The sequence below is a fragment of the Clavibacter zhangzhiyongii genome (genome assembly GCF_014775655.1).
Taxonomy (GTDB): Bacteria; Actinomycetota; Actinomycetes; order Actinomycetales; family Microbacteriaceae; genus Clavibacter; species Clavibacter zhangzhiyongii.
In genome coordinates, this window is record NZ_CP061274.1 from 2,427,672 (window position 1) to 2,482,774 (window position 55,103).

A 55,103-nucleotide genomic window follows, 5' to 3' on the forward strand; every position below is an offset into this window, starting at 1 on the left:
ACGAAGTCGAACTGCAGGCCGTAGGAGCCGGCCTGGAGGAGGTCCGCGGTGTCGACCGCGACGTCCTCGGGGACGCCGTGGGCGAGCATCCACTCGAGCCCGAAGCGCCGCCAGGCCGACACGCTCGCGATGGCGTGCGGCCGGACGATGCCGTCGCGCGTGCGGAGGAGCGCCGCCTCGAACTCGAGGCGCTGGAAGTCGCGGTTGACGTCGGTGAGGCGCCAGCTCCAGGCGCGGGTCGCCCACTCCCGCAGCCGGTCGGGCGGGATCGTGCGGGGATCGCCCTCCACCATCTCCGCCTGGCGCTGGTCGATCGCGTCCATCGCGGCCTCGAGCAGCCGCTCCTTCGAGCCGAAGTGGTAGACGAGCACGAACGTGCTCTCCCCCAGCGCGTCGGCGAGGCCGCGGAACGTCACCGACTGGAGCGGGTGCGCGCGGAGGTGGTCGAGGATGTGGGCCAGCAGGCCCTGGCGGCGATGGGGATCCGGAGCGGCCACGTCTCACCATAACAACCGTGATGGACAGGTGGCGAAGCCCGTTACCGTGTGGATGCCCAGGTCTGTCCGCCGTCTCCTTCGGGTGGAGGCGTCGGACACGGCGGCCCGGGATCGGGTAAATCCCGGGCGACGCCCCCGCGGGCCGGACCTCGCCTCAGGCGCTCCGGCCCGCGTCGGGGGAGGCGACGCCGCCCTCCTCGTCGCCCGCCCCGCTCGTCCCGGGGGCCGGCTCCGCCGCGCGGATCTCCGCGGTCAGCGAGCGCAGCGTCGTCCGCAGCGCGCGCTCCGCGTCGAGGCCGCGCGACCGGGCCGACACGACGATCGCGAGCAGCAGCCGGCCGAGGTCGTCCTCGTCGTCGACCGGGATGGCGGCGGGCGCGTCCGCGTCGAGCAGGCCGATGCGCTCGGCGCGGCCGAGGAGCTTGTCGGCGAGGGCGAGGGACGGCATGGACATGGGGATCCCGTCGACGACGCTCGTGCGCGCCCGCTTCTCGCGGTCCTTGGCCGCGCCCCAGACGCGGAGCACGTCCTCGACGGTGTCGGCGCGCTCCTCGCCGAAGACGTGCGGGTGGCGGCGCACCATCTTCTCGGTGGCGGTGCGCGCGACGTCGGCGAGGTCGAAGCCCTCCCCCTCGGTGCGCGCGATGTCGGCGTGGAAGACGACCTGCAGCAGCACGTCGGCGAGCTCCTCGCGGATGCCCGGCACGTCGTCCGTCTCGATGGCCTCGACCAGCTCGTGGCTCTCCTCGAGGAGGTACGGGACGAGCGAGCGGTGGGTCATGCCGCGGTTCCAGACGCAGCCGTCGGGCGCGCGGAGGACGGCCATGGCCTGCGCGAGGCCGGCGACGGCGTCGACGGAGGCGTCGGAGGAGGAGGAGGACGGGGATGCGGGCTCGCTCATCCGGCCATCCTCGCATCGGGCCCCCGGTAGGCTGTGGGTCGGTGTGCCGGGAAGTCTGGTCGGCGGCGGGTGACCGTCTCCCCCTCCCCCGACCCCGGAAGGCGCACATGACCGCCCTCATCCGCTCCGAGCGCATCGCCGCCGGACTCCTCCTCCTCGCCGCCGTCGTCGGCCTCGTCGTCGCGAACATGCCAGCCGGCGCCGGCCTCATCGCGTGGGCCGACGGCCACCTCGCCGTCCCCGCGATCGGCGTCGACCTGTCGCTCCGCCACTGGGTGAGCGACGGGCTGCTCGTCGTCTTCTTCTTCATCGTCGCCGTGGAGCTGAAGCACGAGTTCCTCGCCGGCGGGCTGAACAGCGTCTCCGCGGCGCTCGTCCCCGCGATCGCGGCGGTCGGCGGTGTGGTCGTGCCCGCGGGCGTCTACCTCGCGATCACCGCCGGCAGCGGCTTCGAGCGCGGCTGGCCCGTGCCCACCGCCACCGACATCGCCTTCGCGCTCGGCGTGCTCGCCGTCTTCGGCCGGGGCCTCCCGGCCGCCGTGCGCGTGTTCCTCCTGGCCCTCGCGGTGCTCGACGACCTCATCGCCATCGGGATCATCGCGGTCTTCTTCACGACCGACCTCGCGATCGTGCCGCTCGTCGTCGCCGTGGTCGGCGTCGTGCTCTTCGCCGTGGTCGGCCGCCTCGGCGTCGGGCGCACGGGCGCGCTCCGCGTCGCGGTCGTCGCGCTGCTCGTGGTCATCGCCCTCGTCACCTGGTGGGCCACGCTCTCCTCGGGGATCCACGCGACCATCGCCGGCGTCGCCCTCGGGTTCGCGCTCCCCCGCCTCTCGGGCCTCCGCGCGGCGCACGCGCTGGAGCCCCTCTCGAACGGGATCGTGCTGCCGCTGTTCGCGTTCTCCGCCGCGCTCGTCGCGATCCCCGCGGTGGGCCTCGCGGAGCTGGCGCCCGCCTTCTGGGGCATCGCGCTCGCGCTCCCGCTCGGCAAGCTCGTGGGCATCACCGCGGGCGGGCTCCTCGGCGCGTGGGTCGCGCGCCGACGCGGATCCGCGGGCGGCCTCGCCGTGCCCGACCTCGTGACCGTCTCGCTCCTCGGCGGGATCGGCTTCACGGTGTCGCTGCTCATGAGCGAGCTCGCGTTCGCGGGCCTCGACGAGGTGCGCGACGAGGGCACGCTCGCGGTGCTGCTCGGCTCGGGCGTCTCGATCGTCGCGGCGGCCGTCACCCTGTCGATCCGCAGCCGCCGTGCCCGCCGCGAGGGCGCCTCGGCGGACGGGGACGACGCGTCGCGCGACGACTTCCCGGCGCACGTGGACGGCGGACCGGCCCGCGCCTAGGCGCCGAGCGGCGACCCGCCGTCGGGTCACGCCTTCGGCGCGGACTCCTTCGCGGCCGGCGCCGGCTCCACCGTGAACACGGCGTCGAGGAGCTGCCGCACCCAGTCGACGAGCTCGGCGTCGGGCAGCGGCTCGCCGTCGCGCTTGGGCAGGGGCACGGTGACCGCGTTGGTCTGCGCGAACAGGCGGCTGCCCGGGTACATGCGCTGCAGGCGCACCTGCTTGCTGTCGGCGAGGTCGGCCGGCGCGATGCGCAGGTTCGGCCCCATGGCGACGACCTCGCTGAGCCCGGCCCGCTGCGCGACCCGGCGCAGGCGCGACACCCGCACGAGGTTGTCGACCTCCACGGGCGGCTCGCCGTAGCGGTCCGACAGCTCCTCGATGACCCGGTCGATCTGGTCGTCGGTGGCCGTGGGCGAGGCCGCCGTCGAGAGCTTCTGGTACGCCTCGAGGCGCAGCCGCTCGCTGTCGACGTACTCCTCGGGGATGTGCGCGTCGACCGGCAGCTCGAGCCGCAGCTCGGTCTGGCCCTCCGCGACGTCGCCGCGGAAGGTGGAGACGGCCTCGCCGATCATCCGCAGGTAGAGGTCGAAGCCGACGCCCTGGATGTGGCCCGACTGCTCGCCGCCCAGCAGGTTGCCGGCGCCGCGGATCTCGAGGTCCTTGAGCGCGACCTGCATGCCCGAGCCCAGCTCGTTGTTCGCCGCGATCGTGGACAGCCGGTCGTGCGCCGTCTCGGACAGCGGCTTGTCGGCGTCGTAGAGGAAGTACGCGTACGCGCGCTCCCGGCCACGGCCGACGCGGCCGCGCAGCTGGTGCAGCTGGCTGAGGCCGTACTTGTCGGCCCGGTCGATGATGAGCGTGTTCGCGTTGGCGATGTCGAGGCCGGTCTCGATGATGGTGGTCGAGACGAGCACGTCGAACTTCCGCTCCCAGAAGTCGACGATGACCTGCTCCAGCATCGCCTCGCTCATCTTGCCGTGGGCCACGGCGACGCGCGCCTCGGGCACCAGCTCCGCCAGCTCCGACGCCACGCGGTTGATGCTCGAGACGCGGTTGTGCACGAAGAAGACCTGGCCCTCGCGCAGCAGCTCGCGGCGGATCGCCGCGGCGATCTGCTTCTCGCTGTTGGGGCCCACGAACGTGAGGATCGGGTGCCGGTCCTCCGGCGGGGTGGCGAGCGTGGACATCTCGCGGATGCCCGTGACCGCCATCTCGAGCGTGCGCGGGATGGGCGTGGCCGACATCGCGAGGATGTCCACGTTGGCCTTCAGCTTCTTCAGCGCGTCCTTGTGCTCGACGCCGAACCGCTGCTCCTCGTCGATGATGACGAGCCCCACGTCCTTGAACGCGATGCTGCCCGTGAGCAGCCGGTGCGTGCCGATGACGACGTCGACCGAGCCGTCCTCGAGCCCCTTGATGGTCTCGCGCGACTCCTTGTCGGTCTGGAATCGGCTGAGCTGACGCAGGTGCACGGGGAACCCGGCGAAGCGCTCGGAGAACGTCTCGAAGTGCTGCTTCACGAGGAGCGTCGTGGGCACGAGCATCACGACCTGCTTGCCGTCCTGCACGGCCTTGAACGCGGCGCGCACGGCGATCTCCGTCTTGCCGAAGCCGACGTCGCCCGAGACCAGGCGGTCCATGGGGATGGGGCTCTCCATGTCGCGCTTGACCTCGTCGATGACGGTGAGCTGGTCGGGCGTCTCCATGAAGGGGAACGCCTCCTCGAGCTCGCGCTGCCACGGGGTGTCCGGCGGGAAGGAGTGCCCGCGCGACGCCATGCGCGCGGAGTACAGCTTCACGAGCTCGACGGCGATGTCGCGGACGGCTCGGCGGGCCTTGCCCTTGGCGGCGGCCCAGTCGCTGCCGCCCATCTTGCTGAGGGCCGGCTCCTCGCCGCCGACGTAGCGGCTGAGCAGGTCGAGCTGGTCGGTGGGCACGAAGAGCTTGTCGCCCGGGTAGCCGCGCTTCGAGGGCGCGTACTCGATGACGAGGTACTCGCGACGGGTCTTCACGGCGTTGCGGCCGCCGGACGAGACCTCGCGCTGCGTGAGCTCGACGAACTTGCCGATGCCGTGCGTGGTGTGCACGACGTGGTCGCCCGGCTTCAGCTGAAGCGGGTCCACCACGTTCTTGCGGCGCGTGGCGAGCTTCTTGACCTGGCGGCTGTCGTAGCCGGCGGCGCGGCCGTAGAACTCGCTCTCGGTGAGGAGCGCGAGCTGGATCTCGGGCATCTCGAAGCCCGCGTCGATCGCGGCGCGCAGGAGGTAGGCGACGCCCGCCTCGGGCTCCGCGGGGAACTCCTCGACCACGCGCGCGGGCACGCCCGCCTCGCGGAGGACGGTGTCGGCGCGCTCGACGAGGCCGGATCCCTGGGCGACGACGCCCACGCTCCAGCCGGCCGCGAGGCGCTCGCGCACGTGCTCGATGGCGCCGTCGGCGTTGCCCGCGAAGCTCGGCACGGGATCCGCCTCGATGCGGACGGTCATGACCTCGTCGATCCCCAGGTCCTCCGGCAGCACGTCGGTGGCCTGGAAGCCGGACAGGGTCCACCAGCGGCGCGGGCCGCGGGCGTCGCGCAGGCGGCCGAGCGAGAGGAAGTCGCCGGATGCGAGGTCGATGGGCGCCTGCGCGCCCGCGGTGGCGGCGTTCCACGCGGCGTCGAGGAACTCGCGGTTCGTGTCGGCGAGGCTCTGCGCGCGGGTGGACACCCGCTCGGGCGAGACGACGGCGATGGCCGCGTCGACCGGCAGGTAGTGCGTGACGGGGACCAGCTTGTCGACGAGCGCCGGCGCGAGCGACTCCATGCCCTCCACCGGGATGCCCTCGGCGATCTTGGCGAGCATCTGCTGCAGGTTCGGGAACTCGTGCTGCATCTCGCGGGCGCGCTGGCGCACGGGCGCGCTCAGCAGCAGCTCCCGGCTCGGCGGCAGCTCGACGGAGTCGACCGTCTCCTCGAGCGAGCGCTGGTCGGCGACCGCGAACGGGCGCATCTGGTCGACCTCGTCGCCGAAGAACTCGACGCGCACGGGGTGGTCGGAGACCGGCGGGAAGACGTCGAGGATGCCGCCGCGCACCGCGAACTCGCCGCGGCGCGTGACCATGTCGACGCGCGAGTACGCGAGGTCGACGAGCCGCACGGCGAGCTCGGACAGGTCGTGGCCGCGGCTGCCGGTGGTGAGCTGCACGGGCGCGAGCTCGGTGAGGTTGTCGGCGACGGGCTGCAGGGCCGCGCGCACGGAGGCGACGATGACGAGCGGACGGACCTCGGCGGCCGGCACCTCGCGGGCCCCCGCCCCGAGCGCGGCGTGCCACGCCTCCATGCGGCGGAGGGCGTGGATCCGCTTGCCGACGATCTCGGCGCTCGGGCTCAGCCGCTCGTGCGGCAGCGTCTCCCAGGCCGGGAACTCGAGGATCTCGGCGTCCGGCAGCACGGCGTCGAGGCTGCGGCGCATGCCCTCGGACTCGCGGCCGGTGGCGGTGACGACGAGCAGGCACCCCGGGATGCCGCGCTGGATGCGCTGGCGGAGGAGCCCCGCGAGCAGCGGCCCCTGGAGCCCCTCGGTGAGGGAGAAGTCGGCGTCGCGGGAGGCCGATGCGAGGGCGTCGTCGAACGTGGAGGCGCGCGAGAGCGCCGGGATCAAGCCCTGGAGGATCACCAGATGATCGTACGCGCCGCCGCCGACACGGCCGCCGCCGTCCGCCGTGGGCGGACGCGCGGATCCCGCGGCGGGATCAGGACGCGGCGGTGTGGAAGCGCAGCTGCGCCGCGATGAGGCCGTCGGACGCGATCATCTCCACGGCGTCGGCCGCGTCCTCCAGGACGTTCGGCAGCACCTGCCGCTCGGTCGAGGAGAAGGGCTTGAGCACGAAGTCGGCCGCGTCCTGGCGGCCGGGCGGGCGGCCGATGCCGATGCGCACGCGCGTGAAGTCGCCCGTGCCCGCCGAGGAGATGATGTCGCGGATCCCGTTGTGGCCGCCGTGCCCGCCGCCCTGCTTGAGCTTCATGGAGTCGAAGGGGATGTCGAGCTCGTCGTGCGCGACGACGAGCTGGGACGCCTCCAGCGAGAAGTACTTGAGGAGGTTCGCGACCGGGCCGCCGGACAGGTTCATGAACGAGTTCGGCTTCGCCAGGATGAGCTTCGGCCCGCCCGGGACGGCGCGCCCCTCCGCGACCTGCGCGTTGGCGCGGTGCGAGCGGAACGTGGCGCGCATCCGGTCGGCGAGCACGTCGAGCGCCATCTGGCCGACGTTGTGCCGCGTGCCCGCGTACTGCGGTCCGGGGTTGCCGAGGCCGACCACGAGCAGGGTCCGGTCGTCCACGTGCGCTCTCCTCGGTAGGTCGATGGCATCCGGGGGCGGATGCGCGGAGCCCGCCGGCTGTCGCCGGTGTCCCGGACGGCGGCCGACGGGCTCCGTGGTGCTGTCGTGCTGGTGGTGCGGTGCCGCACGGGGCGGCGACGCGGCGCGGGGCCGCGCGGGTGCTACTTGGCCGAGTCGTCCGACTGGTCGCCCGTGGCGCCCTCGTCGGTGACCGTGACGTCCGCGTCGCCCTCGGCGACGACGTCCTCGTCCACCGCGTCGGTGGTGAGGTCGAGCTGCGGGACGGAGACCGCGAGCACGAGCGTGTCGGGGTCGGTGACCAGCGTGGCGCCGGCGGGGAGGGTGACCTGGCCGGCCGTGACCTGCGCGCCCTCCTCGAAGCCCTCGATGGAGACGACGAAGGACTCGGGGATGTGCGTGGCCTCGACGTCGACCGTGATGGACGTGTTCTCGAGGGAGTGGATCGTGCCGGGGTAGGACTCGCCCTCGACGTGGATCGGGACCTCGACCTCGACGCGCTCGCCCTTGCGGACGACGATGAGGTCGACGTGCTCGATGATCTGGCGCACGGGGTCCTTCTGGACGTCCTTCACCAGCGCGAGCTGCGGCGTGCCCTCGATGTCGAGCGTGATGATCTGGTTCGCCTTGCGGATGATGAGCATGAGCTCGTGGCCCGGCAGCGTGACGTGCTGCGGGTCGGTGCCGTGGCCGTAGATGACCGCGGGGATCTTGCCGACCGCGCGGATCTTGCGGGCCGCGCCCTTGCCGAACTGCGTGCGCAGCTCCGCGGTGAGGTTGTTGTCAACCATGGTGTCGCTCCTAGTGCGGCCCGTGAGGGCTCGCGTCGTGTGTGTGTCGTCTGCTCGAACGCTTGCGCGTGAGGAATGAGGTGCGAGCCCCGTCCACCGCGTCGATAACGGACCGCCGCCGCGCTCGCGCACGGCTCCTGCGATCCCTCGCCGAAGTTCAACCCCCGATGCTACCGGACGGACGGCTCCCCGGTCGACGCGGCGTCGGCATCGGGCGCGGGCGATCCCGCCGCGGGCGGCGTGGACTGCCCGACCCGGAGGCGCAGGCCGTCGTGCACGCCGTCGACGACGTCCTCGAACGCCACCGGCGTCCCGAGCGTCGCCGAGACGTAGACGCTGACCACGGTCGCGAGCGAGAGGAACGCGTCGTCGACCGTGACGCCGGCCGGGCGGCCGCTGCGCAGCGCGTCCGCGATGTCGTCGTACTGGCGGTAGTGGCCCTCGAGGTACGTGTTGTCGAGGCGCGGCGAGCGCGGCAGGTCGGCGGCGTGGATCTCGAGCTCGGCGTCGTTCCGCACGTCCGCCTGCGCGGGCACGCCCGACTCGGGCGCCGCGTGGAAGTAGGTGAGGGATCCGGCCTCGATGACGGCGGTCCCGCGCGTGCCCTGCACCTGCACGCGGGTGTCGAGGCCCGGGTACCCCGCGGTCGTCGCCTGCATGGTGGCGAGCGCGCCGGACGCGAACCGGATCACCGCGACCGCGACGTCCTCCACCTCGATGCCGTCGTGCGCCAGCAGCGCCGTCTGCGCGTAGACCTCGACCGGCCGGCCGAGGTAGGAGACGAGCAGGTCGAGCGTGTGCACGCCCTGGTTCATGAGCGCGCCGCCGCCGTCGAGGTCCCACGTGCCGCGCCAGTGGCCGGAGTCGTAGAAGCCCTGGCTGCGCCACCACGGCGCGGTCGCGACCGCGGAGGTGAGGCGGCCGAGGCGGCCCGAGCGGACGGCCCGGTCGACGATGACGCTCGACGGGTTGAAGCGGTGCTGGCTGATGACCGTGGAGAGGATCCCCCGCCCGGCGGCCTCGCGCGCGAGCTCGGCGATGCGGCGGCCGCGCGCCAGGTCGACGTCGAGCGGCTTCTCGATGACGACGTGCAGGCCGGCGGCGAGCGCCTCCTCGGCCAGGCCGATGTGCAAGCCGCTCGGCGTGCAGATGACGACGAGCTCGGCGCCGTCGGCCCGGATCATGTCGCCGAGGTGCGCGAACACGCGCGGCCGGTCGGCGCGCAGCTCGTCGACGACCACGTCGGCCAGCTCCTCGGCGGTGTCGGACGCGACGTCGACCAGCGCGGCGACGCGGAACTCGGGGTGCTCGGCGAGGACGCGCGCGTGGTGCGTGCCGATGACGCCGCAGCCGACGATGGCGACGCGGATGGGCTCGTGGACGGCGGCCGCGGGGGCGCCGTCCCCCGTGGCGGCCGCGGGGGCGGCGTCGGCGGCGCGGATCGCGGCGGACGGCTCCGGCGGCGCTCCGGCCGCGTGGCGCGGGGCGTCCGCGGATGCGGCGGCGTGCGGCACGTCGTCGTCGGACCGGGCCTCGCGGACGAGCGCGGGCACGTCCGCCTCGGGCACCGCCGCGGCGGGCTCGGTCGACGTGGCCGGTGCGTCGTCGACGCGGTCGGGCGACGCCGTGCGGCCGCCGGGCAGCAGCTCGCGGACGGCGGCGTCGGCGAGCGCGACGGGATCGTCGGTGATGTCGAGCGTGATCCCCGGCTCGTCGTCGCCGAGCGGCTCGAGCGTGCGCAGCTGCGAGGCCAGGAGGCTCGACGGCATGAAGTGGCCCGCGCGGGAGCCCAGGCGCTCGACCAGCAGCTCGTGGTCGCCCGCGAGGTGGACGAAGACGGCGTCGGGCGCGGCCGCGCGGAGGATGTCGCGGTAGGAGCGCTTCAGCGCGCTGCACGCGACGACGGGTCCGCCCTCGGGTCGGCCGGCGAGCGCACGGCCCACGTCCTCGAGCCAGGGGCGGCGGTCGTCGTCGTCGAGGGCGTGGCCCTCGGCCATCTTGCGGCGGTTGGCCGCGGGGTGCAGGTCGTCGCCGTCGAGGAACGGGACCCCGGCGTCCTGGGCGAGCAGCTCGCCCACCGTCGACTTGCCGGATCCGGAGACCCCCATCACGATCACGGGCGGGAACGGGCGGACGGCGTCGATGCGGATCACTCCCTGCGGTTCGGTGAGGAACTCGTGCGGCGCGACCGTCTCGGTGGCGCTCGTCCATCCTACGAGACGCTCCCCGGGGACCGGCTGACGCCCGGGAGGCCGGGCGTAGCCTGAGCAGCACTGTCGACAAGGAGGCATCAGATGTCAGATGACCAGCAGGCCACGGCGAACATCGGGGTGGTGGGGCTCGCGGTGATGGGCTCGAACCTCGCCCGCAACCTCGCCAGCCGCGAGGGCAACACGGTCGCGGTGTACAACCGCACCACCCAGAAGACCACCGACCTCATCGAGGAGCACCCCGAGGCCGGCTTCGTCGCCGCCACCACGGTCGAGGAGTTCGCGGCCTCGCTGCAGCGGCCCCGCACCGCGATCATCATGGTCAAGGCCGGACGCGGCACGGACGCCGTGATCGAGCAGCTGACCGAGGCGTTCGAGGAGGGCGACATCATCGTGGACGGCGGCAACGCGCTGTTCACCGACACCATCCGCCGCGAGAAGGAGGTCCGCGCGAAGGGCCTCCACTTCGTCGGCGCCGGCATCTCCGGCGGCGAGGAGGGCGCGCTCAAGGGCCCGAGCATCATGCCCGGCGGCACCGCGGAGGCGTACGAGACGCTCGGCCCCATCCTCGAGTCGATCGCCGCGGTCGCGGAGGGCAAGCCCTGCGTCACCCACATCGGCACCGACGGCGCCGGCCACTTCGTGAAGATGATCCACAACGGCATCGAGTACGCCGACATGCAGCTCATCGCCGAGTCGTTCGACCTGCTGCGCCGCGTCGGCGGCCACGAGCCGGACGCCATCGCGGACGTGTTCGAGGAGTGGAACGGGGGCGACCTCGAGTCGTACCTCATCGAGATCACCGCGGAGGTGCTCCGCCAGAAGGACGCGTCGAGCGGGAAGCCGCTCGTCGACGTGATCGTCGACCAGGCCGGATCCAAGGGCACGGGCGTCTGGACGGTGCAGAACGCGGTGGGCCTCGGCGTGCCGGTCGGCGGGATCGCGGAGGCCGTGTTCGCGCGCGCCGTGTCCTCGAAGCCCGAGCAGCGGAAGGCCGTGCAGGCCACCATCACGAGCCGCCCCGAGATCCAGTCCGGCGGCGACACCTTCGAGGACGACGTGCGCGCCGCGCTCTACGCGAGCAAGGTCGTCGCTTACGCGCAGGGCTTCGACGCGATCATCGCGGGCGCGAAGGAGTACGGCTGGGACATCGACAAGGGCAAGGTCGCGGAGATCTGGCGCGGCGGCTGCATCATCCGCGCCCAGTTCCTCAACCGCATCGTCGAGGCGTACGAGAAGGACTCCGGCCTCGCGACGCTGCTCGAGGACCCGTACTTCGCGAAGGCCGTCGCCGACGGCGAGCAGGCGTGGCGCCGGGTCGTCTCGGTCGCCGCGCTGTCGGGGATCCCGGTCCCCGGCTTCGCCTCGGCCCTCAGCTACTACGACTCGCTCGCCTCCGAGCGCCTGCCCGCCGCCCTCGTGCAGGGCCAGCGCGACTTCTTCGGCGCGCACACGTACCACCGCACCGACAAGGAGGGTACCTTCCACACGCTGTGGTCCGGCGACCGCTCCGAGGTCGAGGCGGAGGACACGCACTAGCCGGTCCGCTGACCGACGCCGACGCCCCGCCGCCCCTCGTGGGCGGCGGGGCGTCTGTCACACTGGACCGGATGGACGACGACGAGCACCCGGAGCTCGCGGGCTACGAGCCGCACCGCCCGCGGAGCCTGCGCAGCCGGCGCACCCTGCTCGTGATGCGGGTCGTCGTCGTGGTCGGGATCGTGAGCCTGCTGCTCCCCGGCGCCGTCACGATGGTGCGCGTCGGCGCGAGCACGGCCGACATGGCCTGCGCCGACTTCGTGCGCTTCGAGCGGCCCGACGCGCCCTCCTACGAGGTGCGGTTCCAGCTCTTCGGCCCCGGGTTCCTGGGCTACGAGTGCTACACGCGCTACGCCTTCGGCGGCGACGAGCACATCGTCTCGCTCGGGCTCATCCCCTCGGGGCGCGTCGCCCGCGAGGTCGTCGAGCGGAACTCCGAGGACTGACGCCGGGCCGCCCGCAGGCGGCCCGGATCCGGCGCTCGGGCCTAGGCCGCGCCGTCGAACATGCTGGTGACGGATCCGTCGTCGAACACCTCGTGGATCGCGCGGGCGAGCAGCGGCGCGATGGGCAGCACCGTGAGCTTGTCCCAGCGCTTCTCCTCGGGGATCGGCAGGGAGTCCGTGACGACGACCGAGTCGATGTGCGGGCTGTTCAGGATCTGCGTGGCCGGGTCCGAGAAGACCGCGTGCGTGGCCGCGACGACGACGCCCGTGGCGCCGTTCTTCTTCAGCGCCTCGGCGGCGGAGACGATGGTGCGGCCGGTGTCGATGAGGTCGTCGACCAGGAGGCAGACGCGGCCCTCCACATCGCCCACGATCTCGTGCACGGTGACCTGGTTGTGCACCTTCGGGTCGCGGCGCTTGTGGATGATGGCGAGCGGCGCGCCGAGCTTGTCGCTCCAGATGTCGGCGACGCGGACGCGGCCCATGTCGGGCGACACGACCGTGAGCGTCGTGGAGTCGAGCACGGAGCGCATGTGCTCGAGGAGCACGGGCATCGCGAAGAGGTGGTCGACGGGGCCGTCGAAGAAGCCCTGGATCTGGGCGGCGTGCAGGTCGACCGACATGATGCGGTCGGCGCCGGCGGCCTTGAAGAGATCCGCGACGAGACGGGCGGAGATCGGCTCGCGGCCGCGGCCCTTCTTGTCCTGGCGGGCATACGGGTAGAACGGCGCGACCACCGTGATGCGCTTGGCGGAGGCGCGCTTCAGGGCGTCCACCATGATGAGCTGCTCCATGAGCCACTCGTTGATGGGCGCCGTGTGCGACTGGATGACGAACGCGTCGCTGCCGCGCACGCTCTCGTCGTAGCGGATGTACAGCTCGCCGTTGGCGAAGGTCCGCGCGTCGGTGTGCACGAGGGACGTCTCGAGCTCCTCCGCGATCTGCTCGGCGAGCTCAGGGTGCGCTCGCCCGGTGACGAGGACCAGCCGCTTCTCACCAGCAGTCTTGATTGCGGGCACGGGACTCCGTTTCATCAGTGCTGCTCGGTGTTCTCGGCACCGGACGCGTCGTCCGGGTGCCCGTCGGCTGCCTCGACGGCGGCCCGGGCCTCGGGGGTGCCCGGTCGCTTGGCCTCGGTCCAGCCGACCATGTTGCGTTGCGGCGCCACCGAGATGCCGAGTGCGCCGGGTGGGACGTCCTTGCGGATGACGGCACCGGCACCCGTGTAGGAGCCGGTACCGATCCTAACGGGTGCCACGAGGACGTTCCGCGAGCCGAGGTGCACGTGGTCGCCCACCTCGGTGCGGTGCTTGGCGACGCCGTCGTAGTTCGCGAAGATCGCGCCCGCGCCGATGTTCGAGTGCTCGCCGACGGTCGCGTCGCCCACGTAGCTGAGGTGCGGGACCTTGCTGTGCGCGCCGATCTCGGCGTTCTTCGTCTCGACGTAGGCGCCGATCTTGCCGCCCTCGCCGAGGCGCGTGCCGGGGCGGAGGTAGGAGAACGGGCCCACGGTCGCGCGGGCGCCGATGACGCTGAGGTCCGCGTCGGTGCGGCGCACCTCCGCGTCCTCGCCGACCTCGGTGTCGCGGAGCGTCGTGTCGGGGCCGACGGTCGCGCCCGCGGCGACCGTGGAGGCGCCGAGGACCTGCGTGCCCGGGAGGATCGTGACGTCGGCGGCGAGCGTGGCCTTCACGTCGATCCAGGTGGTGCGCGGGTCCTGGATCGTGACGCCCGCGAGCTGCCAGCGGCGGATGATGCGGGCGTTCAGCTCGGTCGCCGCGGCCGTGAGCTGCACGCGGTCGTTGATGCCGGCGACGAGCCAGCTGTCGCGCACGGGCAGGGCCTCGATGGAGCCGCCCGCGCGACGGATCACGTCCGCCGCGTCGGTGAGGTACTTCTCGCGCTGCGCGTTGTCCGTGCCGATGACGCCGAGCGTCTGCCGGAGCGCCTCGGCGTCGAAGACGTAGACGCCCGCGTTGACCTCGTCGATGCGCAGCTGCTCGCCGGTCGCGTCCTTCTGCTCGACGATGGCCTCGAAGGCCCCGTCCTGGCCGCGGATGATGCGGCCGTTGCCGGTCGGGTCGTCGAGGCGGGCGGTGAGGAGCGTGAGGTCGTTGCGCGCCTGGCGGTGCGCGGAGACGAGGGAGCGGAGGGTCGCGGCGTCCAGCAGCGGCACGTCGCCCGAGAGCACGACGACCTGGCCGGTGAACCCTTCGGGCAGGGCCGTGATGCCCACCTCGACCGCGCGGCCCGTGCCGGGGATCTCGTCCTGGTCGACGACGAGCGCCTGCGGCGACAGCGCGTTCACGACCTCGACGACCTGGTCGCGCTCGTGCCGGACGACGGTGACGATGTGGCGGGCGCCGAGCTCCTCCGCGGTCGCGAGCACGTGGCCGACGAGCGGCAGGCCGGCCAGCGCGTGCAGGACCTTGGGCAGGCGCGAGCGCATGCGGGTGCCCTGGCCGGCCGCGAGGATCACGACGGCGATGGAGGGGCTGCGCGGCTCGCCGTCCACGTCGAGCTCGCCCGTCACGATGGGGATCTCGCGGGTCCTCGGCGTGCTGTCTGACTCGGTCATCGCGATCTCCCTGGTCCTGTTGCGTCTCTCCGGCGCGGCCGGCGGGCGTCGCTCCGCCCCCAGGATTCGAACCTGGACCTCACAGCTCCAAAGGCTGAAGTGCTGCCGTTACACCAAGGCGGACCGCTCACGGCCCGGCCGTGCGCAGGTCGAGTCTGCCAGAGGTGCCCGCGGCCCGAGACCGGGCGCGTCGGGCGGTCAGGCGCCGGGGGCGCGGCGTCGGCGGAGGGCGCCGCGGATCCGGAGCAGGAGGAACAGCGCACCGGAGACCGCGATCCCGACGGCCCCGCCGATGAGCACGCGCGCGTCGAACGCGCCGTGCGGGAAGGGCCACACCTGGCTGAGGAGGGCGGCGCTGCCGAGCAGGCCCGGGGCCAGCACCAGCGCGACCACGGCCTCCTGCCGGGGGAGCATCTGCTCGGTCCCGCGGCGCCGATCACGGATGGCGGTGCCGATGACGCCCGTCCACAGCGGCGCCGCGAGGACGAGGTTCGCGACCGGGGCGAGGAGGAGCGCGACGAGGAAGGACAGGGCCAGGGCGCCCACGTACCACCACGGCATGACGGAGCGGACGGAGGGGAGGTCGGCCATGCCCTCACGCTAGCGACCGGGCGTCGGCCGCCGGACCGGCATGATGGGGGGATGCCCAGCCGCGACGAGGTCGACCGCATCGTCGACGCGTGGCGGCGCGAGCGGCCCGACCTCGACTTCTCGCCGCTCGAGGTGCTGTCGCGGGTCGGGCGGCTGTCACGGCTCCTCGAGCGCGCCCGGCGCTCGGCGTTCCAGGAGTCCGAGCTCGAGTCGTGGGAGTTCGACGTGCTGTCGGCGCTGCGGCGGGCGGGCGATCCCTACCAGCTGAGCCCCAAGGCGCTCCTGCAGCAGACCCTCGTCTCCTCCGGCACCATGACGAACCGCATCGACCGGCTCGTGGCGCGGGGACTCGTGGAGCGGCGGACGGACCCGCACGACGGGCGCGGGATCCTCGTGGTCATGTCGGACGCCGGGCGCTCGCGGGTCGACACGGCGATCACGCGGCTCGTGGCCGAGGAGGCCGAGCTGCTCGAGACGATGCCGGCCGCCGACCGCGGCGTGCTCGCGGGGCTGCTGCGGCAGCTCATCCTCGACCTCGACGACGACGGGGCCTGACGCCCGCTCAGGCGTGGGCGACGCAGCGGCGCGCAGCCGGGCGGATCTCGAGCCGGCCCGCCGGGATGGCCTCGTCGCAGACCTCGCAGCGGCCGTAGGCGCCGGCGTCGAGCCGCGCGACCGCGGCGTCGACGTCGGCGAGGCGCACGCGGGCCTCGCGGATCATCGCGTCGGACTGCGAGCGCTCGAACGCGAGGGTCGCGCCCTCGGGGTCGTGCTCGTCGTCGGAGTTCGCGTCCTGGCGGGCCTCGACGATGGCGGCCACGTCACGGTCGAGCCCGCGGATGAGGGCGAGCGTGTCGGCCCGCAGCACGGCGAGGGCCGTGCGCGGGTCGACGGGGGCGGGATCCTCCGGCACGCGACGGCTAGGCGGCGACGAGCGCGTGCGCGTCGGCCAGCAGCTCCACCGAGCGGAGGCGCTCGGACGTCTGCTGCGACGCGTGCCCGACGATGACCTCGTCGACGCCCGCCTGCTCCGCGAAGCGGTTCGCGTAGTCGGACACCTCGGCGCCCGTGCCGATGCCGGTGTAGGTCATCATGCTCGCGACGTGGGCGCCGACGGGGGCCTCGAGGAGGCGGTCGAGCTCGTCGTCGGTGAAGGTCTGCGTGGCCGGGATCTGGCCGCTCTGGCGGAGCAGCATCATGAGCCGCGCGCGGCGGACGCCGGCGAACTGCCGCTCGGCGTCGGCGCGGTCGTCGGCGGCGATGGCGTTGATGCCCGCGATCGCGTAGGGCGCGTCGAGCTGCTCCGAGGGGCGGAAGTCGCGGCGGTAGATCGCGACGGCGTCGAGGAGCATGTCGGGCGCGAAGTGGGAGGCGAAGGCGAACGGCAGGCCGAGCGCCGCGGCGAGCTGGGCGCCGAAGGTCGAGGATCCCAGGATGTAGAGGGGCACGCGGGTGCCGGCGCCGGGGGTCGCGGAGACGCCGGGGACCTGGCTCTCGCCGGCGAGGAAGCCCTGCAGCTCGACGACGTCCTCCGGGAAGCGGTCGGACGACGCGGGGTCGCGGCGGAGCGCCCGGAAGGTGGCCTGGTCGCTGCCGGGGGCACGGCCGAGGCCGAGGTCGATGCGGCCCGGGTGCAGCGTCTCGAGCGTGCCGAACTGCTCCGCGATGGTGAGCGGCGAGTGGTTCGGCAGCATGACGCCGCCCGAGCCGAGCCGGATGGTGGAGGTCTGGCTCGCCACGTGGGCGATGAGGACGCTCGTCGCGCTCGACGCGATGGAGGCCATGTTGTGGTGCTCCGCGTACCAGACGCGGCGGTACCCGCTCCGCTCGGCCTGCTGGGCGAGGGCGACGGAGGCCTGGAAGCTGTCGCGGGCGGTCTCCCCGGGGGCGATGGGGGCGAGGTCGAGGATGGAGAGCGGGACGGTCATGCACGGTCCAACAGCGCGGACCCCTCCGGTGTTCCTCGCGGCGTCGGGGCCGGCGCTCCGGGCGTGGCGGCGGCCGGGTCGGCGGCCACGGCGGCGGTGCGCTCCGCGGCGGCGGCGTCGGTCGCGCGCCCGGCGTCCCGGCGCCGCCGGACCGTCGACCACATGGCGACGACGCCCGCGAGCAGCGCGCACACGACGGTCGCGACGAGGATCCGCACCCCCTCCCCCGGCCCGGCCGGCACGAGCGGCAGCAGGATCTGCACCGCGAGCACGAGCATCACCGCGGCGATGACGGTGTCGAGCACGCGCCACGCGGCCGGGCGCGCGAGCACGGGCGCGAAGACGCGGGCGGCCGTCGCGAGGAGCGTGAACCACACGCAGCTCGCCACCATCGCGCCGACGCCGAACGCCCACCGGCCGTCGCCGTGGCCCGCGGCGACGGATCCGACGAGGAGCACCGTGTCGAGGTACACGTGCGGGTTCAGCCAGGTGAGCGCGAGGCACGCGGCGACGACGGCGCCGAGCGAGCGGGGCGCGGACGCGGCGACCTGCAGGCCGTGCGGCGCCAGGGCGCGCAGGAGCGAGAGCGCGGCGTAGCCGGCGAGGAAGCAGGCGCCGAGGACGCGGATGACCACGATCGCGACGGGCGCCGCCTCGATCACCGCGCCGACGCCGGCGACGCCCAGGCCGATGAGGATCAGGTCGGAGACCGCGCAGATGAGCACGACGACGCCCACGTGCTCGCGCCGCGTGCCCTGGCGGAGGAGGAACGCGTTCTGCGCGCCGATCGCGGCGATGAGCGAGAAGCCGAGGCCGAAGCCGGAGAGCGCGTGCGCGAGGGGGTGCATGGCCTCCACGCTAGGGACCGCGGGGGCATCAGACCAGCTCATGTTGCTGGTGCACCGTTAGCATCGCTGATGATGGACATCCGCACCGAGCACCTGCGCACGCTGGCCGCCGTCATCGACACGGGCACGCTCGACGCGGCCGCCCGCGCCCTGCGGCTGACGCCCTCGGCGGTGAGCCAGCGGATCACCGCGCTCGAGCGGAGCGCCGGCCGCGTGCTCCTCCGCCGCACCCGGCCCGCGACCACCACCGAGGCGGGCGACGCCGTGCTCCGCCACGCCCGCCAGGTGCTCCTGCTCGAGCGCGACCTCGACGGCCTGCTCGGCGTGGGCGACGGCGACGCGCCCCGTGCCGGCACCGCCGCGGTGCCCGTGGTCGTGAACGGCGACTCGCTCGCGTCGTGGCTGCTGCCCGCCTTCGCCGCGCTCGCCGCGGAGACCGGGCAGGCCGTGGAGGTGCTGCGCGAGGACGAGCACCACTCCCTCGACCTGCTGCGCGACGGATCCGCGATGGCCGCCGTCACGAGCGTGCGGGACCCGGTGCAGGGCTGCACCTCCGAACGGCTCGGTCGGATGCGCTACCGCGCCCTCGCGACGCCCGACTACGTCGCCGCGCACCTGCCCGACGGCCCCACGCCGAGCGCGCTGGCCGCGGCGCCGCTCGTGATGTACGACCGCAAGGACGCCATGCAGGACCGCTGGCTGCGCGCCCGCCGCGCACCCGTGGGCCAGCCGCGGCACTACGTGCCGTCGTCGGCGGAGTTCGTCACCGCGGTCACGCTCGGCATGGGCTGGGGCATGCTGCCCGACCTGCAGGCCGAGGAGCTCGTGGAGCGGGGCGCGCTGGTGCCGCTCGCCGAGGGATCCCACGTGGACGTGGCCCTGCACTGGCAGCGCTGGAGCGTCGACTCCCCCGTGCTCGCCGACCTCACCCGGCACGTGCGCGCCGCGGCCGCCTCGCTCCGGTAGGGAGCGGGCGGCCGCGGGCGTGCGGGTCGCGGGTCGCGACCCGCGGAATCAGCGGCGCAGCGCCGCCCGGGCCAGCCGGTTGCCGATGAGCTGCACCACCTGCACGAGCACGATGATGATCAGCACCGCCGCCCAGGTCACGACCGGCTCGAACTGCCGGTAGCCGTAGACGATGGCGAAGTTCCCGAGGCCGCCGCCGCCGACAGCGCCCGCGACCGCCGTCATGTCGACGATGCCCACGAAGACGAACGTGTAGCCGAGGATCAGCGGCCCGAGCGCCTCCGGGATGAGGAGCGTGGAGATGATCCGCACCGGGCTCGCGCCCACGGACCGGGCCGCCTCGATCACGCCCGGCTGCACCGTGAGCAGGTTCTGCTCGACGATGCGGCTGATGGCGAAGGACGCCCCGAGCGACAGCGTGAAGATGACCGCCGGCTGCCCGATGCCGCTGCCCGTCACGAGGCGGGCGAGGGGCTGCGCGGCGACCAGGAAGATCACGAACGGGATGGGCCGGAACGTGTTGACCACCACGTTGAGCACGGCGAACACGGCGCGGTTCGGGAGGAGGCTGCCGGCGCGCGTGAGGTAGAGGCCGAGGCCCATGAGGAGGCCGCCGAGCCCGCCGAACAGCAGCGTGAGCAGCACCATCGTGAGGGTCTCGACCGTCGAGCGGCCGAGGAGCGGCAGGAGCGGGGTGAGCGCGTCCATCTCAGACCACCTCCGTCACGGTGACGCCGGCGCGGTCGGCCGCGAGCACCTCGTCGATGCGCGCGGGATCGCCCCCGAGCGCGAGGGTCAGGTTGCCGAACGTGCGGCCCTGGATGTCGGTGATGCCGCCGTGGACGACCTCGAACGCGATCCCCGCGGCGGCGAGCGCCCGGAAGACCTCGGTCTGGGTGGCCCCGCCGTCCGCGAAGGACAGCGTGACGAGCCGGCCGGGGTGGCGGGCCCGCAGGCGCGCCACCTCCTCGGCCTCGGGCACGCCGGCGACGACGGTGGAGACGAAGCGGCGCGCGGCGTCGGTCGTGGGCCGCGAGAACACGTCGAAGACCTCGCCCTGCTCGATGACGCGGCCGGAGTCCATCACGGCCACGCGGTCGGCGATGGACTTGATGACCTCCATCTCGTGCGTGATGACGACGATGGTGACGCCGAGCTCCTCGTTGACGCGGCGGAGGAGCGCGAGGACCTCGCTCGTGGTCTCGGGGTCCAGCGCGCTCGTGGCCTCGTCGGCGAGCAGGATCGCGGGGCTCGTGGCGAGCGCTCGGGCGATGCCGACGCGCTGCTTCTGGCCGCCGGACAGCTCGTCGGGCCGGGCGTGCGCCTTGTCGGCGAGGCCGACGAAGTGCAGGAGGTCGCTGATCCGCCGCTGCTGCTGGTCCTTGGGCATGCCCGCGACGGACAGCGGGTAGGCGACGTTGCCCCACACGGTCTTCGAGGTGAAGAGGTTGAACTGCTGGAAGACCATGCCGATGCCGAGGCGCAGCTTCCGGAGCTCCCGCTCGGGCAGGCCCTGGATCTCCCGGCCGTCGACCGAGACGGTGCCCGTCGTCGGCCGCTCGAGCGCGTTCACGAGCCGCACGAGGGTGCTCTTGCCGGCGCCGGAGTAGCCGATGATCCCGAACACCTCGCCGCGGCGGATGTCGAGGTCGACGTCGGCGAGCGCGGCGAGGCCCGGCTCGCCCTTGGCGCGCGGCGGGTACTGCTTGCCGACGCCCCGCAGGGAGACGTGCGGGGCGTCCGTCATCGACCCGCCTTCTGATCCGCGACGGCCTTCTCGGTGGTGGTGAGGATGCCCTGCAGCTCGTCGGCCGGCGTCTTCAGCGGGATCGCCGTGCCGCCCGAGTTCTCGACCAGCGCGTCCACGACGGCGGGGGTGTCCTCGAAGATCCGCGCGAGCTCCCGGTAGGTCTCGTTCTCCGCGTCGTCGGCGCGGCTCGCGAAGACGTTGACGTAGGCGAGGGAGTTGGGGTCGCTCGGGTCGTCCTGCGCGATGGCGTCGTCGGAGGTGAGGCCGGCGTCGGTGACGTAGTCGTTGTTGATGATGACGGCGTCGGCGTCGGGCAGCGACGTCGCGGTGAGGGCGGCGTCGACCGTGGTGACGGTGACCTTCGAGGCGGCCTGGTCGACGTCGTCGAGGGTGGAGATGCTGGATCCGCCGCCCTTCAGCGTCACGAGGCCGGCGCTCTGCAGCACGAGCAGGCTGCGGGCGAGGTTCGACTCGTCGTTGGGGACGACGACGGTGCCGCCCTCGGGGATCTCGTCGACCGAGCCGTGCTTCTGCGAGTACAGCGCGAGCGGGTAGATGGCGGTGGCGCCGATGGGCGTGAGGTCGTCGCCCGCGCCCTCGTTGTACTGCGCGAGGTAGACGAGGTGCTGGAACTGGTTGAGGTCGATCTCGCCCTCGGACAGCGCGGGGTTCAGCTGCGGGTACTCGGTGAAGTCGACGATCTCGACGTCGATGCCCTCCGCCTTCGCGGCGTCCACGAAGGCGGGCCACTGCGGGTCGCTCGCGCCGACGACGCCGATGCGGACGGCCTTGCCGCCGCCCGAGAACGCGCCCGTGGCGAAGAGGGCCGCCGCGACGATCGCGAGGACGACGACGACCGCGCCGATGATGAGGCCGAGGCGGCTCTTCCGCTTCGGGGCGTCGATCAGGGGTGCCTGGGTGGTCATGGGGATCCTCTCGGTGGTGCGGGGCCGGTGCTGTCCGGTGGTGGTGCGGGTGCGGGTCGTGCGGGTGCGGGTGGTGCGGCTCGGTGCTGCGCGGGGACGTACGGGAGCGCGCCGGACGGGCGCGCGCCGGCACGGCGGACCGGTGGCGTCCCGGGCGCACGACGCGGGCGAGCGGTGCGGTGCGCGGTGCAGGACGCCGGCGACGGCCGGTTCGCCGCGTCCCTGCAGCACCTCGACGGTAGGCGCCACGGCGGGGGCATGTCGAACCGGGCCGTAACACGGGGACACCCCGTGCGGTGCCCGGGATGTGGCAGGGTCGGCCACGGAGGTGCCCATGCACGAGGAGGACGACGACGTCTCCGCGCTCCCCGTCGACCAGCTGCGGCGGCGGGTCTACGCGCAGGGCGCCGACGAGCGCGACGGGCGGTGGATCCGCGCGGCCGCCGAGCTGGTCCGCCGCGAACGTGCGTCCCAGCCTCCGGAGGGGACGGGGCCGCTGGTCGGCGGCGGCTCCCCCGATGTCCGCGGATCCGTCGACGCCGACGCGGACGCCGATGTCCCGGAGCCGGACGACGACCCCGCGGACGACGGCGACCCCGCCCCGCGCCCCGCATCCCGCCGCGCCCTCGCCTGGGCCGCCGGTGCCCTCGCGGTCGGCCTCCTCGCGGGCGGCGCGATCGGCGCGGCCGCGGGCGCCGGATCCCCCGCCCCGACCCCCGAGGGCGGTGCCGCCACCCCGGCCGCCGTCGCGCCGCCGTCCGCCGCGGGATCCTCCCCCGCCCCGACCGCGAGCGCCGACGGCCCGGCGCTCCTCGGCCCCGACTCCGCGTCCGACCGGCGCAGCCGCCCGGTCGGCGCGATCTTCGACGGCCCGCAGGAGGACGGCGACCGCCCGCCCAAGGCGGTCCGCGCCGACGTCGACGCCACCAGCATCCGCGCCGTGCAGACGAGCGTCGGCCTCTACGCGGGGCTCTCCGTGACGGGCGACCTGTGCCTGCTGGTGTTCCCGAGCGGCGGCGCGGGCGTCGTCACGTGCGCGTCGCCCGACCGCATCGCGTCCGACGGCCTCCGCATCGCGTGGACCACCGAGTTCCCGTCGCGCAACCGCGACGGCTCGACGGGCATGATCACGGGCGACGTCGAGGCGACGTGGTCGGGCGACGACCTCATCACGCTCACGACGCCGGACCGCATCCTCGCGTACTGAGCGGCGACGGCCATCGGGCCCCGCTTCACCGGCTAGCGGAAGCCGCTGGCCTGCGGACCCGGGCGGTCAGCCCTCGAGCAGCTCGCTGAGCTCCATCCAGCGGCTCTCGAGCGCCTCGACCTCGCCCTCGATGGCGCGCACGCCCTCGTTGGCCTTCGCGAGCCCCTCGTAGTCGTTCGGGTCGTGCTCGGCCATGGCGTCGAGCGCCTGGCGGCGGCGCGTGTCCGCCTTCTCGAGCTTGCGCGTGATGCTGGCGAGCTCCTTCTGCGCGTTCCGCAGCTCCGCGCCCTGGAGGGACGGGCCGGTGGATTCGCCGAGCGTGGCCGTGGCCTGCCCGCCGACCTCGTCGGGGCGCGCGACGGTCGCCTTCTCGGCGTTGCCCGGCTGCTGGCGGAGCTTGAGGTACTGCTCGACGCCGCCGGGGAGGTGGCGGAGGTTCCCGTTCATCACGGCGTACTGCTGGTCGGTGACGCGCTCGATGAGGTACCGGTCGTGGCTGACGACGAGGAGCGTGCCGGGGAACGAGTCGAGGAGGTCCTCCATCGCCGCGAGCATGTCCGTGTCGAGGTCGTTGGTGGGCTCGTCGAGGATGAGGACGTTCGGCTCGTCGAGCACGATGAGGAGGAGCTGGAGGCGGCGCTTCTGGCCGCCCGAGAGGTCCTTGACGGGCGTCGACAGCTGCGCGCTCGTGAAGCCGAGGCGCTCGAGCAGCTGGCCCGGCGTCATCTCCTTGCCGCCCGCGACGTAGGTGGTGCGCTGGCGGCCGATGACGGTGGACACGCGGTCCTCGAGCACGTCCTTCAGCTCGTCGAGCTGCTGGGTGAGCACGGCCACCTTGATGGTCTTGCCGCGCTTGACCCTGCCGGTGGTGGGCTGCAGGGATCCGGCCACCAGCGACAGGAGCGTGGACTTGCCGGCGCCGTTCACGCCGAGGATCCCGGTGCGCTCGCCGGGCGCGATGCGCCACTCCACGTCCTTGAGGATCTGCTTCTCGCCGTAGCTGACGGACACGTCGAGGAGGTCGACGACGTCCTTGCCGAGCCGCTGCATCGCCATGGACGCGAGCGAGACGGTGTCGCGCGCGGGCGGCTCGTCGGCGATCAGGGCGTTGGCGGCCTCGATCCGGAACTTGGGCTTCGCCGTGCGCGCGGGCGCCCCGCGGCGCAGCCACGCGAGCTCCTTCTTCATGAGGTTCTGGCGCTTGGCCTCGGAGACGGCGGCGCTGCGGTCGCGCTCGACGCGCTGCAGGATGTACGCCGCGTAGCCGCCCTCGAACGGCTCGATGAGGCGGTCGTGGACCTCCCACGTGGCGTTCGCGACCTCGTCGAGGAACCACCGGTCGTGGGTCACGACGATGAGGCCGCCCGAGCTCGGCGCCCAGCGGCGGCGGAGGTGACCGGCCAGCCACGCGATTCCCTCGACGTCGAGGTGGTTGGTGGGCTCGTCGAGGAAGAGGATGTCGTGGTCGCCGATGAGGAGCTTCGCGAGGGCGACCCGGCGACGCTGGCCGCCCGAGAGCTGGGCGACGTCGGCGTCCCATGGCACGTCGGAGGCGAGGCCGTCGATCACGTCGCGGACGAGCGGGTTGCCCGCCCACTCGTGCTCGTCGATGCCGCCGACGATCGCCTCGCCGACGGTCTGGCCGTCCGGCAGGGTGTCGCTCTGGTCGAGCACGCCGATGGTGACGCCGCGGCGGCGCGTGACGCGTCCGCTGTCGGGCTCCAGCCGGCCGGCGAGGAGGGAGAGGAGGGTCGACTTGCCGTCGCCGTTGCGGCCGACGATGCCGATGCGGTCGCCCTCGTTCACCCCGATGGTCACGTCGTCGAAGATCACGCGCGTCGGGAACTCGAGGTGGAGCGCTTCGGCTCCCAGAAGATGGGCCACCGCACGAGCCTAGGTGGTACCCACCCGGGGAATTCCCGCGAGCCGCGCGCCGTTGGCCCCCATCGTGACCCGCGAGGGCCGCGCGCTCGAGGGGGAGCAGCCCGCCCCGCCGCCGACGCACGGGGATCCGCCCACCGCGAGGAGCGCACATGACGACCGCACCCGACACCGCATCCCTCCCCGCGATCGTCGCGCCCCGGGAGCCCGCGGAGCCCGCCACCGCCGCCCCCGCCCGCCGCGAGCCCGCCGTCGGCCTCCTCGTCTACGCGTCCACGCTGCTCGTCCTCGTCGCGTCCGGCGCCGCGCCCTCGCCGCTCTACCCCGTGTACCAGGAGGAGTGGGCGCTCCCGCCCGTGGTGCTGACGGTCGTGTTCGCCGTCTACGTGCTCGGCCTCCTCGCGACCCTGCTCACGGCCGGCCGGCTGTCCGACCACATCGGCCGCCGGCCCGTGATCCTCGGGGCCCTCGCCGTCTCCACCGTCGCGATGCTCGTCTTCGCCTTCGCGCACGACGGACTGGCGCTCGTGGTCGCCCGCATCCTCCAGGGCCTCGCGATCGGGCTCGCCACGGGCGCGCTCGGCGCCGGCATGATCGACCACCAGCCGACCCGCCGCACCGGCCTCGCCGCGTTCCTCAACGGCGTCGTGCCGCCGGCCGCGCTCACGGTCGGGGCGCTCGGCAGCGGGTTCCTCGTGGCCTACGGACCGGCCCCCGAGGAGACCGTGTTCGTCGTGCTCGCGGCCCTCATGGTCGCGGCCGGCGTCGCGGTCGCGTTCGTGCCGGAGCGGCAGCCGCGGCGGGCGGGGGCGCTGCGATCGCTCGTGCCGTCGGTCGTCGTCCCGCGGGCCGCGCGCGCCGTCTTCACCGCCGTCGTCGGCGGGATGATCGCGAGCTGGGCGCTCGGCGGCATGTTCCTCGCCTTCATCGGATCCGTGCTCGGCACCACCTTCGGCCTGCACAGCGCGGCGCTCACGGGCGCGGCCATCGCCCTGTTCACCGGCACGGGCGCGATCACCGGCATCGTGATCCGCACCCGCGACGCCCGCCGCAGCCTCATCGTCGGCGTGGTCGCCCTCGTGCTCGGGCCGATCGGCCTCGTCGCCGCCATCTGGACCGCCTCGCTCCCCCTCTTCGCGGTCGCGGCGGTCATCGGCGGCGTGGGCTTCGGCGCCGGCTTCCAGGCGGGCCTCCGGCTGGTGCTCGCGGAGGCGCCCGTCGACCAGCGCGCGAGCCTCCTCTCCTCCGTCTACGTCGCGAGCTACCTCGCCTTCGGCGTGCCGAGCATCGTCGCGGGCGTGTTCGTCGAGGCGGACGGGCTGCCGATCGTGCTCACGGTCTACGGCGCGTTCGTCGCGGCGAGCGCCCTGGTCGCGCTCGTGCTCCAGCTCACCGGTCGCCGTACGCGCCGGGCGGAGCGGATCGCCGACGCCCGGGACGCCGCCGCGAGCTGACGGCGAGCGCCCGCGGCCCCGACCGCCGCGCCCCCGCACGGGGGTACCATCGGGGCGCCGCGCGGGAGCTCCCGGCATCCCGCGAGCATCCCCTCCCGACCGGCGAAGCGCCGGCGGACCCCCGAACGGAAGGTCGCCCCATGGCGTTCATCGTCGTCCTGCTCGTCCTCTGGCTGATCCTCACGGTCGTCGGCTTCGCCATCGAGGGCCTCGTCTGGCTCGGGATCATCGGCATCATCCTGGTCGTCGGCACGATCGTGCTCGGCACCCTGCGCCGCCGGTACAACGCGGCGAAGACGCCCAAGGCCTAGTCGCCGCGTCCTCCGGCGTCCGGGTCAGCCGAGCGACGCCACCCACTCGCTCGTGCCGTCGTCGAAGGCCTGCTGCTTCCAGATGGGGACGCGCTGCTTGACCTCGTCGACCAGGAGGCCGCACGCGGCGAAGGCGTCGGCGCGATGCGCGGACGAGACGGCGCAGGTGAGCGCGACGTCGCCGATGCCGAGCCGGCCGACGCGGTGCTCGACCGCGATGCGCACCTCCGGGTAGCGCGCGGAGACGTCGAGCGCGACCTGCCGGATCGCCTGCCGGGCGGCCGGATGCGCGGAGTAGTCGAGCCAGAGGACGCCCTTGCCGTCGTCGTGGTCGCGCACGACGCCCTCGAAGGTCACGACGGCGCCCGCGTCGTCGGCGCGCACGGCGTCGGCGCAGTCCTCGACGCGGATGCCGCCGCCCGCGATGCGGGCGAAGAGGACGCGGTCGGCGGTCACGAGGCGGCTCCGGTCGCCGGGCCGGTGTCGGCCGCCGGGTCCGTCGCCGGGTGCACGGAGCCGCGGATCTGCGCGAGCACGTGGTCGAGGATCCCGTCGAGGAGCCCGAGCCCGTCGCGCACGCCGCCCGGCGAGCCCGGCAGGTTCATGACGAACGCCCCGCCCGCGGCGCCCGCGTGCCCGCGCGTCAGCACGGCCGTGGGCGTGTGGGCCGTGCCGATGCGGCGGGCCTCCTCCATGATCCCGGGGAGCTCGAGGTCGAGGAGCGGGCGGGTCGCCTCGGGGGTGCGGTCGGTGGGCGTGACGCCCGTGCCGCCCGTGGTGAGGATCACGCGCGCGTCGCCCGCGACGGCCTCGGCGAGCGCCGCGGCGACCCCGGGCCCGTCGGCGCGCACGTGCGGACCGTCGACCGCGAAGCCGCGCTCGGCGAGCCAGGCGGCGATGACGGGACCGGTGCGGTCCTCGTACTCCCCCGCGGCGGCGCGCGTGGAGGCGACGATCACGACGGCGCGGCCGCGCGGGTCCGCCGCGGTCATGCCCGCTCCCAGTCGCCGGACTTGCCGCCCTGCTTCTCGCGCACGAGCACGTCGGTGATCACGGCGCGCGCGTCGACCGCCTTGAGCATGTCGTAGAGCGTGAGCGCGGCGACCGACGCGGCCGTGAGCGCCTCCATCTCGACGCCCGTGGCGCCCGTGGTGCTGACGGACGCGACCACGGTGAGCCGGTCCCCGTCGCCGGTGATGTCGATCTCGATGCGGCCGATCGGCAGCGGGTGGCAGAGCGGGATGAGGTCCGACGTCCGCTTCGCCGCCATGATCCCCGCGATGCGCGCCGTGCCGACGGCCTCGCCCTTGGGGAGGTCGCCCGTGATCACGGCCGCGACGACCTCGGGTCGCGTGACGAGCACGGCCTGCGCGACGGCGCGGCGCTTCGTGACGGCCTTGTCGGTCACGTCGACCATGTGGGCGGAGCCGTCCTGCCGCAGGTGCGTGAGGGACGGCGCGGCGGCGCTCGTCGCGGGATCAGTCATCGATGCTCCAGACGGTGACGGGGTCGCCGGCCTCGAGCCGCTCGAGCCCTGCGGGGATGTGGACGAGGTGGGTGGCGGTCGCGTACGCGTGCAGGAGGTGGGATCCGGGCCCGCCGACCGCGACGACGCGGCCGTCGGCGTCGAGGCGCCCGCGGCGCACCTGGTGCTTGCCGGCGGGCGAGTCGAGCGGGGCCGCGAGCGGCAGCTCCCGCGACGGGCGGTCGGCGTGCGCGCGGCCGGCGATCCGCCGCAGCACGGGACGCAGGAACAGCTCGAACGAGACGAGCGCGCTGACGGGGTTGCCGGGGAAGGCGACCACCGGGATGCGCGCGCCGCCGAGGTCCGCCGTGCCGAGCCCCTGTGGCCCGCCCGGCTGCACGGCGACGGAGGCGAACTCCACGCCGCCGCCCTCGAGCACGTCGCGCACGACCTCGTAGGCGCCCGCGCTGACCCCGCCCGTCGTGACCAGCAGGTCGACGCCGCGGGCGGCGTCGCGGAGGGCATCGCGCACCCGGTCGGCGTCGTCGGACGCGACCCGCAGGGCGCGGACCTCGACGCCCGCATCCTGCAGGGACGCGGCGAGCGCGACGGAGTTGGCGTCGTGGACCTGGCCGGGCGCGAGCTCCTCGCCGGGTCCGCGGAGCTCGAGGCCCGTGGAGAGGAGGAGGACGACGGGACGGCGGCGGACCGCGATGCGCGCGACGCCGGCCGACGCGAGGACGCCGAGGTGCGCCGGGAGGAGGCGCGTGCCGGCGGCGACGAGCACGCTGCCCGCGGCGAGGTCGCTGCCCTGGGCGCGGACGAAGGCGCCCGGATCCACGGGCGCGCGGAAGGAGACGGTGGCGTCGGCGGCGTCCTCGTCGACGAAGCGGTCAGGCGTCGCGGCCTCGATGGGCACGATCGCGTCGGCGCCGGGCGGGACGGGCGCGCCGGTCATGCAGGGGGCGGCGGTGCCGGGATCCAGGGGCGCGGCGGGGCGGCCCGCGGGGATCCGCGCGGCGATGCGGAGGACGGCCGGATCCCGATCGGTCGCGTCGGCGAGGTCGGCCGCGCGCACGGCGTAGCCGTCCATCTGCGAGTTGCGGAAGGGCGGCAGGTCGATGGGGCTCGTGACGTCGACGGCGAGGACGCGGCCGGCGAACCGGTGCGGATCGCGGGTCAGCGCCTCCGCGGTCGCCGGCAGCTCCTCGGCCGGCAGCTCGGCGAGCGGGGCGAGGAGGTCGCGCACGGCCGCCCGGTGCTCGTCGACCGTGCGTCGTCGTCGGCCAGCGGGGCGGTCGGGGGTCATCCCCCCATCATCCCCCGGGGCGGGAGGGCGCGCGCCGGGCGGGATCGCCGCCCTCCCCCTTCGCGCACCGGCCAGGGGCCCTTGCCCCCGCCGCGCAGCCCGCGCGACCATGTGCGCATGGATCCGCACGAGCGCCGACGCGCCGCCCTGCGCCGCGCGGTCGCCGCGGTCGGCGGCGTCCTCGTGGTCGCCGCGGTCGCGCTCGGCGTGGTGGGCGTGGTCGTCTACACGGGCGGATCCGACCTGGGCCTCCTGGCGCTCGTCGCCGCGCTCGCCCTGGTCACCGCGGGCGCGGGGCTGGTCGTCGCGGCCGTGCGGGCGGGGGCGGGTCGCCGGCGCTGAGCTCCCGGCGGGTACGGGGCGGGCAGCTCAGCCACCCCTCCCCAGGCGCGAGTCGCCGCGGGGTGTCCGGGACCCGAAGCCGCCCCTGCCGCGCGCGACCGCCCCGACATAGGGTCGGACCATGACCATCGCCGCCCGCGGGCAGAACCTCGTCGACCTCCACACCGCACCCGAGCTCCTCCAGGTGGTGAACGTGTGGGATGCCATCTCGGCCGCCACCGTCGCCGCCCTTCCCGAGACGAAGGCGCTCGCCACCGCGAGCCACTCCATCGCCGCCACCTTCGGCTACGCGGACGGCGAGAACATCCCGCTCGACCTCCACCTCGACATGATCGGCCGCATCGTCGCGGCCGTCGAGCAGCCCGTCTCCGCCGACCTCGAGTCCGGCTACGGCGACGCGGGCGAGACCGTGCGCCGCGCCGTCGGCGTGGGCGTGGTCGGCGCGAACCTGGAGGACGGCATGCGCCCCCTCGACGCGTCGATCCGCGCGGTCGAGGCCGCCGTCGCCGCCGCGCAGGCCGAGGGCGTGCCCTTCGCGCTCAACGCCCGCACCGACGCGTACGTCCTGGGCGGCGACCGCGACCGGTCCGACATCCTCGCCGACGCCGTCGAGCGGAGCCGCGCCTACATGGCGGCGGGCGCCACGTCGGTCTTCGTGCCCGGGCCGCTCACGGAGGACGAGGTGCGCACTCTTGTCGACGCCGTCGGCCCGCAGCGCCTCACGGTCATCGGCGTCCCCGGATCCCTCTCCCCCGCCCGCTTCCAGGAGCTCGGCGTCGCCCGCGTCTCCTACGGCCCGTGGACCCAGCGCGTCGCGCTCACCGCGCTGCAGGACACGGCGACCGCCCTCTACGCCGGCGGCGCGCTGCCCGAGGGGACGCGGCCGCTCAACTGACGGTCCCGACCGCGTCGACCGGGGCGCGGCGGATGCGGTCGAGCCCGCTTCCACCGCGCCCTGGTTGACTGGCCACCCACCCGAAGGAGCACGACGTGACCGACACCCCCGCCCCGGCATCCGCCTCCGCCCCCCGCGCCGAGATCGGCGTCATCGGCGGATCCGGCCTCTACGCCCTGCTCGACCCCGCGACCAGCACGTCGCACACGATCGAGACGCCGTTCGGGCCGACCTCGAGCGAGGTCGCCGTCGGCGAGCTGGCCGGCCGCCGCGTCGCGTTCCTCACCCGGCACGGCGCCGACCACTCGGTCGCGCCGCACCTCATCGACTACCGGGCCAACGTGTGGGCGCTCGCGTCGCTCGGCGTCACGGCCATCGTCTCGTCCTCGGCCGTGGGCGGCGTCTCGCCGGACTACCCGCCGGGATCGCTCGTGCTCACCGACCAGCTGCTCGACCGCACCTGGGGCCGGCCCGACACGTTCTTCGACCAGGGCGTCGTGCAGCACCTCTCCGCCGCGGATCCCTTCGACCCCGAGCTGCACGGCCTCGCCGCCGCGGCGCTCGTGGAGCTCGAGGGCGGCGACCGGGCGGATCCCGCGGGGCCCCTGCGCACCTCCGGCACCGTGGTCGTGATCCAGGGGCCGCGCTTCTCCACCCGCGCCGAGTCGCTGTGGTTCCGCCAGGCCGGCGCGCACATCGTCAACATGACGCAGTACCCCGAGGTGGTGCTCGCCTCCGAGCTGAACGTCGGCACGGTCAACCTGTCGTTCGTCACCGACGCCGATGCGGGACTCGCCCCGCTGCCCGGCGAGCAGGGCGACGCCGTCACGGCCGAGCTGGTCTTCACGCGGCTGAAGGAGGCGCAGCCGCGCATCGTGCGGGCGATCGAGGCGGTCATCCGCGCGATCCCCGCCGGCTACCGCGGGCGGCCGCTCATCGACCCGGACGCCGTGGCCTCCGTGCTCGCGCGTCCGACGACCGGGGCGCGCTCGTGAGCGACGGGGTCCTCCTCGTCACGGGCGGCGCGGGCTTCATCGGCGGCACGGTCGTGCAGGCGGCGCTCGCGGAGGGACGGCGCGTGCGCGTCCTGGACTCGCTGCGGGCCGACGTGCACGGCGGCGAGCCGGACGTGGATCCGCGCGTCGAGCTCGTCCGCGGCGACGTCACGGACCCGGACGCCGTCGCGCGCGCCCTCGAGGGCGTCGACGTCGTCTGCCACCAGGCCGCGAAGGTCGGCTTGGGCGTCGACTTCCTCGACGCCCCCGACTACGTCGCCACGAACGACGGCGGCACCGCGATCCTCCTCGCCGGGATGACCCGCGCGGGCATCGACCGCCTCGTGCTCGCCAGCTCGATGGTCGTCTACGGCGAGGGCGCGTACGCGGGCGCTGACGGGCCGGTGCGCCCGCCCGCGCGCCGCGTCGCCGACCTCGACGCGGGGATGTACGACCCCGTGGACCCCGCCACGGGCGAGCCGCTCGTCCCCACGCTCATCGGCGAGGACGTGCCGCTGGATCCGCGCAACGTCTACGCCACCACGAAGCTCGCGCAGGAGAACCTCGCGAGCTCCTGGACCCGTGCCACGGGCGGCCGCGCCGCCGCGCTCCGCTACCACAACGTGTACGGCCCGGGCATGCCGCAGAACACGCCGTACGCGGGCGTCGCGTCGCTGTTCCGCTCGGCGCTCGCGCGCGGCGAGGCCCCGCGCGTCTTCGAGGACGGCCGGCAGCGCCGCGACTTCGTGCACGTGCGCGACGTCGCGAGCGCCAACCTCGCCGCGCTCGCCTGGACCGCGGATCGCGAGGCCGGGTCCTTCCGCGCCTTCAACGTCGGCAGCGGCACCGTGCACACCATCGGCGAGATGGCGGAGGCGCTCGCGCGCGAGGCCGGCGGATCCGCGCCCGTCACCACGGGCGAGTACCGGCTCGGCGACGTGCGGCACATCACGGCGTCGTCGGAGCGCCTGCGCACGGAGCTCGGCTGGGAGCCCGCCATGACGTTCGCGGAGGGCATGCGCGAGTTCGCGACGGCGCCGCTGCGGAGCGCGGTCGTCTGAGGCTCGGCCCCGGCGTGCGCGTCGGGGCCGCGCGTGGTACCCGGGTGCTGGCCTCCCGCGGATCCCGGCACCTCCGAGGGAGGCGCCGCGCGGGCCCGCCCGCGAGACTGGGCGCATGACCTCCGCTCCACGACGCCGCGTCGTCGCGCGCTCCGGCGTCGCCCTCGCGCTCGGCGCCACGTCCCTCGCGCTCACCGCGTGCTCCGGCATCAGCGAGGACCTGGCCGACATCTACGCCATCACCTACGAGGTGACCACGACCGGACCGGCCGACGGCGGCCTGACGGACGTGTCCTACGCGGAGGCCGCACGCCGCGGGCGCCCGTCGATCGTGAAGGACGTCGGCCCGGCGTCCTTCGCTCCCGGCGACGACTCCGCGAGCTCCGTCTGGACGGTCGAGTCGGTCGTCACCGCGGAGGACTGGGCCTTCGTGCAGGCGACGCCCGCGGACGGCGAGGCGCTGACCTGCCGGATCCTCGTCGACGGCGTGAAGGAGATCGCCTCCTCGACCGCGGCGGCGGGCCAGCCCGTGACCTGCCAGGTGCCGACGGCGCCCTTCGGCTGACCCCTCCGGACGCCGACCTCACGATCCGCGCGGCCGCTCGCCCGGCCGGCGCGGATCACCCGGACGCTCCGGGCGGACGTCAGTACTTTGCGGACTGCCCGCCGTCGATGGGCAGCACGGCGGCGTTCACGTACGCGGCGTCCGAGGAGAGCAGGAACGCGACGACCGACGCGATCTCCTCGGCCTCGCCGTAGCGCTTGGTCGGGTTGCCCTGGATGAACTCCTCGGCGGCGCCGCGCGGGTCCTCGGCGCTGAGCTGCTTCATGGACGCCTCGACCATCGGGGTCCAGATGGCCCCGGGCGCGATCGCGTTGATGCGGATGCCGAACTCGCCGTACTCGACGGCGGAGTTCCGGGTGAGGCCGACGACGCCGTGCTTCGCGGCCGCGTAGCCGGACTGGTTGCCGACGCCGCGGATCCCGCCGACGCTCGCCGTGTTCACGACCATGCCGGAGCCCTGCGCGCGCATGACGGCGAGGACCTTCTCGAGGCCGAGGAACACGCCGCGGAGGTTGATGGCGACGACCTTGTCGAACTCGGCGGCCGTGAAGTCCTCCGTGAGGTTCTGGCGGCCCTCGATGCCCGCGTTGTTGAAGAAGCCGTCGATGCGGCCGAAGCGCTCGACGGTGGCGGCGACGTACGCGTCGACGTCGGACTCCTGGGACACGTCGGCGACGACGGTGATGACCTCGGCGTCGGGCGCCGCGGCGCGGACGGCATCCACGCTGGTCGCGAGGCCCTGCTCGGAGATGTCGACGAGCGACAGGCGGGCGCCCTCGGCGGCGAGGCGGACGGCGGCGGCGCGGCCGAGGCCGGATCCTCCGCCGGTGATGAGGACGACCTCGTCGGTGAATCGGGTGGTGGTCATGGGGGTCTCCTGACGGGTGGGGCGGCGGCCCGCACCTCGTGGCGAGCCACCATCCATGCGATCGCATGGACATACCTACCGTAGGTCGGGATCCTGGGCGCGCAATCCGCGTGCCGCCCGCTGCCGCCGATCCCCCACCTGGAGCGCGACGCGGATCGCGACGAAGGCGAGCCCGCCCAGCACGATGTGCACGAGCACCAGCGCGACGGCGTCCGGCTCCACGAACGCGACGTCCCAGCCCGAGGGCGCCCAGCCCGGACCGCCGAGGACCATGCGCGTCACGGTCAGCTGCGTCCAGTGGAAGGCCACGGCCACGAGCACCGCCCCCTCGACGGGGATCCGCCGGGCGGCGACGAGCGCCAGCCCGAAGAGCGCGAGCTGCACGACGTAGACGACCGGATCCTGTCCCGCCGGGAACATCCGGAGCGGGCCCGGCTCTCCGCCCGTGACGATCGCCACGAGCGCGCGGACCGGGGCGACCACCACGCCGAGCAGGGGGAAGAGCGCGGTCGTGAGGATCGTCGCGGCCGCGAGCCCGAGCCCGTCGCGCAGGTTCGTCCAGACATGGCCGCGGAGCGCGATCTCCTCGGGGATCGCCTCGTAGAGCGCGAGGACCACGCCGTTCACCAGGAGGAAGCCGGCGAAGGCGAGGAGGTCGAGGTCGTCGACGCGGATCCAGCCGAGCGCGCCCGCCGGGATCCACACGAGGGCGCCGGTGACCGCGCCGACCGCGGCGCCGAGCGCGACCGGCCGGCGGACGCGCGGCGCGAGGCCCATGCTCCGCAGGCTGCGGCGGTCGAGGCGCCGGCGCAGCAGCACCGCGGCCGGCACCGCGAGCGCCGTCATGAGGACGGCCTGCAGGACGACCTCGAGGAGCAGCGGGGCGCCGGTCGTCCGCGTCACCGCGTCCGCGATGCCGACGGAGAGCCCGAGCGCGACGCCCAGGGACGCCCAGCCGAGGAGCGCGACGAGCACCGCGCCCGCCCACGGACGCGCGTGGCGCACCTGGGCCACGCGGCGCGGGTCGGTGGACGGGTCGGCGGACGCGGCGGCGGCGGCGGTGGTCACGGGGTCGTCTCGTCTCGTCGGGGGCGGGTCCGGCGCCTCCATGCTCGCGGCGGGCGCGACCCCGGGGAGGCGGCTCGACGGCGCGGCCCGCATCGGGGGCGCGGGATCAGCCGGCGTACGCCCCCGCGCCGGACCCGGGCGACGGCGTCGCGGCTCCGTCCGCCTGCGTGAAGTCGAACACCAGCACCCCGTGCGGATCCGGCGCGAGCAGCGGCCCGACGAACTCCTTGAAGGCCGCGTGCTGCGCGTCGATGCGCGCGGGATCCGCGATCAGCGGCTCCCCGAGGTACAGGTTGCGGTCGCCCTCGGAGGAGAAGGTCAGCACGAAGCCGAGCTCGAACCCGCGGCCGACGCCCTCGGGGCTCGACTGCGTGCCCGCGTGCAGCGAGCGGATGTACGGGCCGGAGCCGTCGGGGTGCGGCGAGTCGGCGAGCGCGCGGAAGCGGCGGTCCACCTCGGCGTGCGACCCGGCGGGCGCGTCGTCGCGGAGCCGGAACAGCACGACGTGGTGGACGAGGCCGGGCACGTGGTCGCGGGCGGTGAGCTGGGCGTCGGTGAGGGCGGGGCGGGCGTCGGTGGTCATGTCCGGATCCTGGCCCGATCCGGCGTCGACGGCACGGTCGGGATCCGCCGCGGTGTCCGCCGACGGCCCCCCGCACGGTGACCCCGACGGGGACCTGCCGCTGGCGGATCCGCCGACGTAGCCTGAGCGGTACCGCACCGCGCCGCGATGCGCCGCGCGACGAGGAGGCCGCATGACCGACGCGACGGCCGCCCCCGACGCCGCGCTCGCCCGCCGTCTCCGCGACGATCCGGAGGCCGCGCGTCGCCTCGACGACCTGCGGCGCGTGGCGTACGGACGCGGCGGATCCGCGGCGCCGCTCGTCGAGGTGCCCGCCGCCCTCCGGGAGCGCACGGGGTACGCCGACCGCGAGCTGCCCGCGCCGCTCGTCGCATTGCTCGAGGAGGAGGCGCGGCTCGTCGACGAGGGGGCCGCGCTGCTCGCGGCGGAGCGCCCGGCCCCGGGGCCGCCGGACGGGTCGGCTGCGACCGCCGGCACGAGGACGCACGGCGTCTACGCCGCCGCGGATGCGGACGCCGACGCGGCCGCCCCGCCGACCCCGTCCCCCGCACGCCGCCGCGCGGCGATCACGGCGTCCGTCGCGGGCCTCCTGGTGCTCGCGGGCCTCGGCGCCGCCTCCGCCGCGGGCGTCCTCGACCTCGGCGCGCCGGCCGCTCCGGAGGCCGCCGCGGGCGCCTCGGACTCCCGCGGATCCGCGCCCGGCACCGCCACCCCGCGCGGCCAGGCGATGGGCACCCCCGACGGGCGACGCGGCGCGCCCCTGCCCGACTTCACGGCGGATCCGCCCGTGCCCGTGCCGCCGACGGAGGAGGAGATCGCGGAGGAGCTGCGGATCCGCGCCGACCAGAGCTGGGAGCTCGTGCTCACGCAGGAGCCCGACGCCGTGCGGCCCGACGTGCGCGCCGAGCGGATCGTCGACCAGGAGGAGTACGCCGAGACCCAGGTCGACTGCCTGCGCGCCGCCGGGGTCGACGCGCAGCTGAGCGGCCGGGACAGCTACGGCATCACCGACCCGGACCACGTCGCCGTGCACGTCTGCGAGGTGCGGTTCCCGATGCGCCCCGACGTCCCGCGCAGCGACGCCGAGCTCGCCTACCTCCACGACTACTACGCGTCCTTCCTCCTCCCCTGCTACCGGGCGGAGGGGGCGTCCGACATCGGCGAGCTCCCGGAGGTCGACGAGTTCATCGCCCTCGCCCGCGCGCAGCGCCCGTGGAGCCCGTTCCCGGCGCGCATGTCCGGCCGCCTCTCCGCCGCATGCCCCGAGCTGCCGGCGGCGTTCCGGTGACCGGCTCCCCGTCCGACGCCGACGCCCTCCGCCGCCGCCTGCGCGACGACCCCGACGCCGCGGCGTCCCTCGACGGGTTGCGGCGCGCCGCGTACGGGCGCGCGGCCGACGAGGAGCCGCCGCCGCCGGACGCTCCGCCGCCGGACGCCCCGCGGCCGACCGCCGGGACGCACGCTGACGCGGACGCGGACGCGGACGCGGACGCGCTCCCGGCGCCGCTCGTCGCGCTGCTGGCCGTGGAGGCGCGGCTCGTCGAGGAGGGCCGGCGGCTGCTGGCCGCGGAGGCGGACCGCGGCACCGCGAGCGGCGTCGACCCCGCGCCGGGACAGGACCGCCGGGAGGAGGCCGACCGGCCGGACCACGACCACGACCCCGCCCCCGACCCCGCTCCGACCGGGGATGCCCCGCACGCGCCCCGCTCCGGCGCGCGTCGCGGCCGCCTCCTGCGCCCCGCCGCGATCGCCGCCGCCCTCGCCGGCGTCGTCCTCGTCGCCGGGCTCGGCACCGCCTCCGCCTCCGGCCTCCTCTCCGACGACGACGGCTGGCGGAGCCAGGAGCCGACCTCCACCCCGGGCCCGCCGAGCACCCCGGATCCGCGCCTCGGCATGCCCGTCCCCGAATTCACGACGGAGCCTCCCGCGCAGCTCCACGAGGACCTCACCGACGCCGAGACCGCCGCAGCCCTCCGGGAGAGCGCGGACGCGGCGTGGCAGCGCGTGCTCCGCGACCGGCCGGACGCGGTGCGGCCCGACGTGCCGGTCGAGCGGATCCTCGAGGGCGAGGAGTGGGTGCGGCAGCAGGCGGCCTGCCTCGGCGAGTCCGGCGTGCGCGTGCAGGTGATCGGCACCGGCGACGACGCGCGCCTCGGCACCGACACCGCGGACGCCGTCGTGCGCTACGTCTGCCAGGTCCGCTTCGCGGCCGCGCCCCGGGGGCCCCTGACGACCGCCGCCCTCAGCTGGCTGCACGACTACTTCGTCGACCGGCTGATCCCCTGCTACGCGGCGGCGGGCGAACCGTACGAGGGCGAGGTGCCCGACCGCGACACCGCCATCGCGCGCGCCCGGGCGGGGGATCCGTGGCAGCCGTCGGTCGCGACGCCCGACGGCATCCTCGAGGCCCTCTGCCCGGGCGCGCCCGCCGGCTTCCGCTGACCCGCCGCCCCGCCTGCTGAGGACGCTTCTCACCGCGGTTAGGGTGGAGCCCGTGCGCGCCCTCCTCGGACCCCGGCCTCGCGCCACCGGTCCGCGATGACGGACCGGCACACCCCGTTCGCGCCGGACGACGACGGCGCATCGCCCTTCGACCGCCCCGTCCGCCCCCGCCGCGAGCGCGCCCGCGACCGCCGGATCCGCGCGACCGCCGCGCCCGCCGAGACGGCGCTGGCGTACGCCCCCGCCTCCCCCGTCGCGACGGCGACGCTCCCCCGCGCCCACGGGGATCACGACCACGACCACGACCACCCCGACGCCCCGCGCGCCACCCCCGCCGGCCTCCGCACCGGCCTCGTCACGGGCCTCGCGCTCGTCCTCCTGCTCCTCGCCCTCCGCGCCGCCTCCCCCGCGCTCGGCGACAGCGTCCTGCCCGACCGGCTCCAGGACCTCGTGACGCTCAGCGTCAGCGTCATCGTGGAGTCGCTGCCGTTCGTGATCCTCGGCATCGTCCTGTCGATCGTCGTGCAGGTGTGGGTGCCGCCCGGCGTGATCGAGCGCCGCCTGCCGCGCAACCCGTTCGCGCGCCGCGCCTGCATCTCGTTCCTCGGCATGGCGCTGCCCGTCTGCGAGTGCGGCAACGTGCCGCTCGCCCGCGGCCTGGTGGTGCGCGGCTTCACGGTGCCGGAGTCGATCACGTTCCTGCTGGCGGCGCCGATCCTCAACCCGATCACCATCATCACGACCCACGCGGCGTTCGGCTGGGACGGCTGGATCCTCGTGGCCCGCCTCGTCGGCGGCTTCCTCATCGCCAACGTGGTCGGCTGGCTCTTCAGCCTCCACCCGCAGCCCGACCGGCTCCTCACCGACGAGTTCCGCGCCGAGTGCGCCCTGCCCGACCCGCACGCGCACGGCGGCGCGCGCGTCCGCAAGTCGATCTCGCTGTTCGGCCGCGAGGCGACCACGATCATGCCGGCGCTCGTCATCGGCTCCCTGCTGGCCGGCCTCATCCAGGTCGCTGTGCCGCGCGAGGTGCTCGTCACCCTCGGCGGCAGCCCGATCCTCTCCGTCCTCGCGCTGATGCTCCTCGCCTTCGTCGTCTCGGTCTGCTCCAACGTCGACGCGTTCTTCGTGCTCTCGTTCGGATCCGTGTTCCTGCCCGGCGGCATCGTCGCCTTCCTGGTGTTCGGGCCGGTCATCGACGTGAAGATGCTCGCGCTCATGCGCACCACCTACTCGACCCGCACGCTCGTGATGATCACCTCGGTCGTCGCGCTGATCAGCCTCGCGCTGGGATGGGGTGTCAATGCGATCGCCTGACGACCGGGAGCCCGGCTCCCGGACCACCGCCCTCCGCCGCATCCGCCGCCGCCGTTCCGCGGGCGGCCGCGCCTCGTCCACCGTGGGCCTCGTGCTCCTCGCGGCGTGCATCGTCTCGACGCTGTGGCTCGCGGTCACGGGCCAGCTGGGCCTCTACATCCACCCGCGCTACTTCGTCTTCACGGGGATCATGGCGGTGATCGGCCTCGTCGCCACCGTCGCCGGCTTCGCGCTGCGACCCGCGGACGCGGCCGAGGAGCACGACCACGACCACGGATCCGCCGCCCCCGGCGACCTCGCCGACCTCGGCGCCGAGACCCGGGCTCCCGGCCGTGCCTCCCTCCGTGCGCGCGTCTCGCGCATCGCCGTCGCGGGCGTGGTGACGATCACCGTGGTCGCCGTCCTCGTCCTGCCGCCGCGCACGCTCACCACGAGCACGGTCACGCAGCGCGCCCTGAACTCCAGCACCGTGTCGTCCGACGCCGCGCCCGACCAGGAGCTCCTCGGCACGAGCGACTTCTCCACGCTCAGCGTCAAGGACTGGTCGGTGCTGCTCGCGCAGACGACCGATCCCACCTTCTTCACGTCGAAGTCGGTCGACGTCACGGGCTTCGTGAGCGCCGACCCCGACGCGCCCGACGACGTCTTCTACGTGACCCGCTTCGTCGTCACCTGCTGCGCGGTCGACGCGCAGCCCGTCGGCGTGCCCGTCTACCAGCCGGGCTGGTCCTCGACCCTCGAGACCGACGAGTGGGTGCGCGTCACGGGTCCGTTCGCCACCAACCCGAGCACCGGCAGCCGCCAGCCGCTCGCCGTCGTGCCGCAGGGCGTCGAGCAGGTCGACCAGCCGGCCGACCCCTACGTGTACTGAGCCGCCCGTGACCGACGCCGCCCCGTCCCCGCGCGCCTTCCGCCGGGCGTTCACCGCCGTGATCCTCGTGCTCGTCCTCGTCTGCGGTGGCCTCCTCGTGGTCGCCGGCAGCCAGGGGCCGCGGCTGGTGCGCACGGACGTGGATCCGCTCGCCGTCGTGCAGCAGTCCCGCCAGCGTCTCGTGCTCGCGGCGAACCGGCCGATCCAGCCCGTCGACGCGTCCACGATCCGGATGGAGCCGGGCGCCGACTTCACCGTCGACACGCAGGCCGACCGGATCATCCTCGACTTCGCGCGCCCGCTCGCGTACGACGCCGACTACACGGTCTCGATCGACGGCGTGCAGGGCGTGGGCGGCGGCCCCGCGTCCGACCTCCGCACCGCGTTCCGCACGGGCGATCCCGGCATGTTCGTGCTCGTCCGCGGCGGCGAGCAGCAGGCCGACCGCATCGTGCGGCAGAGCGTCGCGGGCACCGGCGACGGCGCGAGCGACGTGGTCTTCCAGGCCACGAAGATCCAGGAGTACGCGGTCGTCGGCGACTCGCTCGTCGTGGCGACCCTCCAGGACGACGGCTCGAACGCCCTCGTCATCGCGGCCCTCGACGGATCCGGCCAGGTCGACCTGCCGCTGCCCGGTCGCGGGACGCTGCAGGACCTGCACGCCGCGGACACGGGAACCACGGTCGGCTTCCGCTTCACGAGCGCGGACGGCGGGCAGTACGACGACACGCTCATGGTCGACGACGTCGGCGCCGGGGCCGCCCCGACGCCCGTGGTCGGCCTCGACGGGCGGGAGCTCAGCGCGCAGGCCTGGGGCTTCGTGCCCGGCCGGCCGCAGCTCGTGGCGCACGGGCAGGACGGCGACCTGTTCCTCGTGACGGTCGACGGATCGTCGCCCATCGTCCCGCTCGGCCGCCACGGCACGCTCGGCCCGTTCTCAGCGGACGGCACGCGCCTCGCGGTCACGGACCCGGGCTCGACGACCGAGATCGACCTGCGCACCGCCCAGCAGACGCGGCTGCCCACCGAGACCGGCGGCGCCGACCTCCAGTACGACGGCGCGATCTCGTTCGTGCCCGGCGACGACGCCGCGGTGCTCCGCGTGCGCACGGCGCTGGATCCCGCGACCGGCCGCGCCTCGCAGCGCCTCGTCGTCGTGCGCGACGGCCGGGCGAGCGACGTCTACGTGCCCGCGGATCCGGCCACCCGCCTCACGGGCCTCACGGTCACGCCGAACGGCCGCTTCGCGCTGCTCGAGACGGTGCCGGATCCCGCGCGCGGCGCCAGCGACGACTACCCGCGGGAGCCGCGCGACACGACGGTGACGACGCTCCTCGTCGAGCTGGCCACCGGCACGGTGACCCGCAGCGTCGCCGGCTTCGAGGTCACGATCGGCTGACGCGGGCGCATCCCCCGGACGCGCCGACGGCCCCGGCTCCCCGGAGGGGAGACGAGGCCGTCGATGCGTTCCGCTGTGATCGCAGGTGGTGCGTCCCGGGCGTGCCCGGGGTGGGTGCTACTTGGTGTTGACGGTGATCTTGGCGATGCCGACGACGAGCTCGTCGGTGACGGCGTCGGTGCCGAAGGTGCTGTTCAGCAGCGCGGCGGCGTCGGGGCTGACCTTGACGGTGGTGCCCTCGAGGACGGCGTTGTCGCCCTCCATGGCGAGGGGCTTCAGGGTCGTGCCGTCGAGGTTGAAGATGTAGACGTCGTTCATGATCTCGCCCTCGCCGACCTGGACCGAGCCCGTGAGGCGGCTGGTGCCGGGGTCGATGACGAAGTCGGTGAGCTTCACGACGGTGTCGCCGGCGGTGAGGCTGATGCCGGAGCCGTCGTGGTCGATCTCGCCCTGGACGTAGGGGCGGTAGTCCATCTCGGGGTCGAAGTACTTCACGTTGCCGCCGGTGATGGGGAACGCGAGGGTGCCGGTGGCGCCGTCGAGGGTCGCGCCGCCGATGACGCCGGGGGTCAGGCCCAGGGTCGTGAGGGCGCCGGTGAAGCCGCTGTCGAGGGTGACCTTGGTGTCGACGCCAGTGAGGGTCGGGATCGTCGCGAGCGGCGTGGGGTTCGCCTCGGTCGTGGCCGACGCGGACGGCGCGGCGGACGAGGAGGACGACGGGCTCTCGGCGGGGGTCGAGCAGGCCGCGAGGCCGACGACGAGGAAGCCCGCGGTGGCGAGGCCGAAGACGGACTTGGTGAGGTTGCGCATGGGATTTCCTTCGCTGTGTGGTCTGGGATCCGCCCGGTTCCCCGGGCGACACAGGGACTTCGGCACCGTCGGGGAAGGGGTTGGGATCCGTCTGCCTTTCCCAGGTGAACGCCAGGTTCGTCCACGGCGGGCCCGGATCCATGCGGATCCGCTGCCAGCCCGCCCTAACCGGGGTCTTGACTTCCGACAGTCGCCGATATATCGTCGCTACATCGCGACAGCACGCCGCGATCCCCGAACCCATTCGACCGGAAGGAGCGCTCCGTGCGCACCCACGACCACGACCACGAGTCGTCCCACTCCCACTCCCACTCCCCCCACGACGACCGCCGGCACGACGGCGCCCCCGCCGACCGCCACGAGCCCCGCATGCAGCACCACGGCGGCTTCCACCCGCGCATGATGCCGGGCCGCCCGATGGCCCGCGGCTTCCGCCCCGGTGAGGGCGGACCCGGCTTCCCCGGGTTCCCGGGCTTCCCCGGCATGGGCGGCTTCGGCGGCCCCGGCTTCGGCCCGGGCCGCGGACGCGGCGGACGGGGACGCGCCCGCCGCGGCGACGTCCGCCTCGCGATCCTCTCCCTCCTCGCCGAGGCCCCCTCGAACGGCTACGGCCTCATCACCGGCATCGCCGCGAAGAGCGAGGGCGCCTGGCGGCCGAGCCCCGGATCCGTCTACCCCACGCTCCAGCAGCTCGTCGACGAGGACCTCATCGTCGCCGACGAGTCCGGCTCGAAGAGCGTCTACTCCCTCACCGACGCGGGCCGCGCCCACGTCGAGGAGCACCGGGCGGAGATCGACGCCGCCTGGGCCGCCACCACCGACAAGTCCGAGGGCGAGGACGCGTTCCAGACGAGCCTCATGAAGCTCATGGGCGTGGTGAAGCCGCTGATGCACGACGCGACCGACGCCCAGCGCCAGGCCGCCGCGGAGAAGCTCGACGAGACACGGCGCGCGCTGTACGCGATCCTCGCCGACTGATCCCGACCCCGCGCCGGCCCGCACGTGCCGGCCGCAGACGACGACGGCCCCCGCACCAGCGGGGGCCGTCGTCGTGCGCGGGGCGGGTCAGCGGACGGCCGCTCCCGTGTCGAGGTCGTCGCCGGCCTCGAGGTCGGGGCCGTCGGACTGGGTGATGTCGATGCCCAGGCCGCCGTCGGCGTCGTCGTCGTCGTCGTCGTCGGCAACGTCGTCGTCGTCGAGCGGCACGACGCGCTCCGCGTCGATGGCCTCCTCGACGTCGCGGCCGTCGGCCCCGACGAGCTCCTCCTCGTCGACGCCCGTGTCGTCCAGGTCGCGGTCGGCGGGGTCGCGGGGGTTCTCGATGTCGCTCACGGTGCTCTCCTCTGCTGGTCGATGCGGCGCGTGCGCGCCGTGCTCCGACGCTACGCGCCCCGGCTCCGCGCGTCCGGGGAGGACCGGCCGGCCGCGGCGACCCGGGCCAGCGGACCCGGTCGGCTCAGGCGACGCTGACGGTGATGCCGTGCCAGCCCGTCGCGCCGTCGGGGGCGGGCGGCGCCTCGTCGGAGGTCTGCGTGGCACCCGTGGTGTCGGTCGCGCGCACCTCGACGCGGTGGGATCCGCTCGTCGCGTCCCACGCGTACGACCACTGCCGCCAGGTGTCCGCGCCCACGCCGTCGCCGAGCGTCGCCTCGACCCAGTCGCCCTCGTCGACGCGCACCTCCACGCGCTCGATGCCGGTGTGCTGCGCCCAGGCCATGCCCGCGACCGCGACGCGGCCGGCGTCCACGCGGACGCCCGAGCGCGGGGTGTCGATGCGCGAGCCGGTCTTGATGGGCCCGCGCTCGGTCCAGCCGCGCGTCGACCAGTAGGCGACGTCCTCGGCGAAGGTCGTGACCTTCAGCTCGGTGACCCACTTGGTGGCCGAGACGTAGCCGTAGAGGCCGGGCACGACCATCCGCACGGGGAAGCCGTGCTGCTGCGGCAGGGGCTCGCCGTTCATGCCGACGGCGAGGATCGAGGCGCGGTCGGGATCCGTGAGCGCCTCGAGGGGCGTGCTCGCGGTCCAGCCGTCCTGGCTCGTGGAGAGCACCATGTCGGCGCCGGCGGTGGGGCGGGCCCGCTCGAGCAGCAGGCGGATCGGGTAGCCGAGCCAGAGCGCATTGCCGATCAGGTTCCCGCCGACCTCGTTGGAGACGCAGGTGAGGGTGGTCACGTGCTCCTCGAGGGGGAGGGCGAGCAGCTCCGCGAAGGAGATCTCGACCTCCTCCTCGACCATGCCGGTGATGCGCAGCCGCCACGACGCCGCGTCGACCGACGGCACCTGGAGCGCGGTGTCGATGCGGTAGAAGGCGTCGGCGGGCGTGACGAAGGGGGCGAGGCCGGGGACGCCGAGCTCGGCGGAGGCGGGGATCGCGGCGGCGGGCGCGGCCGCGCGCGGGAGCACGAGCGTGCGGCGGAAGTCGTCCACGCGGGCGGCGGCGGCGTTGACGCCCCGGGCCACGGATCCGGCGACCACGGAGGCGACGCCCGCGACGACGGTCATCACGAGGAAGGTGCGGCGCTCGACGCGGGCTCCGGCGCCCGGGGTGAGCGGGGCGCGCGCGGCCGGGCGGGCGATCCCGCGGACGGGCGCGGCGACCGCGGCCGCGGCGGTGTCGGCGCGGGCGACCGCGTCGCGCCAGTCGCGGAGGCGGTCGGCGCCGCGGTGGAGGATGAAGACGCCCGCGAGCATCCCGACGATCGTGGGGATCGCCGCGGCGCCCGTGGCCCCGGCGCGCGTCGTGGCGGCGAGCACCGCGACGCCGGCGAAGAGCGCGAGCACGACGACGCCCAGCGGCGGGCGGCGCACCTGCAGGATCCCGGCGAGGGCGGCGGCCGCGAGCACCACGAGCGCGAGCACCACGAGCAGCGCCGCCTTGTCGCCCGTGCCGAACAGGGCGATCACCGCGTCCTTCACGCCCGGGGGCACGAGGTCGATGACCAGCGCGCCGACCGCGAGCACCGGGCTCGCCGCGGGCGCGACGAATGCCGCCGCGATCTCGGCGACGGCCAGCACCGCCAGCGCCGCGACGACCCCCAGGAACGCGGACCACGCGCGGAGGGCCGCACGGGTCACGAGGCGACCGGCTTGCTGTACGGCAGGATCACGTCGAAGCGGCAGCCGCCGTCGACGTTCTGGACGGTGACGTCGCCGTCGTGCGCGCGCACGATGCCGCGGACGATCGCGAGGCCGAGGCCCGCGCCGCCACCGCCCGACGCGTAGCCGCCGTCGTGCGTGCCCTCCGCCTGCACGGCGGGATCCGGCGGCGCGGCCTCCGTGGCCGGCGCCGGGAAGTCGGGTCCGAGGGCGGGGCGGCCGGTGGCGCTCTTGCCGTAGGCGCGCGGGGTGCGGGATCCGGTGCTCCGCCAGCCCGCGTCGAACACGCGCGGGAGGTCGGCCTCGGGGATGCCGCCCGCCGTGTCCTCGACGGACAGGACGGCGAGGTTGCCGGAGTCGCGGTGCGCGGAGATGACGATGCGGCCGCCCGGGAGCGACTGCTGGATGGCGTTCATGACGAGGTTGCCGACGACGCGCGACAGCTCGCGGGGATCGCCCTGCACCACGAGGTCGTCGTGCGCGGTCACGCCGCGGAGGTCGACCTTGCGCGCCTGGGCGACCGGGCCGAGCTCGGCGACGGTGTCGCTCACGACGTCGTAGAGGGAGACGCGCTCGACGGCGAGCTCGAGGCTGCCCGAGTTGATGCGCGACAGCTCGAACAGGTCGTCGACCATGCCGTTGAGGCGGTTCGCCTGCACGCGGATCTGCCGGAAGTAGCGGTGCTCGTCGTCGACCATGCCGTCCTCGAGGGACTCCGCCATGGCGCGGATCCCGGCGAGCGGCGTGCGCAGGTCGTGCGACATCCACGCGATGAGCTCGCGGCGGCTGCGCTCCTGCGCCTCCATCCGGTCGCGGGCGTCGGCGAGGCGGCGGTTGGCGGCGCTCAGCTCGCGGGCGAGCTGCGCGAACTCGGTGCTGGTGGGGCGGCCGGGCTCGACCGCGGCCTCCTCGCCCATGGACGCGGCGTAGCGGCCGAGCTCGCGGCTTCCGCGCACGAGGGTCATGCCGAGCATCGCGGCCATCACGAGGGAGACGAGCGCGGAGACGGCCGCGACCGAGAGGAAGGCGGTGAGGCCGGCGTCGTCGACGAGCATGCCGGCGGTGACCGCGACCATGCCGCCCACGACCGAGAGCACGGCCGCGAGCGCGACCACGCAGATCTGCAGCACGAGCGAGCGGCGGCGGAGCAGGCGCAGCAGCACGCTCGCGCCGAGGCCGACGATGGCGGCGCAGACGAGCGCGGTCAGGACGACGATGAGGAAGGAGTCGGCGCTCACGCGTCGCCCTCGGCGGGCGCGACGGGCACGGCCGGCGCGGCGACCGCGGGCGTCGCGGCCTCCGGGTCGAACCGGTAGCCCACGCCCCACACGGTGCCGAGGAGCACGGGGTGCGCGGGATCCGCCTCGATCTTCTCCCGCAGCCGCCGCACGTGCACGGTGACGGTGGAGAGGTCGCCGATCTCCCAGCCCCACACGGAGCGGAGGAGGTCGTCGCGGCCGAAGACGCGGCGGGGGTTCCGCAGCAGGAAGGCGAGGAGGTCGAACTCGCGCGACGTGAGGGAGAGCATCGCGCCGGCCTGGTGGATCTCGCGCGCGCCGAGGTCGAGCACGAACGGCCCCGCGACGAAGGGCGGCTCGGGCACGGGCTCGGGCACCGTGCGGCGGAGCACGGCGCGGACGCGGAGCACGAGCTCGCGCGGGGAGAAGGGCTTCGCGAGGTAGTCGTCGGCGCCGGCGTCGAGGCCGTTGACGCGGTCCTCGCCCTGGCCGAGCGCCGTGAGCATCACGACGGGGACGGGCGACTCGGGGTGCAGGGCGCGGATCCGCCGGCACACCTCGAGGCCGTCGAGGCCGGGGAGCATGCGGTCGAGCACGACGAGGTCGGGCATCCGCTCGGTGGCGACGCGCACGGCCTCGAGGCCGTCGGCGACGGTCTCGACCTGGAAGCCGGAGGACTTGAGGTAGCGGCAGACGACCTCGTTGACCGTCGGGTCGTCCTCGACGACGAGGATCCGGCGGCCGCGCAGCGGATCCGGGCGCGAGGGGTCGGGCCGCGCGGGGTCGGGTCGGGCGGCGTCGGCGCGCGCGGGGTCGAAGGTGGGGCTCACCCGGCCAGACTATGCGCCGGTCCCTGGGGCGGGCCCGGGCGTGTCCGGCTTGCGAGCGAGCCGTCACCCCTCCGCCGGCGCGCGGCGTCCGCTCCCGGTCGGGCCTCCTAGGCTCCAAGGATGATGCGAGCGCTGGTGGACGTGGTCCTGCCCTGCCTGGACGAGGCGGAGGCCCTGCCCTGGGTGCTCGGCCGCCTGCCCGAGGGGTACCGCGCGATCGTGGTCGACAACGGGTCCATCGACGGGTCGGCCGAGGTCGCGCGCGCGCACGGCGCCCTCGTGGTGACGGAGTCGCGGCGCGGGTTCGGGGCGGCGGCGCACGCGGGGCTCGAGGCGGCGACCGCGCCGCTCGTCGCGTTCTGCGACGCCGACGCGTCGATGGATCCCGCGCTCCTCCCCCGCGTGGTCGACCCCGTCCGCGACGGCGAGCGCGACCTCGTGCTCGGCCGCCGCGTCCCGTCGGCGCGCGGCGCGTGGCCGGTGCACGCGCGCATCGCGAACCTCGAGCTCGCCCGGCGGCTGCGGCGGATCACGGGCGTGCCGCTGCACGACCTCGGGCCCATGCGCTGCGGACGGCGCACCGAGCTGCTCGACCTCGGGATCCTCGACCGGCGCAGCGGCTATCCGCTGGAGATGCTGCTGCGGGCGTCGGCGGCCCGGTGGCGCATCCTGGAGGTGGACATGCCGTACGCGCCGCGCGTGGGGCGGTCCAAGGTGACCGGCACCGTGCGCGGGACCGTCCAGGCCGTGCGCGACATGTCGCGCGTGCTGGCCGAGGCGCGCGCCGCGGCGGCCGGAGCCGACCGCACCCCGGGAGGAGCCGCGTGACCGCCGTCGTCGTCATCGCCAAGGAGTGCATCCCGGGCCGCGTGAAGACGCGCCTGCACCCGCCGTTCACGCTCGAGGAGGCCGCCGAGCTCGCGTCCGCGGCCCTCGCCGACACGCTCGCCGCCGTCGACACCGCCGCGCCCGACCGCCGCGTCCTGCTCTTCGACGGCACCACCCCGCCCGCGGAGGCCGCCGGCTACGACGTGATCCCGCAGGTCGCGGGCGACCTCGACGAGCGCCTCGCCGCCATGTTCGACGCGCTCGACGGCCCCGTGCTCCTCGTCGGGATGGACACGCCGCAGCTCACCGCCGACCTGCTCCGCCCCGTGCTCGACTCGTGGGCCGACGGCGCGCGCGGTCCCGACGCCTGGTTCGGCCCGGCCAACGACGGCGGCTTCTGGGCGCTCGGGCTGCGGGATCCCGACGGCGGCCTCGTGCGCGGCGTGCCGATGTCGCGCGACGACACCGGGGCGATCCAGCTGTCGCGGCTGATCGACGCCGGGCTCGACGTGGCGATGCTGCCCGAGCTCACCGACGTGGACACGGTCGACGACGCGCGGGAGGCCGCCGCGGCCGCCCCCGCCCATCGCTTCGCCGCCGCGCTCCGAATCCTGATGGTCGCCGCGGGGTCCCGCGACGCGTCCGATCCGACCGCACCACCGCAGGGGGAGTCCGCATGAGCCTGGCCGTCGAGCAGCCCGAGGAAAGCGCCGCGACGCGCGACCGCACCTTCGGATCCGGCGGCGGCGAGCCCTACGCCCGGGCGCTCCGCGACGCCGGCGAGGTCCTCTTCCTCTCGCTGTCCTCCGAGGACGACAGCGACGAGGTCATCGACATCAGCCGCTGGAGCGCCGACGCCGACGCGGTCGACGCCAGCCTGCTCGTCGACGCCCACGGACCCGTGCTCGACGTCGGCTGCGGCCCGGGCCGCATGGTCCGCGCCGCGATGGACGCCGGCCTCGGCGCCCTCGGCATCGACGTCTCCCCCACGGTGATCGAGATGGCCGCGGGCCTCGGCCTGCCCGTGCTGCACCGCTCCGTCTTCGAGCGCCTGCCGCGCGAGGGCGGCTGGGGCACGCTCCTCCTCCTCGACGGCAACATCGGCATCGGCGGCGACGCGGCCGCGCTCCTCGCCCGCTGCGGCGAGCTCCTCGACGACCAGGGCGCGCTCGTGGTGGAGACCCACGTGGATCCCGCCCGCGACCGCACCTTCGAGTGCACGGTCGAGGACGCCCAGGGCCGCGCGAGCGACCCCTTCCCGTGGGCGCAGGTCGGCCGCGACGCCGTTGCGCGCATGGCCCCCGGCGCGGGCCTCGCGCTCGCTCAGTGCTGGGAGACCGAGGGCCGGTCCTTCTGCCGCCTCGTCCGCGCGTAGAGCGCGGCGATCACGGCCGTCGCCACCGCGGTGGCGACCCACATGAGGGCGAGCCGCGGCGCGTAGTCGGCGATGAGGATGGTCGGGTTCTCGTTGCCGATCGCCCTCGCCCGGATCTCCGGCACGACCACGAGGGTCATCACGGCCATCACGACGACGCCGGCCTGCACGATGACGAGCGCGCCCGGGGGCATCCGCCGCCCGGCCTTCCGCAGCAGGAGGCCCGCCGCGAAGACGACGGGCGACAGGATCGCGTCGTGCACGAGGATCGCCAGCAGCAGGAACACGGCGACGCCGACCACCTGGTCGGTGCGCTGCGTGTCGAGCAGCGTGCGGACGCCGACGGCGAGGCCGATCACGCCCACGGCGATGAGGATCACGCGGGCCGCGAGGATCCGACGGGTGCCGGTCATCACACCACCTCCAGGGTCGAGAGCCACTTGGTCTGCAGCACGCCGGGGCGCCCGGGCGCGATCATGCGCGCCGGGTAGCCGTGCTGGATGTCGAGGGGCGCGCCGTCGAGCTCGAGCGCGACGAGGGTGAGCGGGTCGCGCACGTACTCCGGCCCCATCTCGGTGGCCCGGAAGCCGCCGCTCTGCTCGAGGCTCGTGACGCGGAGGCGGGCGCCGGGGTCGGCGCCGACGGCGTCCATGAGGTCCATGAGGCGCACGCCGCGCCACGTGGCCGACTGGCTCCAACCCTCGACGCACGCGATGGGCAGCGTGGCGGTGACGAGCTCCATGGCGCGGAGGTCGGCCATCGTGAAGGCGCGCGAGGCGGAGCCCGCCGAGACGGTGAGCGCCCACGCGGGATCCATCGCCGTCTCGGTCACGCCCGCGGCCTCGGCCGTGCGGTTGACGGGCAGCGCCTGCGGGCCGGTGCCCATGACGCGCGGGCCGAACGCGTTGAACGGCGCGAGGATCCGGAACGACTGCCCGGCGGTCAGCCCCACGACCGCGGCGACGGACGCGCCGACGGCGACGAGGAAGCCGCGGCGCGCGATCGGGGTCGGCGTGACGGGGGTGTCGTCGATCCAGGCGAGCACGCGGCCGGTGACGCCGCGCGGGGCGTCAGCGGACGCGGAGCCGGGCGCGGATGCGGACTCGGCGCCGACGGGCGCGTCCTCCACGATGGGCGACTCGTCCGCCTGCCCGCGCCGCCAGTGCCCGGCGATGGCGGGCAGCTTCACGCCGATGTGGATCGCGAGCGACCCGACCACCACGAACGCCAGCGCCCAGTGCGTCTGCCGGAAGTAGAACGGGAACGGCACCCACTGGAACGTGTTGACGAGGCCGATGGCCACCTCGAGCAGCGACGCCCCGACGAACACGGCGATGGACGCGCGCTCCAGGAACGAGACCACGCCGGTGACGGGCGGGTACGTGAGCAGCTCGGGGAAGACGATCCAGAGCTTGGCGAGCAGCAGGGGCACGCACGCGATGCCGGCCGTGATGTGGATCCCCTGCGTCACCCGGTACAGCGACACGGGCGCGGTCGGGAAGCGCATCCACGGCAGCGGCTCCTGCAGGTAGTGGCTGTAGAGGCCCGTGGCGAAGCAGACCAGGAAGGCGAGGCCGAGCAGGCGCCCGACCACCACCGCCAGGCGCGTCGTGCGCGCCGGGGAGGCGAGCCGGCGGCGCGCCTCGTGCATCAACGTGCGCATGCGGACCTCCGGGTCCCTCGGTGACGCGTCGGGGCCCCGGCGCGGCGGGCGCCCGGGGAGGGTTCGACACAATGGGGTGTGCGCACCGCCCTCACCGTCCTCGTCCTGGTCGTCATGGCCGCGCTCACCGGGTGGTCGGTCGTCGCGTTCGATCTGTTCGGAGCGGCCGACGACGAGGCCTTCTTCCGCCGCGAGGGTGCCGCGCCGCTGTTCTGGCTCGTGATCGTGCTCTGGTTGCTCTTCGGAGCCGCCGTGCTCCTGGTGCGGAAGGTCGAGCGACGGGACGCCACCCTGATCGTGGTGGCGGGCTCCCTCATCCTCGCGCTGGCGGCCATGGCCGGTCCGCCGAACACGAGCACCGACTCCGCACGCTACGCCTGGGACGGCATCGTCCAGGTGCACGGCACGTCGCCGTACCTCCACACCCCCGCGGATCCGGACCTCCGCGACCTCCGGCCGGAGTGGTTGTACCCCGAGCCGGTGTTCCTCGACGACGGCACGTGGCGCTGCGAGGGCGAGCGCCTGCTGGGCCTCTACGAGACCGGCGGCGGCCCGCCCATGTGCACGGCGCTCAACCGGCCGCAGGTCCCGACCATCTACCCGCCGGCCGCGGAGATGTTCTTCGCGGGCGTCCGGGCCGTCGTGCCCGACGACGTCGGGTACGTGGCCTTCCAGGTCGCGGGCGTCCTCATCCACCTGGGCGTGACGCTGCTGCTCGTGCGCGCCCTGCGGCAGCGCGGGAAGCCCGTGTGGTGGGCGGCGCTGTGGGGCTGGTGCCCGCTCGTCGCGAGCGAGGTCGTCACGAACTCCCACGTCGACGCGCTCGGCGCGCTGCTCGCGCTGGCCGCGACGATCCTCGTCGCCGGCGGCATGCGCTGGCGCGGCGGGATCGCGATGGGGGCGGCCATCGCGACCAAGCTCATCCCGGTGATCGCGGCCCCGGCGCTGCTGCGCCGCCAACCGTGGAAGGTCATCGTGGCGGCGGTCGTCACCTTCGCGGTGCTGTACGTGCCGTACGTGGTCACCACGGGCATCGGCGTGCTCGGCTACCTGCCCGGCTACCTGCAGGAGGAGGGGTACGAGTCGGGCGGCACCTTCCCGCTCGTCGAGCTGGTCGTCCCCGACGGCTACGGGCTGCCGGTGGTCGCGCTCATCCTCGCGGTGACGGCCGGCGTCGTCTGGCGGCGGACGGACCCGGCGGATCCGTGGGTCGGCCAGGTCGTGATGATCGGCGTGACGCTCCTCGCCGTCAGCCCCCGCTACTCCTGGTACGCGCTGCTGCTCATCCCGTTCATCGCCATGACGGGCCGCGGCGAGTGGTTCGCGGTGGTGGGCGCGCTCGCGCTGCGGCTGTTCGCGCCGGACATCTGGGCGTGGCAGATCGCGCTCGTGACGGCCGTCGTGGTCGTCGTGGCCGGCTCGCTCGTGCGCCTCGGGCCGGACGGGCGGCGGGAGCTCGTGCCGCCGGCCGTGCGGCGGCGGCTCGGCCGGGCGCGCATCCCCGCGGACGGGCCCGGCGCCTGACCCCGGGCGCCTGACCCGGGGCTCAGGCGCCGCGCGGGACCGTGACGCGCAGCTCCTCGCCCGCGGTCGGCCGGAGCGCGGCGAAGGCGGCGGCGTCGAGCTCCGCGGTGACCTCGGCTCCCGCGTCCGGGACGAGGTCGGCCGCGGCCGGGGCGCCGCCGGCGGACGCGACGAGGCGCAGCGTCACCCGGATCCGACCGGCCGCGGCCTCCACGCGACGGACGACGCCGGTGAGCCGCGCGCGGGTCGCGTCGGACGGCAGGGCGTCCGGCCCCCGCGTCAGCCGCACGTCCGCGGGCGAAGCGAGCAGCACGACCGCGCCGCCCGCCGCGTCCCGCCCCTCGACGCGGTTCATGCCGACGAGCCGGGCCACGTACGCCGTCGCCGGGCGGGCCGCGACGTCGGCGGGCGCGCCCTCCTGCACCCGGCGTCCGCCCTCCAGCACGTGGATCCGGTCGGCCAGCGCCAGCGCGTCCACCGGATCGTGCGTCACGAGCACGCCCGCGCCGCCGAACCGCCGGAGCTCGTCGGCGAGGAGGTCGCGCACGTCCAGCCGCGTTCCCGCGTCGAGCGCGGCCATCGGCTCGTCGAGGAGCAGCAGCGGCGGCTCGAGCACGAGCGCGCGGGCGAGCGCGACACGCTGCGACTGGCCGCCCGACAGCGCGGCCGGGCGCCGGTCGGCGAGGTGCGCGATGCCGAGCCGGTCGAGGAGGGCGCGCGCCCGGACATCGGCGTCCGCGCGGGCGACGCCGTGCGCCCGCGGCCCGAACGCCACGTTCGCCAGCGCCGACAGGTGAGGGAAGAGGAGGTGGTCCTGGAAGACGACGCCGACGCCGCGGCCCTCGGCGGGGATCCGCGCGGCGCCGCCGTCCGCGTCCTCGAGCACCCGGCCGTCGAGCGCGACGCGCCCCGCCGTCAGCGGCACGAGCCCCGCGAGCGCGCGGAGCAGCGTGGACTTGCCGGCGCCGTTGGGGCCGACGACCGCGGTCACGGATCCGGCCGGCACCCGCAGCCGGACGTCGAGCCGGAAGGCGGGGCGCTGGACGACGACGCGCGCGTCGAGCCCGCGGTCGGGCACGGCGCCGCTCACGCGCGCACCCCCGACGTCCACCGGTCGCGGAGGCCCACGAGCACGACGACCGACACCGCGAGCAGCACCAGGCTGAGCACGACGGCGGCGTCCGGATCCGTCTGCAGCGCCAGGTAGGCCGACAGCGGGATCGTCTGGGTCACCCCCGGGAAGCTCCCCGCGAAGGTGAGCGTCGCCCCGAACTCGCCGAGCGCCCGGGCGAAGCAGAGCACCGCGCCCGCGCCCACCCCGGGCGCGACGAGCGGCAGCGTCACCCGCCGGAGCACGGTCCAGCGGCTGGCGCCGAGGGTCGCGGCGGCGTCCTCGAAGCGGCGGTCGGCGCCGCGCAGCGCCCCCTCCACCGCGAGCACGAGGAACGGCATGGCCACGAAGGTCTCGGCGATCACCACGGCGGGCGTCGTGAAGGGGATGGTGATCCCCGTGAGCGCCTCGAGCGGCCCGCCCACCAGCCCGCGCCGGCCGAGGAGGAGCAGCAGCGCCACGCCGCCGATCACGGGCGGCAGCACGAGCGGCACCGTCACGAGCGCGCGGAGGATCCGCTGCACCACGGGCGGCCGGCCCGCCGAGCGCGACAGCACGAACGCGAGCGGCACCCCGAGCACGAGGCTGAGCGCGGTCGCCGCGAACGCGCTGCCGAGCGACAGGCCGAGGGCGCGCGCGACGGCCGGATCCGCGAGCCGCTCCCCCAGCGTCGCCCACGGCGCGCGCACCACGAGGGCGGCGAGCGGCAGCACGAGGAAGGCGAGGGCGACGCCCGCCGGGATCCAGAGGAGCGCGGGCACGCGATCGGCGCGCTCGGCCGCATCGTCGCGCGCGCGGCCGCGGACGGGCACGCGGTCGGCGCGGGGCTCAGGGCGCACGGAAGCCCGCGGCCTCGAAGCGGGCGCGGGCGGCGTCCCCGGCCACGAAGTCGGCGAATGCGGCGGCGGCCGCGGGTGACGCTGATCCGGCGAGCGGCGCGACCAC

Annotated in this window: 56 protein-coding genes and 1 tRNA gene (2 of these 57 cut by a window edge); 23 read left to right on the forward strand and 34 right to left on the reverse strand. The window is 74.9% G+C overall.

The features are described 5' to 3' along the window. Together H9X71_RS11425 and H9X71_RS11430 are read right to left on the reverse strand one after the other, a co-directional pair. Positions 1-497, reverse strand: the 5' portion of a protein-coding gene (locus H9X71_RS11425; RefSeq protein WP_191147204.1) for a TetR/AcrR family transcriptional regulator. Its footprint begins 139 nt before the window's first position; only the first 497 of its 636 coding nucleotides appear in the window; the start codon lies at positions 495-497; its stop codon lies beyond the left edge, outside the window. 154 nt (positions 498-651) lie between these two features. Further along, the gene (locus tag H9X71_RS11430; protein ID WP_191147205.1) at positions 652-1,398 is read right to left on the reverse strand and encodes a nucleoside triphosphate pyrophosphohydrolase; all 747 of its coding nucleotides are present in this window, start codon (positions 1,396-1,398) and stop codon (positions 652-654) included. Positions 1,399-1,505: 107 nt separating this feature from the next. Between H9X71_RS11430 and H9X71_RS11435 the strand changes: the two genes are divergently transcribed. Then, positions 1,506-2,735, forward strand: coding sequence for a Na+/H+ antiporter NhaA (locus H9X71_RS11435; protein WP_191147206.1), 1,230 nt, complete (start codon positions 1,506-1,508; stop codon positions 2,733-2,735). 26 nt (positions 2,736-2,761) lie between these two features. On the opposite strand, the gene mfd is transcribed toward H9X71_RS11435, so the two are convergent. The 4 genes from mfd to H9X71_RS11455 form a co-directional block, all read right to left on the reverse strand. Beyond that, a complete protein-coding gene (mfd, locus tag H9X71_RS11440; RefSeq protein WP_191147207.1) occupies positions 2,762-6,394 on the reverse strand; it encodes a transcription-repair coupling factor in 3,633 nt (1,210 codons plus the stop codon). Positions 6,395-6,470: 76 nt separating this feature from the next. Further along, the gene (gene pth, locus H9X71_RS11445) at positions 6,471-7,058 is read right to left on the reverse strand and encodes an aminoacyl-tRNA hydrolase (protein ID WP_191147208.1); all 588 of its coding nucleotides are present in this window, start codon (positions 7,056-7,058) and stop codon (positions 6,471-6,473) included. A 161-nt stretch (positions 7,059-7,219) separates the two neighbouring features. Continuing rightward, the gene (locus H9X71_RS11450) at positions 7,220-7,867 is read right to left on the reverse strand and encodes a 50S ribosomal protein L25/general stress protein Ctc (protein WP_191147209.1); all 648 of its coding nucleotides are present in this window, start codon (positions 7,865-7,867) and stop codon (positions 7,220-7,222) included. A 170-nt stretch (positions 7,868-8,037) separates the two neighbouring features. After that, positions 8,038-10,020, reverse strand: coding sequence for a gluconokinase, GntK/IdnK-type (locus H9X71_RS11455; RefSeq protein WP_191147210.1), 1,983 nt, complete (start codon positions 10,018-10,020; stop codon positions 8,038-8,040). 141 nt (positions 10,021-10,161) lie between these two features. Here H9X71_RS11455 and gndA point away from each other — a divergent pair, with 141 nt between their 5' ends. Both gndA and H9X71_RS11465 read left to right on the forward strand, forming a co-directional pair. Beyond that, on the forward strand, positions 10,162-11,616 hold the full coding sequence (gene gndA / locus H9X71_RS11460; protein ID WP_191147211.1) for an NADP-dependent phosphogluconate dehydrogenase: 1,455 nt from the start codon (positions 10,162-10,164) through the stop codon (positions 11,614-11,616). Positions 11,617-11,687: 71 nt separating this feature from the next. Further along, positions 11,688-12,062: a hypothetical protein gene (locus tag H9X71_RS11465; protein WP_191147212.1), complete on the forward strand. Its 375-nt coding sequence runs from the start codon at positions 11,688-11,690 to the stop codon at positions 12,060-12,062. A gap of 41 nt (positions 12,063-12,103) precedes the next feature. On the opposite strand, the gene H9X71_RS11470 is transcribed toward H9X71_RS11465, so the two are convergent. The 4 genes from H9X71_RS11470 to H9X71_RS11485 form a co-directional block, all read right to left on the reverse strand. After that, positions 12,104-13,081, reverse strand: coding sequence for a ribose-phosphate diphosphokinase (locus tag H9X71_RS11470; protein ID WP_191147213.1), 978 nt, complete (start codon positions 13,079-13,081; stop codon positions 12,104-12,106). A gap of 14 nt (positions 13,082-13,095) precedes the next feature. After that, entirely contained in the window at positions 13,096-14,640 is a 1,545-nt protein-coding gene (gene glmU / locus H9X71_RS11475) for a bifunctional UDP-N-acetylglucosamine diphosphorylase/glucosamine-1-phosphate N-acetyltransferase GlmU (RefSeq protein WP_191147214.1), read from the reverse strand. Between the two features lie 51 nt (positions 14,641-14,691). Further along, positions 14,692-14,763, reverse strand: a tRNA-Gln gene (locus tag H9X71_RS11480). Between the two features lie 75 nt (positions 14,764-14,838). After that, on the reverse strand, positions 14,839-15,231 hold the full coding sequence (locus tag H9X71_RS11485) for a hypothetical protein (RefSeq protein ID WP_191147215.1): 393 nt from the start codon (positions 15,229-15,231) through the stop codon (positions 14,839-14,841). A gap of 51 nt (positions 15,232-15,282) precedes the next feature. Between H9X71_RS11485 and H9X71_RS11490 the strand changes: the two genes are divergently transcribed. Next, entirely contained in the window at positions 15,283-15,786 is a 504-nt protein-coding gene (locus tag H9X71_RS11490) for a MarR family winged helix-turn-helix transcriptional regulator (RefSeq protein ID WP_191147216.1), read from the forward strand. A 7-nt stretch (positions 15,787-15,793) separates the two neighbouring features. Here the strand turns inward: H9X71_RS11490 and H9X71_RS11495 are convergent, their stop codons facing one another. The 3 genes from H9X71_RS11495 to H9X71_RS11505 are packed head-to-tail and all read right to left on the reverse strand — an operon-like array spanning position 15,794 to position 18,007. After that, a complete protein-coding gene (locus H9X71_RS11495) occupies positions 15,794-16,144 on the reverse strand; it encodes a TraR/DksA family transcriptional regulator (RefSeq protein WP_191147217.1) in 351 nt (116 codons plus the stop codon). Between the two features lie 7 nt (positions 16,145-16,151). After that, positions 16,152-17,159 carry an LLM class flavin-dependent oxidoreductase gene (locus tag H9X71_RS11500; RefSeq protein WP_191147218.1) on the reverse strand — a complete coding sequence of 336 codons (1,008 nt, stop codon included), beginning with the start codon at positions 17,157-17,159 and terminating at the stop codon, positions 16,152-16,154. After that, positions 17,156-18,007 carry a LysE/ArgO family amino acid transporter gene (locus H9X71_RS11505; RefSeq protein ID WP_191147219.1) on the reverse strand — a complete coding sequence of 284 codons (852 nt, stop codon included), beginning with the start codon at positions 18,005-18,007 and terminating at the stop codon, positions 17,156-17,158. The genes H9X71_RS11500 and H9X71_RS11505 overlap by 4 nt, the downstream gene beginning before the upstream one ends. 69 nt (positions 18,008-18,076) lie before the next feature. Between H9X71_RS11505 and H9X71_RS11510 the strand changes: the two genes are divergently transcribed. Then, positions 18,077-18,973: a LysR family transcriptional regulator ArgP gene (locus H9X71_RS11510; protein WP_191147220.1), complete on the forward strand. Its 897-nt coding sequence runs from the start codon at positions 18,077-18,079 to the stop codon at positions 18,971-18,973. A 48-nt stretch (positions 18,974-19,021) separates the two neighbouring features. Here H9X71_RS11510 and H9X71_RS11515 read toward each other — a convergent pair whose 3' ends face one another. From H9X71_RS11515 to H9X71_RS11525, 3 genes are read right to left on the reverse strand one after another with little or no spacing between them, the layout of a single operon-like run. Further along, on the reverse strand, positions 19,022-19,681 hold the full coding sequence (locus H9X71_RS11515; protein WP_191147221.1) for a methionine ABC transporter permease: 660 nt from the start codon (positions 19,679-19,681) through the stop codon (positions 19,022-19,024). Position 19,682: 1 nt separating this feature from the next. Continuing rightward, positions 19,683-20,720 (reverse strand): methionine ABC transporter ATP-binding protein, encoded by a 1,038-nt coding sequence (locus H9X71_RS11520; RefSeq protein WP_191147222.1) that lies wholly within the window; start codon positions 20,718-20,720, stop codon positions 19,683-19,685. Further along, the gene (locus H9X71_RS11525; protein ID WP_191147223.1) at positions 20,717-21,649 is read right to left on the reverse strand and encodes a MetQ/NlpA family ABC transporter substrate-binding protein; all 933 of its coding nucleotides are present in this window, start codon (positions 21,647-21,649) and stop codon (positions 20,717-20,719) included. Before H9X71_RS11525 ends, H9X71_RS11520 begins: the two co-directional genes overlap by 4 nt. A gap of 334 nt (positions 21,650-21,983) precedes the next feature. On the opposite strand from H9X71_RS11525, the gene H9X71_RS11530 reads away from it, so the two are divergent. Continuing rightward, positions 21,984-22,856 (forward strand): hypothetical protein, encoded by an 873-nt coding sequence (locus H9X71_RS11530; RefSeq protein WP_191147224.1) that lies wholly within the window; start codon positions 21,984-21,986, stop codon positions 22,854-22,856. 66 nt (positions 22,857-22,922) lie between these two features. Here the strand turns inward: H9X71_RS11530 and H9X71_RS11535 are convergent, their stop codons facing one another. After that, the gene (locus H9X71_RS11535; protein WP_191147225.1) at positions 22,923-24,740 is read right to left on the reverse strand and encodes an ABC-F family ATP-binding cassette domain-containing protein; all 1,818 of its coding nucleotides are present in this window, start codon (positions 24,738-24,740) and stop codon (positions 22,923-22,925) included. A 149-nt stretch (positions 24,741-24,889) separates the two neighbouring features. Between H9X71_RS11535 and H9X71_RS11540 the strand changes: the two genes are divergently transcribed. Together H9X71_RS11540 and H9X71_RS11545 are read left to right on the forward strand one after the other, a co-directional pair. Then, complete coding sequence (locus H9X71_RS11540; protein ID WP_191147226.1) at positions 24,890-26,191, forward strand: MFS transporter; 1,302 nt, start codon at positions 24,890-24,892, stop codon at positions 26,189-26,191. Positions 26,192-26,331: 140 nt separating this feature from the next. Further along, on the forward strand, positions 26,332-26,502 hold the full coding sequence (locus H9X71_RS11545; protein ID WP_191147227.1) for a hypothetical protein: 171 nt from the start codon (positions 26,332-26,334) through the stop codon (positions 26,500-26,502). Between the two features lie 24 nt (positions 26,503-26,526). Here the strand turns inward: H9X71_RS11545 and H9X71_RS11550 are convergent, their stop codons facing one another. Genes H9X71_RS11550 through H9X71_RS11565 form a run of 4 tightly spaced genes read right to left on the reverse strand, consistent with a single transcriptional unit; the run spans position 26,527 to position 29,276 of the window. Beyond that, complete coding sequence (locus H9X71_RS11550; RefSeq protein WP_191147228.1) at positions 26,527-26,958, reverse strand: molybdenum cofactor biosynthesis protein MoaE; 432 nt, start codon at positions 26,956-26,958, stop codon at positions 26,527-26,529. Further along, entirely contained in the window at positions 26,955-27,494 is a 540-nt protein-coding gene (locus tag H9X71_RS11555; protein WP_191147229.1) for a molybdopterin-binding protein, read from the reverse strand. Before H9X71_RS11555 ends, H9X71_RS11550 begins: the two co-directional genes overlap by 4 nt. Next, complete coding sequence (gene moaC, locus H9X71_RS11560; protein WP_191147230.1) at positions 27,491-27,988, reverse strand: cyclic pyranopterin monophosphate synthase MoaC; 498 nt, start codon at positions 27,986-27,988, stop codon at positions 27,491-27,493. The genes H9X71_RS11555 and moaC overlap by 4 nt, the downstream gene beginning before the upstream one ends. Beyond that, complete coding sequence (locus H9X71_RS11565) at positions 27,981-29,276, reverse strand: molybdopterin molybdotransferase MoeA (protein ID WP_191147231.1); 1,296 nt, start codon at positions 29,274-29,276, stop codon at positions 27,981-27,983. Before H9X71_RS11565 ends, moaC begins: the two co-directional genes overlap by 8 nt. A gap of 117 nt (positions 29,277-29,393) precedes the next feature. On the opposite strand from H9X71_RS11565, the gene H9X71_RS11570 reads away from it, so the two are divergent. From H9X71_RS11570 to H9X71_RS11590, 5 genes are all read left to right on the forward strand, one after another. Further along, positions 29,394-29,618 (forward strand): hypothetical protein, encoded by a 225-nt coding sequence (locus H9X71_RS11570; protein ID WP_191147232.1) that lies wholly within the window; start codon positions 29,394-29,396, stop codon positions 29,616-29,618. A 121-nt stretch (positions 29,619-29,739) separates the two neighbouring features. Continuing rightward, positions 29,740-30,513: an isocitrate lyase/PEP mutase family protein gene (locus tag H9X71_RS11575; protein WP_191147233.1), complete on the forward strand. Its 774-nt coding sequence runs from the start codon at positions 29,740-29,742 to the stop codon at positions 30,511-30,513. Between the two features lie 95 nt (positions 30,514-30,608). Beyond that, complete coding sequence (locus H9X71_RS11580) at positions 30,609-31,508, forward strand: MTAP family purine nucleoside phosphorylase (RefSeq protein WP_191147234.1); 900 nt, start codon at positions 30,609-30,611, stop codon at positions 31,506-31,508. Then, a complete protein-coding gene (locus H9X71_RS11585) occupies positions 31,505-32,569 on the forward strand; it encodes an NAD-dependent epimerase/dehydratase family protein (RefSeq protein WP_191147235.1) in 1,065 nt (354 codons plus the stop codon). The genes H9X71_RS11580 and H9X71_RS11585 overlap by 4 nt, the downstream gene beginning before the upstream one ends. A gap of 115 nt (positions 32,570-32,684) precedes the next feature. Further along, entirely contained in the window at positions 32,685-33,134 is a 450-nt protein-coding gene (locus tag H9X71_RS11590) for a hypothetical protein (RefSeq protein WP_191147236.1), read from the forward strand. Between the two features lie 79 nt (positions 33,135-33,213). On the opposite strand, the gene H9X71_RS11595 is transcribed toward H9X71_RS11590, so the two are convergent. The 3 genes from H9X71_RS11595 to H9X71_RS11605 all read right to left on the reverse strand — a co-directional run bounded on the left by H9X71_RS11595 (position 33,214) and on the right by H9X71_RS11605 (position 35,653). Further along, positions 33,214-34,002, reverse strand: coding sequence for an SDR family oxidoreductase (locus H9X71_RS11595; RefSeq protein WP_191147237.1), 789 nt, complete (start codon positions 34,000-34,002; stop codon positions 33,214-33,216). Between the two features lie 75 nt (positions 34,003-34,077). After that, complete coding sequence (locus H9X71_RS11600; RefSeq protein ID WP_191147238.1) at positions 34,078-35,070, reverse strand: CPBP family intramembrane metalloprotease; 993 nt, start codon at positions 35,068-35,070, stop codon at positions 34,078-34,080. Positions 35,071-35,176: 106 nt separating this feature from the next. Then, positions 35,177-35,653: a Dabb family protein gene (locus H9X71_RS11605; RefSeq protein ID WP_191147239.1), complete on the reverse strand. Its 477-nt coding sequence runs from the start codon at positions 35,651-35,653 to the stop codon at positions 35,177-35,179. A gap of 172 nt (positions 35,654-35,825) precedes the next feature. On the opposite strand from H9X71_RS11605, the gene H9X71_RS11610 reads away from it, so the two are divergent. The 5 genes from H9X71_RS11610 to H9X71_RS11630 all read left to right on the forward strand — a co-directional run bounded on the left by H9X71_RS11610 (position 35,826) and on the right by H9X71_RS11630 (position 41,682). Beyond that, positions 35,826-36,941, forward strand: a complete 1,116-nt coding sequence (locus H9X71_RS11610) for a hypothetical protein (RefSeq protein ID WP_191147240.1) — start codon at positions 35,826-35,828, stop codon at positions 36,939-36,941. Further along, positions 36,938-38,095 (forward strand): hypothetical protein, encoded by a 1,158-nt coding sequence (locus H9X71_RS11615; RefSeq protein WP_244961600.1) that lies wholly within the window; start codon positions 36,938-36,940, stop codon positions 38,093-38,095. Before H9X71_RS11610 ends, H9X71_RS11615 begins: the two co-directional genes overlap by 4 nt. Before the next feature lie 450 nt (positions 38,096-38,545). Then, positions 38,546-39,412 carry a permease gene (locus tag H9X71_RS11620; protein WP_191149172.1) on the forward strand — a complete coding sequence of 289 codons (867 nt, stop codon included), beginning with the start codon at positions 38,546-38,548 and terminating at the stop codon, positions 39,410-39,412. Beyond that, positions 39,399-40,283 (forward strand): TIGR03943 family putative permease subunit, encoded by an 885-nt coding sequence (locus tag H9X71_RS11625; protein ID WP_244961604.1) that lies wholly within the window; start codon positions 39,399-39,401, stop codon positions 40,281-40,283. The genes H9X71_RS11620 and H9X71_RS11625 overlap by 14 nt, the downstream gene beginning before the upstream one ends. 7 nt (positions 40,284-40,290) lie before the next feature. Further along, positions 40,291-41,682: a hypothetical protein gene (locus H9X71_RS11630; RefSeq protein WP_191147242.1), complete on the forward strand. Its 1,392-nt coding sequence runs from the start codon at positions 40,291-40,293 to the stop codon at positions 41,680-41,682. A gap of 117 nt (positions 41,683-41,799) precedes the next feature. Here the strand turns inward: H9X71_RS11630 and H9X71_RS11635 are convergent, their stop codons facing one another. Then, positions 41,800-42,492: a hypothetical protein gene (locus H9X71_RS11635; protein ID WP_191147243.1), complete on the reverse strand. Its 693-nt coding sequence runs from the start codon at positions 42,490-42,492 to the stop codon at positions 41,800-41,802. Positions 42,493-42,756: 264 nt separating this feature from the next. Here H9X71_RS11635 and H9X71_RS11640 point away from each other — a divergent pair, with 264 nt between their 5' ends. After that, positions 42,757-43,470: a PadR family transcriptional regulator gene (locus H9X71_RS11640; protein WP_425321401.1), complete on the forward strand. Its 714-nt coding sequence runs from the start codon at positions 42,757-42,759 to the stop codon at positions 43,468-43,470. 87 nt (positions 43,471-43,557) lie between these two features. Here H9X71_RS11640 and H9X71_RS11645 read toward each other — a convergent pair whose 3' ends face one another. The 4 genes from H9X71_RS11645 to H9X71_RS11660 all read right to left on the reverse strand — a co-directional run bounded on the left by H9X71_RS11645 (position 43,558) and on the right by H9X71_RS11660 (position 47,657). Next, positions 43,558-43,824 (reverse strand): hypothetical protein, encoded by a 267-nt coding sequence (locus H9X71_RS11645; protein ID WP_191147244.1) that lies wholly within the window; start codon positions 43,822-43,824, stop codon positions 43,558-43,560. 124 nt (positions 43,825-43,948) lie between these two features. Next, on the reverse strand, positions 43,949-45,568 hold the full coding sequence (locus H9X71_RS11650) for a molybdopterin-dependent oxidoreductase (protein WP_191147245.1): 1,620 nt from the start codon (positions 45,566-45,568) through the stop codon (positions 43,949-43,951). Beyond that, positions 45,565-46,827, reverse strand: coding sequence for a sensor histidine kinase (locus tag H9X71_RS11655; RefSeq protein ID WP_191147246.1), 1,263 nt, complete (start codon positions 46,825-46,827; stop codon positions 45,565-45,567). Before H9X71_RS11655 ends, H9X71_RS11650 begins: the two co-directional genes overlap by 4 nt. Then, on the reverse strand, positions 46,824-47,657 hold the full coding sequence (locus tag H9X71_RS11660) for a response regulator transcription factor (protein WP_280527970.1): 834 nt from the start codon (positions 47,655-47,657) through the stop codon (positions 46,824-46,826). Before H9X71_RS11660 ends, H9X71_RS11655 begins: the two co-directional genes overlap by 4 nt. Positions 47,658-47,777: 120 nt before the next feature. Between H9X71_RS11660 and H9X71_RS11665 the strand changes: the two genes are divergently transcribed. Genes H9X71_RS11665 through H9X71_RS11675 form a run of 3 tightly spaced genes read left to right on the forward strand, consistent with a single transcriptional unit; the run spans position 47,778 to position 49,860 of the window. Then, the gene (locus tag H9X71_RS11665) at positions 47,778-48,485 is read left to right on the forward strand and encodes a glycosyltransferase family 2 protein (protein ID WP_191147247.1); all 708 of its coding nucleotides are present in this window, start codon (positions 47,778-47,780) and stop codon (positions 48,483-48,485) included. Further along, complete coding sequence (locus tag H9X71_RS11670; protein WP_191147248.1) at positions 48,482-49,165, forward strand: TIGR04282 family arsenosugar biosynthesis glycosyltransferase; 684 nt, start codon at positions 48,482-48,484, stop codon at positions 49,163-49,165. Before H9X71_RS11665 ends, H9X71_RS11670 begins: the two co-directional genes overlap by 4 nt. Next, positions 49,162-49,860, forward strand: coding sequence for a class I SAM-dependent methyltransferase (locus tag H9X71_RS11675; protein ID WP_191147249.1), 699 nt, complete (start codon positions 49,162-49,164; stop codon positions 49,858-49,860). Before H9X71_RS11670 ends, H9X71_RS11675 begins: the two co-directional genes overlap by 4 nt. On the opposite strand, the gene H9X71_RS11680 is transcribed toward H9X71_RS11675, so the two are convergent. Both H9X71_RS11680 and H9X71_RS11685 read right to left on the reverse strand, forming a co-directional pair. Next, a complete protein-coding gene (locus H9X71_RS11680) occupies positions 49,809-50,273 on the reverse strand; it encodes a hypothetical protein (protein WP_191147250.1) in 465 nt (154 codons plus the stop codon). The two genes, H9X71_RS11675 and H9X71_RS11680, sit on opposite strands and share 52 nt — an antisense overlap. Beyond that, positions 50,273-51,523: a molybdopterin-dependent oxidoreductase gene (locus tag H9X71_RS11685; RefSeq protein ID WP_191147251.1), complete on the reverse strand. Its 1,251-nt coding sequence runs from the start codon at positions 51,521-51,523 to the stop codon at positions 50,273-50,275. Before H9X71_RS11685 ends, H9X71_RS11680 begins: the two co-directional genes overlap by 1 nt. 78 nt (positions 51,524-51,601) lie before the next feature. On the opposite strand from H9X71_RS11685, the gene H9X71_RS11690 reads away from it, so the two are divergent. Then, positions 51,602-53,047, forward strand: coding sequence for a glycosyltransferase 87 family protein (locus H9X71_RS11690; protein ID WP_191147252.1), 1,446 nt, complete (start codon positions 51,602-51,604; stop codon positions 53,045-53,047). A gap of 22 nt (positions 53,048-53,069) precedes the next feature. On the opposite strand, the gene H9X71_RS11695 is transcribed toward H9X71_RS11690, so the two are convergent. The 3 genes in view from H9X71_RS11695 to modA are tightly spaced (at most 16 nt apart) and all read right to left on the reverse strand, a layout consistent with a single transcriptional unit that may run on beyond the window. Continuing rightward, positions 53,070-54,137 (reverse strand): ABC transporter ATP-binding protein, encoded by a 1,068-nt coding sequence (locus H9X71_RS11695; RefSeq protein WP_191147253.1) that lies wholly within the window; start codon positions 54,135-54,137, stop codon positions 53,070-53,072. Next, positions 54,134-54,970: an ABC transporter permease gene (locus tag H9X71_RS11700; RefSeq protein WP_191149174.1), complete on the reverse strand. Its 837-nt coding sequence runs from the start codon at positions 54,968-54,970 to the stop codon at positions 54,134-54,136. Before H9X71_RS11700 ends, H9X71_RS11695 begins: the two co-directional genes overlap by 4 nt. Positions 54,971-54,986: 16 nt before the next feature. Next, a protein-coding gene (gene modA, locus H9X71_RS11705; RefSeq protein WP_244961920.1) for a molybdate ABC transporter substrate-binding protein crosses the window boundary here: on the reverse strand, positions 54,987-55,103 show its end. 690 nt of this gene lie beyond the right edge of the window; the window shows 117 of its 807 coding nt (coding positions 691-807); its start codon lies off the right edge, out of view — the gene reads right to left on this strand; it ends in the stop codon at positions 54,987-54,989.

Coding starts and splice junctions, on each gene's coding strand:
- H9X71_RS11430 (WP_191147205.1), bottom strand. CDS start 1,398: ATGAGCGAGCCCGCATCCCCGTCCTCCTCCTCCTCCGACGCCTCCGTC.
- H9X71_RS11435 (WP_191147206.1), top strand. CDS start 1,506: ATGACCGCCCTCATCCGCTCCGAGCGCATCGCCGCCGGACTCCTCCTC.
- H9X71_RS11450 (WP_191147209.1), bottom strand. CDS start 7,867: ATGGTTGACAACAACCTCACCGCGGAGCTGCGCACGCAGTTCGGCAAG.
- gndA (WP_191147211.1), top strand. CDS start 10,162: ATGTCAGATGACCAGCAGGCCACGGCGAACATCGGGGTGGTGGGGCTC.
- H9X71_RS11465 (WP_191147212.1), top strand. CDS start 11,688: ATGGACGACGACGAGCACCCGGAGCTCGCGGGCTACGAGCCGCACCGC.
- glmU (WP_191147214.1), bottom strand. CDS start 14,640: ATGACCGAGTCAGACAGCACGCCGAGGACCCGCGAGATCCCCATCGTG.
- H9X71_RS11485 (WP_191147215.1), bottom strand. CDS start 15,231: ATGGCCGACCTCCCCTCCGTCCGCTCCGTCATGCCGTGGTGGTACGTG.
- H9X71_RS11490 (WP_191147216.1), top strand. CDS start 15,283: ATGCCCAGCCGCGACGAGGTCGACCGCATCGTCGACGCGTGGCGGCGC.
- H9X71_RS11500 (WP_191147218.1), bottom strand. CDS start 17,159: ATGACCGTCCCGCTCTCCATCCTCGACCTCGCCCCCATCGCCCCCGGG.
- H9X71_RS11505 (WP_191147219.1), bottom strand. CDS start 18,007: ATGCACCCCCTCGCGCACGCGCTCTCCGGCTTCGGCCTCGGCTTCTCG.
- H9X71_RS11510 (WP_191147220.1), top strand. CDS start 18,077: ATGATGGACATCCGCACCGAGCACCTGCGCACGCTGGCCGCCGTCATC.
- H9X71_RS11515 (WP_191147221.1), bottom strand. CDS start 19,681: ATGGACGCGCTCACCCCGCTCCTGCCGCTCCTCGGCCGCTCGACGGTC.
- H9X71_RS11520 (WP_191147222.1), bottom strand. CDS start 20,720: ATGACGGACGCCCCGCACGTCTCCCTGCGGGGCGTCGGCAAGCAGTAC.
- H9X71_RS11525 (WP_191147223.1), bottom strand. CDS start 21,649: ATGACCACCCAGGCACCCCTGATCGACGCCCCGAAGCGGAAGAGCCGC.
- H9X71_RS11530 (WP_191147224.1), top strand. CDS start 21,984: ATGCACGAGGAGGACGACGACGTCTCCGCGCTCCCCGTCGACCAGCTG.
- H9X71_RS11540 (WP_191147226.1), top strand. CDS start 24,890: ATGACGACCGCACCCGACACCGCATCCCTCCCCGCGATCGTCGCGCCC.
- H9X71_RS11545 (WP_191147227.1), top strand. CDS start 26,332: ATGGCGTTCATCGTCGTCCTGCTCGTCCTCTGGCTGATCCTCACGGTC.
- H9X71_RS11555 (WP_191147229.1), bottom strand. CDS start 27,494: ATGACCGCGGCGGACCCGCGCGGCCGCGCCGTCGTGATCGTCGCCTCC.
- moaC (WP_191147230.1), bottom strand. CDS start 27,988: ATGACTGATCCCGCGACGAGCGCCGCCGCGCCGTCCCTCACGCACCTG.
- H9X71_RS11565 (WP_191147231.1), bottom strand. CDS start 29,276: ATGACCCCCGACCGCCCCGCTGGCCGACGACGACGCACGGTCGACGAG.
- H9X71_RS11570 (WP_191147232.1), top strand. CDS start 29,394: ATGGATCCGCACGAGCGCCGACGCGCCGCCCTGCGCCGCGCGGTCGCC.
- H9X71_RS11575 (WP_191147233.1), top strand. CDS start 29,740: ATGACCATCGCCGCCCGCGGGCAGAACCTCGTCGACCTCCACACCGCA.
- H9X71_RS11590 (WP_191147236.1), top strand. CDS start 32,685: ATGACCTCCGCTCCACGACGCCGCGTCGTCGCGCGCTCCGGCGTCGCC.
- H9X71_RS11595 (WP_191147237.1), bottom strand. CDS start 34,002: ATGACCACCACCCGATTCACCGACGAGGTCGTCCTCATCACCGGCGGA.
- H9X71_RS11605 (WP_191147239.1), bottom strand. CDS start 35,653: ATGACCACCGACGCCCGCCCCGCCCTCACCGACGCCCAGCTCACCGCC.
- H9X71_RS11610 (WP_191147240.1), top strand. CDS start 35,826: ATGACCGACGCGACGGCCGCCCCCGACGCCGCGCTCGCCCGCCGTCTC.
- H9X71_RS11625 (WP_244961604.1), top strand. CDS start 39,399: ATGCGATCGCCTGACGACCGGGAGCCCGGCTCCCGGACCACCGCCCTC.
- H9X71_RS11635 (WP_191147243.1), bottom strand. CDS start 42,492: ATGCGCAACCTCACCAAGTCCGTCTTCGGCCTCGCCACCGCGGGCTTC.
- H9X71_RS11665 (WP_191147247.1), top strand. CDS start 47,778: ATGATGCGAGCGCTGGTGGACGTGGTCCTGCCCTGCCTGGACGAGGCG.
- H9X71_RS11675 (WP_191147249.1), top strand. CDS start 49,162: ATGAGCCTGGCCGTCGAGCAGCCCGAGGAAAGCGCCGCGACGCGCGAC.
- H9X71_RS11680 (WP_191147250.1), bottom strand. CDS start 50,273: ATGACCGGCACCCGTCGGATCCTCGCGGCCCGCGTGATCCTCATCGCC.
- H9X71_RS11685 (WP_191147251.1), bottom strand. CDS start 51,523: ATGCGCACGTTGATGCACGAGGCGCGCCGCCGGCTCGCCTCCCCGGCG.